This is a genomic window from Hydrocarboniphaga sp. FW305-C-57 (assembly GCF_058783045.1).
On sequence record NZ_JBYSYG010000012.1, the window covers coordinates 56,340 to 112,218 of the forward strand.

At 64.2% G+C, this 55,879-nt stretch carries 55 protein-coding genes (2 of these 55 only partly in view); 35 read left to right on the top strand and 20 right to left on the bottom strand.

Features of this window, described 5'->3' with window-relative positions:
• From AC3WUM_RS20430 to AC3WUM_RS20445, 4 genes are all read right to left on the bottom strand, one after another.
• Window positions 1–350, bottom strand: partial view of a DUF1302 domain-containing protein gene (locus tag AC3WUM_RS20430; RefSeq protein WP_492412622.1) — the 5' portion only. It extends 1,555 nt beyond the left edge of the window; only the first 350 of its 1,905 coding nucleotides appear in the window; the start codon lies at window positions 348–350; its stop codon lies beyond the left edge, outside the window.
• A gap of 121 nt (window positions 351–471) precedes the next feature.
• On the bottom strand, window positions 472–2,079 hold the full coding sequence (locus AC3WUM_RS20435; protein ID WP_492412624.1) for an acyl-CoA carboxylase subunit beta: 1,608 nt from the start codon (window positions 2,077–2,079) through the stop codon (window positions 472–474).
• Window positions 2,076–2,588, bottom strand: a complete 513-nt coding sequence (locus AC3WUM_RS20440; protein ID WP_492412626.1) for an acyl-CoA carboxylase biotin carboxyl carrier protein subunit — start codon at window positions 2,586–2,588, stop codon at window positions 2,076–2,078. Before AC3WUM_RS20440 ends, AC3WUM_RS20435 begins: the two co-directional genes overlap by 4 nt.
• Before the next feature lie 18 nt (window positions 2,589–2,606).
• Window positions 2,607–4,100: an acetyl-CoA carboxylase biotin carboxylase subunit gene (locus AC3WUM_RS20445; RefSeq protein ID WP_492412628.1), complete on the bottom strand. Its 1,494-nt coding sequence runs from the start codon at window positions 4,098–4,100 to the stop codon at window positions 2,607–2,609.
• A 168-nt stretch (window positions 4,101–4,268) separates the two neighbouring features.
• Here AC3WUM_RS20445 and AC3WUM_RS20450 point away from each other — a divergent pair, with 168 nt between their 5' ends.
• From AC3WUM_RS20450 to AC3WUM_RS20460, 3 genes are all read left to right on the top strand, one after another.
• Complete coding sequence (locus AC3WUM_RS20450; RefSeq protein WP_492412630.1) at window positions 4,269–5,246, top strand: enoyl-CoA hydratase/isomerase family protein; 978 nt, start codon at window positions 4,269–4,271, stop codon at window positions 5,244–5,246.
• A 99-nt stretch (window positions 5,247–5,345) separates the two neighbouring features.
• Entirely contained in the window at window positions 5,346–6,557 is a 1,212-nt protein-coding gene (locus AC3WUM_RS20455; protein WP_492412632.1) for an acyl-CoA dehydrogenase family protein, read from the top strand.
• Window positions 6,554–7,414: an SDR family oxidoreductase gene (locus tag AC3WUM_RS20460; protein ID WP_492412633.1), complete on the top strand. Its 861-nt coding sequence runs from the start codon at window positions 6,554–6,556 to the stop codon at window positions 7,412–7,414. Before AC3WUM_RS20455 ends, AC3WUM_RS20460 begins: the two co-directional genes overlap by 4 nt.
• 2 nt (window positions 7,415–7,416) lie before the next feature.
• Here the strand turns inward: AC3WUM_RS20460 and AC3WUM_RS20465 are convergent, their stop codons facing one another.
• Window positions 7,417–8,859 (bottom strand): M20 family metallopeptidase, encoded by a 1,443-nt coding sequence (locus AC3WUM_RS20465; protein ID WP_492412635.1) that lies wholly within the window; start codon window positions 8,857–8,859, stop codon window positions 7,417–7,419.
• A gap of 282 nt (window positions 8,860–9,141) precedes the next feature.
• On the opposite strand from AC3WUM_RS20465, the gene AC3WUM_RS20470 reads away from it, so the two are divergent.
• Window positions 9,142–9,804, top strand: a complete 663-nt coding sequence (locus AC3WUM_RS20470) for a TetR family transcriptional regulator (protein WP_492412636.1) — start codon at window positions 9,142–9,144, stop codon at window positions 9,802–9,804.
• A gap of 143 nt (window positions 9,805–9,947) precedes the next feature.
• Window positions 9,948–10,904: a Vgb family protein gene (locus AC3WUM_RS20475; protein WP_492412637.1), complete on the top strand. Its 957-nt coding sequence runs from the start codon at window positions 9,948–9,950 to the stop codon at window positions 10,902–10,904.
• 45 nt (window positions 10,905–10,949) lie between these two features.
• Here the strand turns inward: AC3WUM_RS20475 and AC3WUM_RS20480 are convergent, their stop codons facing one another.
• Window positions 10,950–11,951: an AraC family transcriptional regulator gene (locus tag AC3WUM_RS20480; protein WP_492412638.1), complete on the bottom strand. Its 1,002-nt coding sequence runs from the start codon at window positions 11,949–11,951 to the stop codon at window positions 10,950–10,952.
• A 152-nt stretch (window positions 11,952–12,103) separates the two neighbouring features.
• Here AC3WUM_RS20480 and AC3WUM_RS20485 point away from each other — a divergent pair, with 152 nt between their 5' ends.
• Window positions 12,104–14,563, top strand: a complete 2,460-nt coding sequence (locus AC3WUM_RS20485) for an alpha/beta hydrolase fold domain-containing protein (protein ID WP_492412640.1) — start codon at window positions 12,104–12,106, stop codon at window positions 14,561–14,563.
• A gap of 120 nt (window positions 14,564–14,683) precedes the next feature.
• Here the strand turns inward: AC3WUM_RS20485 and AC3WUM_RS20490 are convergent, their stop codons facing one another.
• The 7 genes from AC3WUM_RS20490 to AC3WUM_RS20520 form a co-directional block, all read right to left on the bottom strand.
• Entirely contained in the window at window positions 14,684–16,069 is a 1,386-nt protein-coding gene (locus tag AC3WUM_RS20490) for an alginate export family protein (RefSeq protein WP_492412641.1), read from the bottom strand.
• 2 nt (window positions 16,070–16,071) lie between these two features.
• A complete protein-coding gene (locus AC3WUM_RS20495; protein WP_492412643.1) occupies window positions 16,072–17,667 on the bottom strand; it encodes an MFS transporter in 1,596 nt (531 codons plus the stop codon).
• Window positions 17,664–18,080 (bottom strand): DoxX family protein, encoded by a 417-nt coding sequence (locus AC3WUM_RS20500; protein WP_492412644.1) that lies wholly within the window; start codon window positions 18,078–18,080, stop codon window positions 17,664–17,666. The genes AC3WUM_RS20495 and AC3WUM_RS20500 overlap by 4 nt, the downstream gene beginning before the upstream one ends.
• The gene (locus AC3WUM_RS20505; protein ID WP_492412646.1) at window positions 18,080–19,975 is read right to left on the bottom strand and encodes an amidohydrolase; all 1,896 of its coding nucleotides are present in this window, start codon (window positions 19,973–19,975) and stop codon (window positions 18,080–18,082) included. Before AC3WUM_RS20505 ends, AC3WUM_RS20500 begins: the two co-directional genes overlap by 1 nt.
• Window positions 19,972–20,235, bottom strand: coding sequence for a XapX domain-containing protein (locus AC3WUM_RS20510; protein WP_492412758.1), 264 nt, complete (start codon window positions 20,233–20,235; stop codon window positions 19,972–19,974). Before AC3WUM_RS20510 ends, AC3WUM_RS20505 begins: the two co-directional genes overlap by 4 nt.
• Before the next feature lie 154 nt (window positions 20,236–20,389).
• Window positions 20,390–21,211: an alpha/beta fold hydrolase gene (locus tag AC3WUM_RS20515; RefSeq protein ID WP_492412647.1), complete on the bottom strand. Its 822-nt coding sequence runs from the start codon at window positions 21,209–21,211 to the stop codon at window positions 20,390–20,392.
• Window positions 21,212–21,216: 5 nt separating this feature from the next.
• A complete protein-coding gene (locus AC3WUM_RS20520; RefSeq protein WP_492412649.1) occupies window positions 21,217–21,870 on the bottom strand; it encodes a hydrolase in 654 nt (217 codons plus the stop codon).
• Window positions 21,871–22,383: 513 nt separating this feature from the next.
• Here AC3WUM_RS20520 and AC3WUM_RS20525 point away from each other — a divergent pair.
• Complete coding sequence (locus AC3WUM_RS20525; RefSeq protein WP_492412651.1) at window positions 22,384–25,554, top strand: efflux RND transporter permease subunit; 3,171 nt, start codon at window positions 22,384–22,386, stop codon at window positions 25,552–25,554.
• On the opposite strand, the gene AC3WUM_RS20530 is transcribed toward AC3WUM_RS20525, so the two are convergent.
• Window positions 25,555–26,232 carry an IclR family transcriptional regulator gene (locus AC3WUM_RS20530; protein WP_492412759.1) on the bottom strand — a complete coding sequence of 226 codons (678 nt, stop codon included), beginning with the start codon at window positions 26,230–26,232 and terminating at the stop codon, window positions 25,555–25,557.
• A 191-nt stretch (window positions 26,233–26,423) separates the two neighbouring features.
• Here AC3WUM_RS20530 and AC3WUM_RS20535 point away from each other — a divergent pair, with 191 nt between their 5' ends.
• The 5 genes from AC3WUM_RS20535 to AC3WUM_RS20555 are packed head-to-tail and all read left to right on the top strand — an operon-like array spanning window position 26,424 to window position 30,127.
• Window positions 26,424–27,176 carry an SDR family NAD(P)-dependent oxidoreductase gene (locus AC3WUM_RS20535; RefSeq protein ID WP_492412653.1) on the top strand — a complete coding sequence of 251 codons (753 nt, stop codon included), beginning with the start codon at window positions 26,424–26,426 and terminating at the stop codon, window positions 27,174–27,176.
• Window positions 27,176–28,093, top strand: coding sequence for an SDR family NAD(P)-dependent oxidoreductase (locus AC3WUM_RS20540; protein WP_492412654.1), 918 nt, complete (start codon window positions 27,176–27,178; stop codon window positions 28,091–28,093). The genes AC3WUM_RS20535 and AC3WUM_RS20540 overlap by 1 nt, the downstream gene beginning before the upstream one ends.
• A 28-nt stretch (window positions 28,094–28,121) precedes the next feature.
• A complete protein-coding gene (locus AC3WUM_RS20545; RefSeq protein WP_492412656.1) occupies window positions 28,122–28,655 on the top strand; it encodes a nuclear transport factor 2 family protein in 534 nt (177 codons plus the stop codon).
• Between the two features lie 16 nt (window positions 28,656–28,671).
• Window positions 28,672–29,565: an SDR family NAD(P)-dependent oxidoreductase gene (locus AC3WUM_RS20550; protein WP_492412658.1), complete on the top strand. Its 894-nt coding sequence runs from the start codon at window positions 28,672–28,674 to the stop codon at window positions 29,563–29,565.
• On the top strand, window positions 29,555–30,127 hold the full coding sequence (locus AC3WUM_RS20555; protein ID WP_492412659.1) for a nuclear transport factor 2 family protein: 573 nt from the start codon (window positions 29,555–29,557) through the stop codon (window positions 30,125–30,127). Before AC3WUM_RS20550 ends, AC3WUM_RS20555 begins: the two co-directional genes overlap by 11 nt.
• A gap of 9 nt (window positions 30,128–30,136) precedes the next feature.
• Here the strand turns inward: AC3WUM_RS20555 and AC3WUM_RS20560 are convergent, their stop codons facing one another.
• Window positions 30,137–30,583, bottom strand: coding sequence for a DUF6491 family protein (locus AC3WUM_RS20560; protein ID WP_492412660.1), 447 nt, complete (start codon window positions 30,581–30,583; stop codon window positions 30,137–30,139).
• Window positions 30,584–30,719: 136 nt separating this feature from the next.
• Entirely contained in the window at window positions 30,720–31,211 is a 492-nt protein-coding gene (locus AC3WUM_RS20565; protein ID WP_492412661.1) for an Lrp/AsnC family transcriptional regulator, read from the bottom strand.
• A 152-nt stretch (window positions 31,212–31,363) separates the two neighbouring features.
• Between AC3WUM_RS20565 and hppD the strand changes: the two genes are divergently transcribed.
• Genes hppD through AC3WUM_RS20590 form a run of 5 tightly spaced genes read left to right on the top strand, consistent with a single transcriptional unit; the run spans window position 31,364 to window position 36,484 of the window.
• The gene (gene hppD, locus AC3WUM_RS20570; protein ID WP_492412662.1) at window positions 31,364–32,452 is read left to right on the top strand and encodes a 4-hydroxyphenylpyruvate dioxygenase; all 1,089 of its coding nucleotides are present in this window, start codon (window positions 31,364–31,366) and stop codon (window positions 32,450–32,452) included.
• Window positions 32,449–32,994, top strand: coding sequence for a VOC family protein (locus tag AC3WUM_RS20575; RefSeq protein ID WP_492412663.1), 546 nt, complete (start codon window positions 32,449–32,451; stop codon window positions 32,992–32,994). The genes hppD and AC3WUM_RS20575 overlap by 4 nt, the downstream gene beginning before the upstream one ends.
• Window positions 32,991–34,007: a fumarylacetoacetate hydrolase family protein gene (locus AC3WUM_RS20580; protein WP_492412665.1), complete on the top strand. Its 1,017-nt coding sequence runs from the start codon at window positions 32,991–32,993 to the stop codon at window positions 34,005–34,007. Before AC3WUM_RS20575 ends, AC3WUM_RS20580 begins: the two co-directional genes overlap by 4 nt.
• Before the next feature lie 55 nt (window positions 34,008–34,062).
• Window positions 34,063–34,716 (top strand): maleylacetoacetate isomerase, encoded by a 654-nt coding sequence (gene maiA, locus AC3WUM_RS20585; RefSeq protein WP_492412667.1) that lies wholly within the window; start codon window positions 34,063–34,065, stop codon window positions 34,714–34,716.
• A 4-nt stretch (window positions 34,717–34,720) separates the two neighbouring features.
• Window positions 34,721–36,484: an aromatic amino acid hydroxylase gene (locus AC3WUM_RS20590; protein ID WP_492412669.1), complete on the top strand. Its 1,764-nt coding sequence runs from the start codon at window positions 34,721–34,723 to the stop codon at window positions 36,482–36,484.
• Between the two features lie 350 nt (window positions 36,485–36,834).
• Here AC3WUM_RS20590 and AC3WUM_RS20595 read toward each other — a convergent pair whose 3' ends face one another.
• Both AC3WUM_RS20595 and AC3WUM_RS20600 read right to left on the bottom strand, forming a co-directional pair.
• Window positions 36,835–37,428, bottom strand: coding sequence for a hypothetical protein (locus AC3WUM_RS20595; protein WP_492412671.1), 594 nt, complete (start codon window positions 37,426–37,428; stop codon window positions 36,835–36,837).
• A complete protein-coding gene (locus AC3WUM_RS20600; protein ID WP_492412673.1) occupies window positions 37,425–38,477 on the bottom strand; it encodes a DNA-binding protein in 1,053 nt (350 codons plus the stop codon). The genes AC3WUM_RS20595 and AC3WUM_RS20600 overlap by 4 nt, the downstream gene beginning before the upstream one ends.
• A gap of 114 nt (window positions 38,478–38,591) precedes the next feature.
• On the opposite strand from AC3WUM_RS20600, the gene AC3WUM_RS20605 reads away from it, so the two are divergent.
• A complete protein-coding gene (locus AC3WUM_RS20605) occupies window positions 38,592–39,692 on the top strand; it encodes a site-specific integrase (RefSeq protein WP_492412675.1) in 1,101 nt (366 codons plus the stop codon).
• A 67-nt stretch (window positions 39,693–39,759) separates the two neighbouring features.
• Entirely contained in the window at window positions 39,760–41,748 is a 1,989-nt protein-coding gene (locus AC3WUM_RS20610) for an AAA family ATPase (protein WP_492412677.1), read from the top strand.
• Here the strand turns inward: AC3WUM_RS20610 and AC3WUM_RS20615 are convergent.
• Entirely contained in the window at window positions 41,733–42,023 is a 291-nt protein-coding gene (locus AC3WUM_RS20615) for a helix-turn-helix domain-containing protein (RefSeq protein ID WP_492412679.1), read from the bottom strand. The two genes, AC3WUM_RS20610 and AC3WUM_RS20615, sit on opposite strands and share 16 nt — an antisense overlap.
• Window positions 42,024–42,246: 223 nt before the next feature.
• On the opposite strand from AC3WUM_RS20615, the gene AC3WUM_RS20620 reads away from it, so the two are divergent.
• Both AC3WUM_RS20620 and AC3WUM_RS20625 read left to right on the top strand, forming a co-directional pair.
• Complete coding sequence (locus AC3WUM_RS20620) at window positions 42,247–42,597, top strand: hypothetical protein (RefSeq protein ID WP_492412681.1); 351 nt, start codon at window positions 42,247–42,249, stop codon at window positions 42,595–42,597.
• Entirely contained in the window at window positions 42,594–42,908 is a 315-nt protein-coding gene (locus AC3WUM_RS20625; RefSeq protein WP_492412682.1) for a hypothetical protein, read from the top strand. The genes AC3WUM_RS20620 and AC3WUM_RS20625 overlap by 4 nt, the downstream gene beginning before the upstream one ends.
• Window positions 42,909–43,003: 95 nt before the next feature.
• Here AC3WUM_RS20625 and cadR read toward each other — a convergent pair whose 3' ends face one another.
• Entirely contained in the window at window positions 43,004–43,447 is a 444-nt protein-coding gene (gene cadR, locus AC3WUM_RS20630) for a Cd(II)/Pb(II)-responsive transcriptional regulator (protein ID WP_492412684.1), read from the bottom strand.
• Between the two features lie 75 nt (window positions 43,448–43,522).
• On the opposite strand from cadR, the gene AC3WUM_RS20635 reads away from it, so the two are divergent.
• From AC3WUM_RS20635 to AC3WUM_RS20700, 14 genes are all read left to right on the top strand, one after another.
• Window positions 43,523–44,185 carry a cation efflux transmembrane domain-containing protein gene (locus tag AC3WUM_RS20635; protein WP_492412685.1) on the top strand — a complete coding sequence of 221 codons (663 nt, stop codon included), beginning with the start codon at window positions 43,523–43,525 and terminating at the stop codon, window positions 44,183–44,185.
• Window positions 44,186–44,268: 83 nt separating this feature from the next.
• Window positions 44,269–46,179, top strand: coding sequence for an FTR1 family protein (locus AC3WUM_RS20640; RefSeq protein WP_492412687.1), 1,911 nt, complete (start codon window positions 44,269–44,271; stop codon window positions 46,177–46,179).
• A 59-nt stretch (window positions 46,180–46,238) separates the two neighbouring features.
• Window positions 46,239–46,634 carry a hypothetical protein gene (locus tag AC3WUM_RS20645; RefSeq protein ID WP_492412689.1) on the top strand — a complete coding sequence of 132 codons (396 nt, stop codon included), beginning with the start codon at window positions 46,239–46,241 and terminating at the stop codon, window positions 46,632–46,634.
• Window positions 46,635–46,727: 93 nt separating this feature from the next.
• Window positions 46,728–47,588: a TolC family protein gene (locus AC3WUM_RS20650; RefSeq protein ID WP_492412691.1), complete on the top strand. Its 861-nt coding sequence runs from the start codon at window positions 46,728–46,730 to the stop codon at window positions 47,586–47,588.
• The gene (locus AC3WUM_RS20655) at window positions 47,564–48,001 is read left to right on the top strand and encodes a TolC family protein (protein WP_492412761.1); all 438 of its coding nucleotides are present in this window, start codon (window positions 47,564–47,566) and stop codon (window positions 47,999–48,001) included. The genes AC3WUM_RS20650 and AC3WUM_RS20655 overlap by 25 nt, the downstream gene beginning before the upstream one ends.
• 22 nt (window positions 48,002–48,023) lie before the next feature.
• Window positions 48,024–48,977 carry an efflux RND transporter periplasmic adaptor subunit gene (locus tag AC3WUM_RS20660; protein ID WP_492412693.1) on the top strand — a complete coding sequence of 318 codons (954 nt, stop codon included), beginning with the start codon at window positions 48,024–48,026 and terminating at the stop codon, window positions 48,975–48,977.
• Window positions 48,978–48,988: 11 nt separating this feature from the next.
• Window positions 48,989–52,138, top strand: coding sequence for an efflux RND transporter permease subunit (locus AC3WUM_RS20665; protein ID WP_492412695.1), 3,150 nt, complete (start codon window positions 48,989–48,991; stop codon window positions 52,136–52,138).
• Window positions 52,135–52,449, top strand: a complete 315-nt coding sequence (locus AC3WUM_RS20670; RefSeq protein ID WP_492412697.1) for a P-II family nitrogen regulator — start codon at window positions 52,135–52,137, stop codon at window positions 52,447–52,449. The genes AC3WUM_RS20665 and AC3WUM_RS20670 overlap by 4 nt, the downstream gene beginning before the upstream one ends.
• 70 nt (window positions 52,450–52,519) lie before the next feature.
• Window positions 52,520–52,837 (top strand): TFIIB-type zinc ribbon-containing protein, encoded by a 318-nt coding sequence (locus AC3WUM_RS20675; RefSeq protein ID WP_492412698.1) that lies wholly within the window; start codon window positions 52,520–52,522, stop codon window positions 52,835–52,837.
• A 29-nt stretch (window positions 52,838–52,866) separates the two neighbouring features.
• Complete coding sequence (locus AC3WUM_RS20680) at window positions 52,867–53,412, top strand: DUF411 domain-containing protein (protein ID WP_492412700.1); 546 nt, start codon at window positions 52,867–52,869, stop codon at window positions 53,410–53,412.
• 82 nt (window positions 53,413–53,494) lie between these two features.
• Window positions 53,495–54,439, top strand: a complete 945-nt coding sequence (locus AC3WUM_RS20685) for a cation diffusion facilitator family transporter (protein ID WP_492412702.1) — start codon at window positions 53,495–53,497, stop codon at window positions 54,437–54,439.
• A 174-nt stretch (window positions 54,440–54,613) separates the two neighbouring features.
• Entirely contained in the window at window positions 54,614–55,018 is a 405-nt protein-coding gene (locus AC3WUM_RS20690) for a hypothetical protein (RefSeq protein ID WP_492412704.1), read from the top strand.
• An 87-nt stretch (window positions 55,019–55,105) separates the two neighbouring features.
• Window positions 55,106–55,390, top strand: coding sequence for a hypothetical protein (locus AC3WUM_RS20695; RefSeq protein ID WP_492412705.1), 285 nt, complete (start codon window positions 55,106–55,108; stop codon window positions 55,388–55,390).
• Window positions 55,391–55,445: 55 nt separating this feature from the next.
• Window positions 55,446–55,879 carry the start of a TolC family protein gene (locus AC3WUM_RS20700; RefSeq protein ID WP_492412707.1) on the top strand. 826 nt of this gene lie beyond the right edge of the window, so 434 of the gene's 1,260 nt are visible here — the first part of the coding sequence; the start codon lies at window positions 55,446–55,448; the stop codon falls past the right edge of the window.

Consider the following 55,879-nt stretch of genomic DNA (forward strand, 5'->3'; position numbering starts at 1 on the left):
GCGCTCAGGCGATTGTTGATCGGCGCCCACTTGTCGAAGTTGCGATTGCCGTCATCGAAATTGATCGTCGTCGGCAGGCCGGTGTTCGAGAATCCCGCAAACTGGAACGGCTGGCCGGGCTGCTGGGTCGGCAGCACGAACAAGCGGAACGGATCGACGTCGCCGTTGGAAAGCGCATTCGAGCGCTTCTCGGTGCGCATGGCGAATGCGTAGCCGACGGTCAGCTTGTAGTCGAGCGAAGCTTCGTCGCCGACATCGATGCTGCCGGCATGAGCAGGCATCGCATAGCTCAAGGCGGTCGCTGTCATCGCCATCGCGGCATAGCGCCGCGACATGTTCCCCGTCACCATCGTCGGTCTCCTCCCGGATCTGGCCAGGTTTTTATGTTCTGTTCTGCCTGCAAGCTTGCATCGCGTCGGCAGTGGCGGGATCACCCGAACTGACGAGAGTGTCTGGTCGCCGGTCCCGGGCTCACATGCGGAACACGCCGTAGCGCGGATCGCCGATCGGAGCGCTCAAGGCCGCGGCGATCGAGATGCCGAGCGCGTTGCGCGTATCGACCGGATCGAGAATGCCGTCGTCCCAGATTTCGCTGGTCGACCAGTACGCGCTCTGCTTGCGCTTGAATTCGCCGAGCACCGGATCGCGGATCGCGTCGATGTCGGCCTGCGTGAGCTGCCCGCCCTGCTTGGCGAGCTGGCGAATCTTGACGTCGGCGAGCGTGTTGGCGGCCTGCTCGGCGCCCATCACCGAAATCTGCGACTGCGGCCACGAGAACAGGAAGCGCGAATCGAAGGCACGCCCGCTCATGCCGTAGTTGCCGGCGCCAAAGCTGCCATGGCACATCACGGTGAACTTCGGCACCTCGCTGTTCGACACCGCCATGATCATCTTGGCACCGTCCTTGGTGATGCCGCGGCGCTCGTACTCGCGGCCGACCATGAAGCCAGTGATGTTCTGCAGGAATACGATCGGCGTGCGGTTCTGGTTGCAGAGCTCGATGAAGTGCGCGCCCTTGAGCGCCGAGTCGTTGAACAGCACGCCGTTGTTCGCGAGGATGCCGATCTTGTAGCCCCATAGATGCGCATAGCCGCAGATCAGCGTCTTGCCGTAGTTGGGCTGGTACTCGTGAAAGCGCGAGCCGTCGACGAGCCTGGCGATGACTTCGCGCATGTCGAACTGCTGCTTGATGTCCTGCGGCAGGATGCCGTAGAGCTCGCCCGGATCGTAGTAAGGCGCCTCGGGCGGCTGCCATTCGATGATCGACTTCTGCGGCCGCTTGAACTGCGCGACGATGTCGCGCGCTATGGCCAGCGCTTCGTCCTCGCTCGCGGCCGGATAATCCGCGGTGCCAGACGTGCTCGTGTGCATGTCGCAGCCGCCGAGCTCGTCGACGGTGTTTTCCTCACCGGTCGCGGCTTTCACGAGCGGCGGTCCGGCCAGGAAGATCGCGCCGGTTCCGCGCACGATAACGTTGTAGTCCGACAGCGCCGGCACGTAGGCGCCGCCCGCCGTGCAATGCCCGAGCACGACCGACACCTGCTGCACGCCCATCTTCGAGAGCATGCATTGATTGCGGAAGATGCGGCCCGCGTAATACTTGTCGGCGAACAGATCGGCTTGCAGCGGCAGGAAGCCACCGGCCGAATCGCAGAGATGCACGACCGGCAGGCGATTCTCGATCGCGATGTCGAGCGCGCGCACGGTCTTCTTGACCGTGAGTGGATACCACGAGCCACCCTTGACGCTCGCATCGCCCGCATTGATGACGACCTCGCGCCCCGAGACGATGCCGATGCCAGTCACGCAGGCCGCGCCGGGCACTTCGCTGCCGTAGGCCTCGTTGGCCGCGAGTGACGAGAACTCGAGGAACGGCGTGCCCGGATCGAGCAGACGCTGCAGCCGTTCGCGCACGAGCAGCTTGTTCTGCGAGCGCAGGCGATCGATGTCGCGCTGTGGACGCTCGTCACGCACGCGCGCCTGCTTCTGCCTGAACTCCTGCGCAAGCCGCCGATTGTGCTCGGCGTTGGCCTGGAACTCCGCGGAGGCCGTGTTGAGCCTGGATTCGATGCGTTTCATGAAGTCGACTTGCTCTCGGACGGTTCCAGGCTCAGCAGCACGGCATCGCGATCGAAGCTCTGCCCTTTCGCGTAAGTGATCGCGGCGATCACGCCGTCGCGCGGAGCGACCAGCGTGGTCTCCATCTTCATGCTCTCCATGACCATGAGCACCTGTCCCTTGCTCACCGCATCGCCGATCGCCACGCTCAGCGCCACCACCGAGCCGGGCATCGGCGCGATCACGCGGTCGTCGGCACTGCCGGCCGATTGCGCGGCGAGGCGATCGAGCGGATGCCGGTAGCGCAGCTCGTAGGCTTCGCCGTCGAGATGCACGAAGACCTGATCACCTCGCGTGGCGACGTGCACGCGCAGATGGCGATCGCCGACTTGCAGCCAGGTGGCGCCATCGGCCTCCTGTCGCAGCGCGACCGGCAGGGTTTGCCCGGCCAGATGCAGCCGGTAGCCCTGCGGTGCGCGCGAGAGCGCGAGCGAGTGTTCGGTATCCGCGATTTTGAGCGCGTGCAACATGGATTTCGCCGCCTGTGATCAATTGGTCCAGCTGCCGATCGCCGCATGCAGATCCGGAATCGCATCGGCGGCATCGGTCATCGGGCGCGCCGACAGTGCCGCCGTGGCGAGCAGAGCCTGCAAGGTGTCGGAGCCGATTTCGGGCTCGGCCGCGATCTGCGGGTTGGCATCGAGAAAGCCCGTGTGCACGTCACCCGCGACGAAGGCCGGATGCGCGATGAGCCGGCGCAGGAAGGCCGTGTTGGTCTTGCAGCCGAGCAACACGGTGTCGCGCAGCGCGGCATCGGCTCTTGCAATGGCCTCGCTGCGATCGGCGCCGCGAACGATGAGCTTGGCGATCATCGGATCGAAGGCACTCGTCACCTCGCCGCCCTGTGCGACCCCGCTGTCCCAGCGCACGCCCTCGCCCTGCGGCGGCCGCAGCAGCAGGATCAGGCCGGTGGTCGGCGTGTAGCCTCGGCCCGCATCTTCGGCATAGATGCGGAACTCGATCGCATGGCCCTGCGTCGTGATCTCGTGCTGCGAGTAGCCCAGCGGCTCTCCGGCCGCGATTCGCAGCTGCTCGTGAACGAGATCGAGGCCGGTGATCTCCTCGGTAACCGGATGCTCGACCTGCAGGCGCGTGTTCATTTCTAGGAAAAAAAATTCACCTCCCTGCCCGAAGATGAACTCGACGGTCCCCGCGTTGCGGTAGCCCGCCGAGCGCGCGATGCCGGCCGCGGTCTCGCAGATGCTCATGCGCAGCTCCTGCGTCAGCGCCGGCGAAGGAGTCTCTTCGACGATCTTCTGGAAGCGCCGCTGCACCGAGCATTCGCGCTCGAACACATGCACGACGTTGCCGTGCGAATCACCGAGCACCTGCACTTCGATGTGGCGCGGATTCTCGATGTAGCGCTCGACGTAGAGCCGGCCATCGCCGAAGTAACGCTGGCCTTCGCTGCGCGCGCGCTCGATCTCGGTTTCGAGCAGCGACAGGTCGCGCACGATGCGCATGCCCTTGCCGCCGCCGCCGGCCGAAGGCTTGATCAGCAGCGGCGCTCCGACCTTGCGTGCGCGCTCGACGAAGCTCGCCGGATCGTCGTCCTCGATCGCGCTCGGAGCCACCGGAAAGCCGGCCTTCTGCACGAAGTTGCGGGCGCGCACCTTGTCGCCCATCAGATCGATGTGCTCGGGCTTCGGGCCGATGAAGGCGATGCCCGCCGCTTCGACCGCGCTCGCGAACGCCTTGTTCTCGGACAAAAAGCCGTACCCTGGATGGATCGCGCCGGCTCCCGAGCGCTTGGCCGCTTCGAGGATCTGCGCCGCGTCGAGATACGCGGCCACCGGCGTGGCGCCGGTGATTTCGATCGCCTCGTCGGCGAGCTTCACGGCCGGTGCGGCGCGATCCGCTGCGTGGTAGACGACGATGCCCCTCAGGCCTAGCTGCTGCACCGTGCGCAGCACGCGTACCGCGATCTCGCCGCGGTTGGCGATCAGCACCGACTCGAACGGCCATGCAGGGGTCTTGCTCACGGCGGTCTGCCCTCTGATACGGGTCAAGGAATCGTCGGTGGCGACGGGAACGATTTGGGATGGGCGCACGATAGTCGGGGCAACCCGCCGCAACCTCACCCGTTCTGCGTAGAACCGGAGCGCCCGGCGCAGCTGCTAGGATTCGCGCCTGCCCTTGAAGAGCCGCGCATGGACGTGCTGTCGATCGCCGATTTGCGAGCCCTGATGCTGGAGCCCGTGGCTCCGGCATCACCTTTGCTGCCGCGGTCGCTGCTGCTCGTCGACAGCGCGGCTGCGCAGGGCTTCGACGAAGCGCGCGTGCTCGACTGGCTTAGGCGCATACCGGCGCCGGTGATCGCGGTCGGTGGCGATGCCGGCCCGCTGAGCCGCGCCTGCGACGTGCATGTGCCCGATGTCGAAGCAGCCGAGCGCCTGCGCAAGATCATCGCCGAGCATCCGCTCGCGGCATCCACGCTCGTGCAGACCCTGAGGCTCACGCAGAAACTCGATGCCGACAATGGACTCGTCGCCGAATCGCTGGCGTATGCGAGCCTGCAGAACGGAGCCGAATTCCGTCGCTGGCGGCAGGGTCACGAGGCGACGTCGGCACCGGATGAAAGCGGAGCGGCAGTCGAGATCGAACGTGATGGCGAGCGCCTTTCACTTACGCTGAACCGCCCGCTCAACCGCAACGCGATGACCGTCGAAATGCGCGATTCGCTGATCGAGGCGCTGACGCTCGCGCTCGTCGACGACGGCATTCGCAGCCTCGACATTCGCGCCAAAGGGCGCTGCTTTTCGACTGGGGGCGACCTGCGCGAATTCGGCAGCGCGCCCGACCCGTCCACCGCGCATGCGGTGCGAGGCCTCGCGCTGCCCGGCCGCCTGCTCGCGATGCTCGCCGAGCGAACGACGGTCTACGTGCACGGCGCCTGCATCGGCTCGGGCATCGAGTTCCCGGCCTTCGCCGGGCGCCTGGTGGCGACGCGCGATGCCTGGTTCCAGTTGCCCGAATTGCGCTACGGATTGATTCCGGGCGCCGGCGGAACCGTGAGCATCGCCCGGCGCATCGGCCGGCAGCGCACGGCCTGGCTCGCGCTGTCGGGCCAGCGCATCGATGCGCGCACCGCGAAACTCTGGGGCCTGGTCGACGCGATCGAAGGCTGAGCGCCGAACGCGCTGCGCGCTCGCGACTCATCACATCGGACGAAGCTCGCCCGCAAGGCGCGGCTTTACCGTAACGGCAAGCCCAGCCGCCACGATGCCATGCCCGACGATTCCGCGATGCTCGAAAAACCCAGTGTGCTGCAAGCTTTCAGCGGCCTGTCGAACGACGAGTCCGGCATCCTCGAACAAGCCGATCGCTTCGCCCAGGCCGAGCTTTATCCGCTCGCGCAACGCATGGACGACGAGGAATGGTGGCCCACCGAAATCTTTCCGAAGATCGGCGCGACCGGCTATTTCGGCGTCACCGCGCCGGAAGCTTATGGCGGTGCCGGCATGGACATCTTCACGTCCGGCCTGATCCTGCAGGCCTTCGGCCGCTGGAACCACGCGCTCGCGCTGGCCTGGGTCGCGCACGACAACCTCTGCCTCAACAACATCCTGCGCAACGCCAACGAAGAGCAGATCCGCAAGTATCTGCCCGGGCTTTGCAAGGGAACGTCGATCGGCGCGCTCGGCCTGACCGAGCCCGGCGCCGGCTCGGATGCGCTCGGCTCGATGCGCACGACGGCGCGTCGCGAAGGCGGCCACTACGTGCTCAACGGCAGCAAGATCTACATCACCAACGGCCCGGTCGCTGACGTATTGCTGGTCTACGCCAAGACCAACAAGGATGCCGGCGCGAAAGGCATTTCGGCCTTCATCGTCGAGAAGGATTTTCCGGGCTTCAAGGTTGCGCAGAAGCTCACCAAGATGGGCTTTCGCGGCAGCCAAACGGCCGAGCTCGTGTTCGACGAATGCCGCGTGCCGGCCGAGAACCTCGTCGGCGTCGAGAACAACGGTGTGAAGGTGGTCATGAGCGGGCTCGATCTCGAGCGCGCGATGATCTCGCCGATCTGCCTCGGCATCGCCGAACGCGCCCTGCAGCTTGCGCTCGACTATGCGAAGCAGCGCAAACAGTTCGGCAAGGCCATCGCCGAATTCCAGATGATCCAGTCCAAGCTCGCCGATCTCTACGTCTGGGTCGAGTCGATGCGCCTGTTCACGTACCAGACGCTGCGCGCGGCCAACGTCATCGACGAGAACGAAGGCGGCCGCGGCGACATCCACAAGATCACCGCGGCCGGCGTCATGTACGTGGCCGAGACGCTCAACAAGGTGCTCAACGAGGCCATGCAGGTGCATGGCGGCACCGGCTACATCTGGGAAAGCGAGATCAACCGCCTGTATCGCTCGATCAAGCTGCTCGAAATCGGCGCCGGCACCACCGAAGTGCGCAAGATGATCATCGCGGGCGAGCTGCTGCGCGCATGAAGCCGACCGACGAGTCTAAGCAGCTCGCGCTCTGCGAAGCACTCTGGGCCGCGCCGTCGATCTACCGGCCCGATCTGTTCGCGGGCCAGGTCGCGATCGTCTCGGGTGGCGGCAGCGGGCTCGGACGCGCGATCGCGCTGCTGCTCGCGAGGCTCGGAGCGAAAGTCGCGATCTGCGGTCGCACGGCCGAGAAACTCGATCGTGTCGCCGAGTTCGCGCGCAACAAGGGCGCGAGCCTGCTCACGCAGCTCACCGACATTCGCCAGCCCGAGCAGGTCGCCGCGCTGTTCGATCGCGTCACTTCCGAATGGGGACCGCCGCAGATCGTCGTCAACAACGCGGGCGGCCAGTATCCGCAGGACGCGATCGACTTCGCTCCGAAAGGCTGGAGCGCGGTCGTCAACAACAACCTCAACGGCACCTGGTACATGATGCAGCGCGCCGCCCAGGGCTGGCGCGAAGCCAGGCAGCCCGGCGCGATCGTCAACGTCGTCGCAGTCACCGAGCGCGGCATGCCAGGCGTCGCGCACACGGTCGCCGCGCGTGCCGGCGTGATCGGCGCGACGCGCACGGTTGCGGTCGAATGGGCGCCGCTCGGCATCCGCGTCAACTGCCTCGCGCCCGGACTCACGGCGACCGAGGGACTCGAGGTCTACCCGCCCGAAGCGCATGCCGAGTTCTCGCTCGCCAATCCGCTGCGCAGGCCTGGCACCGCGATGGAAATCGCCGAAGCCTGCGTCTACCTGTGCTCGCCGAGCGCGAGCTTCGTCACCGGCGAAGTGATGACCGTCGACGGCGGCGGCCGCCTGTGGGGCGAGCTCTGGACCGCCGGGCGGCCCGAGTATTTCCGGCGTTGAAGCTATGCGGCGTTCGCCGGCTGCGCTCCATGTTTGGCGAGCACGTCGGCCACCACCATGCTCACGCGCTTGCCGGTCGGCAGATGCAGGAATTCGTTCGGCCCATGCGCATTCGAGTGCGGACCGAGCACGCCGGTGACGAGGAACTGCGCGGCCGGAAATTTCTCGCCGAGCATGCCCATGAACGGAATCGTGCCGCCCTCGCCCATGTACATCGGGCCCTGGCCGAAATAATCCTGCGAAGCTTCGGCCACCGCGTCCTCGAGCCATGAGGACAGCGCCGGCGCGTTCCAGCCGCTGCCGGATTTCTCGATATCGAGCGTGACCTTGGCGCCGTAAGGCGGGTTCGCTTCGAGGATGCGCTTGAGTGCGGAGGAAGCCTGCTTGCCATCGAGCGTCGGCGGCAGGCGCAGCGACAGCTTCACGGCCGTTTGCGGACGCAGCACGTTGCCTGCGCTCGCGAGCGGCGGCAGGCCGTCGACGCCGGTGATCGCAAGCGCGGGTCTCCAGGTCCGGTTGAGCACGAGTTCGGACAAGTCGTTCGTGACCGGCTGCATGCCGTCGACGAACGGGAACTTGCTGTACAACTCGTCGCCGAGCGCCTGCGCCACGTTCCGCGCCTGCGCGATGCGCTGGGCTGGAATATCGACGTGGAAATCGGCCGGCTTGATCGCGCCACTGGTTTCGTCCTCTAGCCGCGACAGCAGCTGCCGCAGGATGCGGAAGCTCGATGCGACCACGCCCGACGCATCGCCCGAATGCACGCCTTCTTCAAGCACCTGCACGCGCAGGTTGCCGCCCGCGATGCCGCGCAGGCTCGTCGTGAGCCAGAGCTGGTCGTAGTTGCCGCAGCCCGAGTCGAGACAGATCACGAGCGACGGTGAACCAAGCCGCGACTTGAGGTGATCGACGTAGAACGGCAGGTCGTAGCTGCCCGATTCCTCGCAGGCCTCGATCAGCAGCACGCAGCGCGCATGCGGCACTTTCTGTTCGCTCAGGGCGAGCAGCGCGGCAAGCGAGCCGAAGATCGCGTAGCCATCGTCGGCGCCGCCGCGACCATAGAGCTTGTCGCCCTTGCGCAGCGGTATCCACGGCCCGAGGCCGTCGGCCCAGCCGCTCATTTCGGGCTGCTTGTCGAGATGGCCGTAGAGGATCACGCAGTCGTCGGAGACTCGGCCGTCGCTGGCCGGCACGTCGACGACGATCAGCGGCGTGCGGCCCGGCAAACGCAGCACGTCGAGCGTCGCACCAGGCAGCGAGCCGAGCTTGCCGCGCGCCCATTTCTCCATGAGCTTCACCGCATCGTCCATATAGCCATGCTCGGCCCATTGCGGATCGAACATCGGAGACTTGTTCGGAATGCGGATGTATTCGACCAGCTGCGGGACGATCTCGTCTTCCCAGAGCGTCTCGATGTGCTGGCGGATGCGGGCTTTGTCGAGCATGGTTTTATTGAGCGAGTGCTGAGCTTGCGCACAGTCTACTCAGGCTGTTTGGGCTGTTGATGGTCCTCTCTCCCGCTTGCGGGAGAGAGTCCCGCGCAGCGGGGAGAGAGGGGCTGCTTGGATAGGGCACGCATTTTCCGCCCGCCTCCCTCTCCCGGCCCTTCGGGCCACCCTCTCCCGCACGCGGGAGAGGGGACAGGCAGCTTGCGCCGGCGGCTGTCTGACGGGCCATCGTAAAGATCGTCGGATGTCGTCTTGCGTTGTACTGGCACTCGATTGCAAATGACACCAAGTGCCACTATCGTGCGCCACATGATCGATGCCGCCGCGTCCGAACCCACGAGCAAACCCGGCCTGCGCGAGCGCAAGCAGGAGCGCGTGCGCCAGGACGTCATGGATGCGGGCCTGCGCCTGTTCGTGCAGCAGGGTTTCGATGCGACGACGGTGGACCAGATCGCCGACGCGGCCGAAATCTCGCGGCGCACCTTGTTCCGCTACTTCGAGACCAAGGGCGACATCCTGATGGCCGCGATGCGCGGCATGTCGGACTTTCTCGAAGCTTCGCTGCGATCGAGGCCCGCGAAAGAAGCGCCGCTGCTGTCGCTGCTCGAAATCTTCATCGCCCTGTCGCGACAGCTCGCGAGCAGCGGCGTCGATTCCTACTCGCTGGCCTACATGATCGATCGCGATCCGAGCCTGCGCCAATACAGTTTGCAAAAGCATGCGGAATGGGAGGATCGCATTGCTGCCGTGCTGCTCGAACGCCTGCCGGCCGAGTCGCACTTGGAAGTCAGGGCGCCCCTGCTCGCCCGCATCGGTGTCGGCAGCTTTCGCACCGCACTCGATCAATGGCTCGCGAATGAAGGACGTGGCCAGCTGAAGACGCATCTCGTCGAAACCTTCGCGCTGCTCGATAAAACCATCAAGCCCCAGACACCGATCTAGGGGTTCAGAAGCCGGCAAAAAGCTGGCCCTCACGAGAACGTTGTACCGACGCAACCGGGCGCAAGCACACCGGTCGGGCCTTTTCGTGCCCGAAAAAAACGAGTGCGCTTGCGCCGCGACTTTCAATTCTCTGAGGAGTTTTCATGTTTAGAGTCAAGACCAGCATCTTCGCCGCGGCCCTCGCTGCCGCTTCCTTCAGCGCCAGCGCCGGCGCCCCGAGCTCGATCGAACTGCCGGGCAAGCGCGCCTTTCCCGAGAGCATCACCGCGAGCCGCGACGGTACGCTCTACGTGAGCAATCTCGAAGGCGGCGGCATCCTGCGCATTCGCCCGCAGGGCAAGCCCGAAGTCTGGCTCGCACCTGGCGCAGCGGGAACGCGCTCCACGCTCGGCGTGCTCGTCGACGAATCGCGCCAGCTGCTGTGGGTCTGCAGCAACGACATGACCGTCATCGGCATCGCCAGCCCGGGCACGCAGAAAGGCAGCTTCCTGAAGGGCTTCGACCTCGCCAGCGGCAAGGAAAAAATCAGCGCAGCCTTCCCGCCGGCCGAGGGCTCGATCTGCAACGACATCGCGCTCGATGGCAGCGGTGCGGTGTACGTCACCGACACGCTCGCGCCACAGATCCTGAAGCTGTCGGCCGACCAGAAGTCGCTCAGCGTCTGGAAGAACGATCCATTGTTCGCACCGAAGAACGGCGGTGGCCTCGATGGCCTGGTGTTCGATGCGAGCGGCAATCTGATCGTCAACAAGATCGGCTCGGGCGAGCTGTTGCGCGTCGAGGTCAAGAACGGCGTCGCCGGCGGCGTGACGGAACTCAAGACTTCTCGCCCGCTCAACCAGCCCGATGCGCTGCGCCTCGGCAGTGACGGCGCGCTGCTGCTCGTCGAAGGCGGCGGCAGCCTCGACAAGCTCGTCATCAGTGGCGACAGCGCGAACGTCGAAACAATCAAGGACGGCTTCACCGTTCCGACCGGCGTCGTGCAGGTCGGTCAGGGCTATTGGGTCAGCGAAGGCCAGAACGGCTATCTGCTCGACCCGGCGCTCAAGGACCAGGCGCCGAAGCTGCCGTTCCGCCTGCATTACGTACCGGCGAAGTAAGCGCGAAAGCGGTGGTCGAGCGCTTCGCGCGGCTCCGGCGCGGCGCTAGACCTGGCGCCTCGCCTTCGGCGAAACGCCGTGCCAGCGCTTGTGCGCCTGCGAGAAGCTCGACACATCGGCGAAACCCAGGCGCTCCGCGATCGCCGACATGCTGAGCTTGCCTTCACGCAGCAGCTCACGCGCCAAGGCGCGCCGGCGGTTTTCGACCAGCAGGCGAAACGAGGTTCCCTCGCCCTGCAGCCGGCGCTTGAGCGTGCGCTCGCTGGTGTTGAGATGCTTCGCCATCGTCGCGAGGTCGGGCAGCGGTGCGCCGGGTATCTCGAGATACTGGCGGATCACGTCGCCGGTGCTGGCCTGCGTCGTGCGCCTGCGCAGCAATTCCGCGCAGAGCTGCTCACATAGCGCGGCGGTGATCGGATTGGCTCCCGGCAGCTTGCGGGCGAGCAGGCTCGCATCGAAGCTGAGCTGGTTGCTGCTCGCCGCATAAACCGGCTCGACGCCGAACAGGCGCCGGCTGCCTTTTCCGCGTTCCTCGGGCTGCAATTGCAGGCGCGTGAGCGCGAAGCTCTCGCCGACCAGTTCGCCCATGAGCGCCGCGGCGGCGGCCATATCGCGCTCGATCACGAAGCGGCGCAGGTCGTCGGTGAAATCGGGCGCGTCGAAATGCATCGTCGCCACGCCGGCCTGGCGCCGATAGAGAATCTGGTTGAACAGATACGTCAGCGGCAGGTAGCGCAGCGCCATCGCGAGCGCATCGGCGGCGGTCGCGCTGCTGATGAGCCCGTAACCCCAGAGCCCGTAGGTCGTGATCCGATAGCGCAGACCGGCCTGCAATCCGAGCCCGCTCGGCGCTCCGCTGAGCTTGACGAGATTGGCGATGACCTTGAGCTCCTTGACCGCGGCGAGTTCGACATTCGGATCGCTGAGCTGCGCGATCGAGATACCGCTGCCCTTGAGCAGCGCCGAAGCCGGCAGGCCGAGCTCCGCACCGAAGCCCACGAGCAGGTCCACGCTCGCCGGGCTGCGCTTGAAATCCCAAAAGATCACGCGGCTGATTTTCCGTTTCGGGCCATGACTTGGCCCGAATAATAAATAAAAAGACCCCGCCGGACATGGCCCGCGGACGCCGCCGGACCGAGCATAGGCTCCGACGAAAGCGCCACCGTTTCATCCCAGACCAAAGGCGTGCAGGAGAACGCATGAGCCAGCACGGCAGTCCGCTCGCGGCAATCATCATCGGCGCCGGCTTCGCCGGCATCGGCATGGGCATCGCGCTGAGGCGCGAGCGCATCGACGATTTCGTGATCCTCGAAAAAGCCGCCGACGTCGGCGGCGTCTGGCGCGACAACCGCTATCCGGGTGCGGCCTGCGACGTGCCCTCGCACCTGTACTCCTATTCGTTCGAGCCGAATCCGGACTGGACGCACGTGTTCTCACGCCAGCCCGAGATCGCCGATTACCTGCGTCACTGCGCGAGCAAGTACGAGCTGCTGCGCCATCTGCGCTTCGGCGCCGAGGTGCATTCGGCGCGCTACGACGAGGCCGAGAATCTGTGGATCGTGCTGCTGCGCGACGGCTCGGAGCTGCGTTCGAAACTGCTCATCAGCGGCGTCGGCCAGCTGAGCCGGCCGGCGACGCCGAAGATCGCGGGCATCGAGAGCTTCGAGGGGCGAAGCTTTCATTCGGCGACCTGGGACGAAAGCTACCTCCTGGCCGGCAAGCGCGTGGCCGTGGTCGGCACCGGCGCATCGGCGATCCAGTTCATTCCGGCGATCGCGCCGCAGGTGGAGCGACTGACGGTGTTCCAGCGTTCGCCGGCCTGGATGATGAATCGGTCCGACCGCGCCTACAGCGCATTCGAAAAGCACCTGATGCACGCGGTGCCGGCGCTGAGCCGGCTGTACCGGCTCGGCATCTACCTGCGCTACGAGGCGCGCGCGCTCGCGTTCACGCGCTTCAAGTCGCTCATGAAGATCGCGGTGGAATGGCCGTTCCGCCGCATGCTCGCGCGCAACGTTCCGGATGCTGCGCTGCGCGCCAAGCTCACGCCCGATTACCCGATCGGCTGCAAGCGCATCCTGCTCAGCGACGACTACCTCACGACGATGTCGAGGGCGAACGTCGAGCTCGTGACCGACGGGATCCGGCGCATCGTGCCCAAGGGCGTCGAAACCCAGGACGGGCGCGTGCACGAGGTCGATGCGATCGTCTACGGCACCGGCTTCGCGGCGACCGAATTCCTCGCGCCGATGAGCATCCGCGGCCGTCGCGGGCTCGATCTCAACGAGGCCTGGCTCGGTGGTGCGATGGCTTACCTCGGCATGACGGTTCCGGGATTTCCGAACTTCTTCATGCTGTATGGCCCGAACACCAATCTCGGCCACAACTCCATCGTCTACATGCTCGAAAGCCAGATCTGGCACGTCATGCGTTGCATCGGGCGCATGCGGATGCAGCGTGCGAACGTCGTCGAAGTGCAGGCCGAGCGTCACACGCGCTACAACCTGTGCATCCAGCAACGGCTCGGCGCAACGGTCTGGAACGGCTGCAAGAGCTGGTACGTCGACGCCAACGGGCACAACAGCACGAACTGGCCAGGCTTCACGCTCTCGTACCGCTTCATGACGCGCTACAGCAGCCTGCGTGCGTATCGCTTCGCGGCGGCGCTGCCGTCGACGGGCTCGCTCACGGCGCTGACGATTCCAGCGCCGGTCGCGCCATTCGAACGCGCGAGCGCGGCGCTCATGCGCGGCATTCTGCGCACGACGTTCCGCGCCTTCATCGGCCCACCGTTTCCGGTCGGCGTCGAGCGCGCCGTGGTCGCCGCGATCGTGACGCTGATGCCGAAGCGCTTCGGCACGCACAGCGAAACGAAAAGCGTCGCCGGCCGCGCGGTCGTCGTCACGAGCGCCCGGCGCGCGTCGAGCGACGCCGCGATCCTGTACCTGCACGGCGGCGCCTTCTGCCTCGGCAGTCCGCGCTCGCATCGCAGCATCACCTCGCATCTCGCGCTCGCATCGCAGCTGCCGGTGTGGACGCCGGACTACCGGCTCGCGCCCGAGCATCCGCATCCGGCCGCGATCGACGATGCGATGGCCTGCGTGCAGGCGATGGTCGCGCAAGGCATCCGGCCGGAGCGCATCGTCGTCGCGGGCGATTCGGCCGGCGGAGCGCTCGCACTCGAAGTGGGCCTGCGCATGCGTGACCAGGGCCAGGCCCCGGCCGGACTCGCGCTGATTTCGCCGTTCACCGATCACAGGCTGGGTGGTGACACAGTCCGCAGGCTTGCGGGCGTCGATCCGATGATCCGCGTCGGCTGGCTGCACCAGGGCATCGCCTGGTACGGAGCCCAGGGCCCGACTTTGCTCGAACGCGATCTGAGCGGTCTGCCGCCGATGCTGATCCACGTCGGCGACCAGGAGATCCTGCTGTCGGACTCGACACGCCTCGCCGAACGCGCGGCCGCGCAAGGTGTGCAGGTGCAGCTCGAAATCCACGCCGGGCGCTGGCACGTGTTTCATCTGCAGGCGCTCTACCTGAGTTCGTCGGTCGACGCGCTGTCGGCGATCGGCGCGTTCTGCAGGCGCTGCGTGCCGGCCAAGCAGGCGGCATCCAACAATGCGATGCGCGTGGAGTGGGCCGGCGGCGAAGCTGCATAAGCCACGCTTGCCTCGCTCGGCGCTCAGCGGCGGCTTAAGCGCTTTCGCGCCAACCCGGCCTGCGCGTGAACTGCGGCTTCGCGCGATGCGCTCCGGAATCCCGGCGAGCCGGCCGGCCGCTTACCACGCGAGCTTGAACTCCGCCCCGAGATAGTCGCTGTCTCTGCCGCCCGCGGCGCGCAAGGCTTGGCCAACGTCGTAGTGCACGCCTTCGATCGCGGCCGACAGCTGCGCGTTGATCTTCCAGTCCGCGCGCAACTGCAGATAGGCGCCGGTCCAGCGACCACCCTCGCCTGCGGTTCCGCGCAGCGGCACGTCGGGCTGCACGTAAACCGCATCGGCGCTGGTCTGCCGCCATTGCAGACCGAGCGCAGCCGTGAGCTTGAGCGGCGTGGCCGGCGTGATCGTCAATGAAGGCTTGACGTGGATCAGGTTCACGTAGCCCGTATAGCCGGCGTCGCTGAAGTAATAGCCGCCGTTCGGAAACAGCGGATTGAAGGTCTGCAGGCGCCCGTCGCCGGCTTCGCGGTCACCCGATGCGGCGTCCGCCTGCAGGCCGATGCGCGGCTTGAGCTTCACCGACGACAACACATAGCCGGCCTTGGCACCGACAGCCCAGGCGCGGACGTCCGCATCGCCGACGCGCCCGCTTTGCCACATGCCTTCGAAGTCCCAGTCGAGAGCGGCCTTGCGGCCCGCGAAGCGCAGGTCGAACACGTCGCGACGCTCGTCGCCACTGGCATCGGCGTAGCCGGCGTCGTCGAGTTCGTAGCGCGAGTAATAGGTCGAGAGCTCGTTGTCACCGAGCACGTGGCGTTCTAGCCGCAGCGTGTGAAACGCGAAGTGCCGATCGGAGCGGTCGTCGAAGGCCTCGTCGTCGCGATACTGCAGGGGCCGGCTCAGAAAGCCGATGAGCCTCCAGGGCTCGAGCTCGTAATCGGCCCAGATCGCATCGAAGGACTGGCGCAGGTTCGGGCCATCGCGCAGCGAGACGAAGCGCTGCAGGTCGAACAGAAAATCCTGCCGGCCGACGCGCGTCTTGAGCAGGCCATCACCGAGCCGATGCTCGCTCATCAGAAAGGCCAGGCGCAGATCGACGCGGTTGTCGTCGGTCGGCGCCGGTGCCTTGCGATCGAACGCGCGCACATCCTCGATCTGCGTGAACGCGCGCCAATGCTCATCGAAGTGCAGGTCCGCATGCAGCTGGGCGCGTTGCAGCAGGTAGGTATCGCCTTCACGCCCGATGCCGAAGGCCGGCTCCTGCTGCGTCACCAGACGCTCGCGCAGGTTCGCTCCGAGCGACAGATAGGCCTGCGGATCGAGCGCCGGCAGCGCGAGATACTTGAGATCGTCGAGCGGCTGCGTGCGCAGGGCCGGGTCGGCGAGCACCGACCAATCCTCGTGCCAGCGATTCGATTCGATCGCCGGGCGCGTCTGCGCCTCGGCGTAGTGGCTCGCGCCCAGTGCTGCGAGCGCCAGCAGCGGGCCGTAGGTCCGCGAGGCCATGCTCAGAGACGCGCCATGTGTTCGGGGATGCTCAGCAAGTGGTCGACCTTGGGCGGCGCATCGCCGACATGGAAACGCAGGACCTCGCCCTGCAGGTCGGCGCCCGCATGCGAGACCCGGCGATGCTGGCGCAGATGCTCGGCCCAGGACTCGACCAGGAACCATTCGACGTAGCGCTGCGGATCGGCCGCATCCTCGGTGATGCCCCAGGCGTAGGCGCCATCGCGACGCCGCACGGGTTCCAGCCTGTACAGGGCGCGCAGGAACTCGCCGCGCTGGGCTTGCTCTACGCGGTACTCGATCAGGATCAGCACCGGGCCGCGATCGTGCGCCACGGGCTCCGCCATCAGCGGCTCGGGCCAGTGATTGGAGGCATCCAGATCGGCCTCGCCGCTCGGCAATTTCACGCGGTGGAAGATCGATGCGATCACCACGAGGCCGGCGGCGGCGAGCCACAAGGTCGCCGGCACGCCGATGACGCTGCCGACCGTGCCCCACAGCAGGCTGCCGGCCGTCATCGCGCCATTGAACACCATCAGGTAGATCGCGAGCCCACGGCCGCGCACCCAGTTCGGCAGGATCGCCTGCGCGACGCCGTTGAAGGTCGTCAGCGCCGCGATCCAGGCCGCGCCGAGCACCAGCAGCAGCACGACCGCGACCGGCTTCGGCGGTGCGAGCGCGAGCAGCGCCATGACCGCCGCGGCGACGATCGAAGCGCCGAGCACGAGCGTGTCCGAACCCGCCTTCTCGCGCAGGCGCGGCAGCAGCACGGCGCCGCCGATCGCGCCGGCACCGACCGAGCCGAGCAGCAGGCCGTAGAAGCCCGCGCCACCACCGAGCAGCTGGCGCGCGACCAGCGGCAGCAAGGCCCAGACGCCGCTCGCGAACAGGAAGAACACCGCCGCGCGCAACAGCGCGACATGCAGATCGCGACTCGAGCGCGCGTAGCGCAGGCCCGCACGGAAGGCGCCGAGGAAGTTCTCGGACAGGCCGTCATCCGCATGCGGCGAGCGCTTCCACCAGAGCAGCGCCGCGATCACGAGCGCGTAGCTCGCGACGTCGGCTCCGTAGGTCGTCGAAGGACCGAAGCTCGCGAGCAGCAGGCCACCGGCCGCGGGGCCGATCGCACGTGCGATGTTGAAGCCCAGCGAATTCAGCGCGACCGCGTTGCGCAGCTCGGGTTTCGGCACGAGCTCCGGCACGATCGACTGCCAGGTCGGGCCGACCAGCGCGGCGCCGACGCCGCCCGCGAAAGTCAGGGCGATCAGCAGCTCGATCGTCAGCATCTGCCCGCGCGAGAGCAGCAGCAGGCACAGGCTCACGAGTGCGAGCATGAGCTGCACCGCGATCAAAAAGCGCCGGCGATCGAGGATGTCCGACAGCACGCCGGCCGGAATCGCGAGCAGGAAGATCGGCAAGGTCGCAGCGGCCTGGATCATCGCGACCGCGGCCGGGCTCGGCGAAAGATCGGTCACGAGCCATGCGCTCGCGACGTCGCGCATGAAGCTGCCGGTGTTGCCGAGCACGGTCGCCGCCCACAAGGCGGCGAACACCGGTCTTCTGAGCGGAGCGAAGCTGCCCGAGGCATTGGCACTCACGGCTTGTCTTCCTTGCGTGGCTGCAGGTCCATCCAGGCGACGAGCAGGAAGCCGCCGACCAGTCCGAGGTGCTCGTAGAACGCATTGGCCATCATGAAGCGTTCGTGCCCGTCGGCGAGCGTCCAGTAGCGATTGGCGACGAAGCTCGCGGCCAGCGTGAAGGCGGCGAGCGCGAGCGCTGCCAGCCAGCGTCCGAAGCCGCTCACGATCATCAGCGCGGCGCCGAGTTCGAGCGCAATGACCAGCGCCGCGAGCGGCGCCGCCGGCGCCAGGCCGAAGTGCTGCATCTCCGCGATCGCTCCGTTGAAATCGCCGAGCTTGTTCCAGCCGCCTTGCAGATAGGCGGCGCAGAGCGCGAGCAAGGCGAGCCTGCGCAGCGCCTGGCTCGCGATCACGCGGTGCAGGGCCTGCATCAGACCGCCCAGCAAGCGCAGCCGAGCGCGCCCCAGAAGCTCTTCAGGTCGGAGATCGGCAGCTTGCTCGACCAGGCCGTCGCATGCGCGTGACCGTGCACGCCGCAGCTGTTGGAGCAGGCGCAGCTCGCGGCGGCGACGCGCTGCTGCTGCGATGCGGGCCGCGTATCGCCCCAGGCTGCGTAGCCCTTGAACCTGCGCACCGGAGACCAGTCCGGCATCGCCGGCGGCGGAGCCGATTCGTCGAACGAGGCGAACTCTCCGGCCGCGTAGACGACCTTGCCGCCGACCATCGTCAGCAGCGATGTGGTATCGGCGATCTCGTCTTCGGCGCAGGCATAGAAATCACGATCCGGCACCACGATATCGGCGAGCTGACCCGCCTCGATACGACCTTTTTTTCCTTCTTCGTTCGAGAACCAGGTGACGTTCTCGGTCCACATGCGCAGCGCCTGCTCGCGATCGAGGCAGTTGCGGCGCGGATACAGCTGCATGCCGCCAACGGTCTTGCCGGTGATGAGCCAGGACAGCGAAACCCAGGGGTTGTACGAGGCCACGCGCGTGGCGTCGGTACCGGCCGAAACCTTCACGCCGGCCTGCAGGATCTTGGCGACCGGCGGCGTCGCCTCGGCGGCGCCATGGCCGTAGCGCTCGACGAAGTATTCGCCCTGGTAGGCCATGCGATGCTGCACGGCGACGCCGCCGCCGAGGTCGGCGATGCGCTCGATCGACTGCTCCGAAATGGTTTCGGCGTGATCAAAGAACCAGTTCAGGCCTTGCAGCGGAATGTCCTGGTTCACGCGCTCGAACACGTCGAGCATGCGACTGATGGTTTCGTCGTAAGTGGCGTGCAGGCGCCAGGGCCAGCGGTTCTGCGCGAGGATGCGCACCACCTGTTCGAGCTCGCCTTCCATTTCCGGGCCCATGTCCGGACGCGGCTGGCGAAAGTCCTCGAAATCCGCCGCCGAGAACACCAGCATTTCGCCGGCGCCGTTGTGACGGAAGTAATCGTCGCCCTGCTGGTACTTCACGGACTGCGTCCAGCGCAGGAAGTCTTCCTTCTCCTGCTTGGGCTTCTGCGTAAAGAGGTTATAAGCGAGGCGGATCGTCAGCTGGCCTTCCTGCGAGAGCTTCTGGATCACCTCGTAGTCTTCGGGATAGTTCTGGAAGCCGCCGCCCGCATCGATCGCGCCGGTGACGCCGAGGCGGTTGAGCTCGCGCATGAAGTGGCGCGTGGAATTGATCTGGTATTCGAGCGGCAGCTTCGGGCCCTTGGCAAGCGTCGAATAGAGGATTCCGGCGTTCGGCTTGGCCAGCAGCAGGCCGTTCGGATTGCCGTTGGCATCGCGCAGGATCTCGCCGCCCGGCGGGTTCGGCGTATCGCGCGTGTAGCCGACGGCGCGCAGCGCGGCGCCGTTGAGCAGCGCGCGATCGTAGAGATGCAGGATGAAGACCGGCGTATCGGGCGCGACGGCGTTGAGTTCTTCGAGCGTCGGCAGGCGCTTCTCGGCGAACTGGTGCTCGCTGAAGCCGCCGACCACGCGCACCCATTGCGGAGCCGGCGTGATCGCGACCTGGCGCTTGAGCATCGCCATCGCGTCGGCGAGCGAGCGCACGCCGTCCCAGCGCAGTTCGAGATTGAAATTCAGGCCACCGCGAATGATGTGCAAGTGGTTGTCGATCAGGCCCGGCAGCACGCGGCGCCCACGCAGATCGATGATCTTCGTGCTGTCGCCCGCGAGCGCCATGATCTCGTGGCTGCGGCCGACGGCGAGGAACCTGCCGTCCTTGATCGCGACCGCGTCGGCCGTCGGGTTCTTGCGATCGAGCGTGACGAACAGGCCGCGATGCAGGATCAGATCGGGCGTGGCCTTGGTTTGCGTTTCCTTGCTCATGCTTGCTCCTTGCGCGCCGTCTTGGTCCCTTGCGGCAGGTGGCCGAAGACGTGGGGTTTCACTTGATGGCCCAGCCAGGACACCGCGGGCGTTTCCTTCTGCAGCAATTGGCGCGCGAGCGGCGGAATCTGCTCGCCGACGAGAATACCCAGCAGGCCGATCAAGGCGATCACGGGCGGTGCCGGCGAGCGGACGTTGAGCAGGCTGTAGATGACGCCGACCAGAAGACCGGCGGCCAGCGAGAACAGATAGGGTTTCATCGGCATTCCACGAGTCGTTGGGTGCTTGCCTTCTCCCTCCGGGAGAAGGTGCCCCGGAGGGGCGGATGAGGGCATCTCGGTCATCAGCCGGCTTACTGTTTCCGAGCGTCCCTCACCCCGGCCCTCTCCCGGAGGGAGAGGGAGAAAGGCGTGCTTAGCTGGCTTGCAGCAACGCCAGCAGATCGGCGTTGAGCTGGTCCGCATGCGTCACCGCGAAGCCGTGCGGAGCACCCGCGTAGACCTTGAGCTGGGCACCCTTGATCATCTGCGCGGCGAGCTTGCCGGTGGCTTCGAACGGCACGATCTGGTCGTCGTCGCCGTGGATCACCAGCGTCGGCACGTCGATCTTCGCCATGTCCGGGCGGAAGTCGGTCTCGGAGAACGCGGTGACGCAGTCGAGCGTGCCCTTGATCGAGGCCAGCAGCGCGATGTTGAGCGTCTGCGTGAGCACACCGGCCGAAACCTGCTGGCCGTGATTGGTGCCGTAGAACGGAGCCGCGAAGTCGCTGATGAACTGGGCGCGATCCTTGACCAGTCCAGCCGCGATGCCCTCGAACACTTCGGCCGGAACGCCTTCGGGATGGTCCGCGCTCTGGATGAAGTACGGCGTCACCGCGCCGAGCAGCGCGAGCCTGGCGATCTTCTTGCTGCCGTGGCGCGCGATGTAGCGCGTCACGTCGCCGCCGCCCATCGAGAAACCCACGAGCGTGACTTCTTCGATCCCCAGATGCTCGATCAGCTCGTGGATGTCATCGGCGAAACGGTCGTAGTTGTAGCCATCCCAGGGCTGGCTCGAGCGGCCGAATCCACGGCGATCGAAGGCGATCGTGCGATAGCCGCGCTGCGACAGGAACAGCATCTGCTTTTCCCACATGTCGCCGTCGAGCGGCCAGCCGTGGCTGAACAGAACGGGCTTGCCGCTGCCCCAATCCTTGAAATAGATCTCGGTGCCGTCGCTGGTTTTGAACGTGCTCATGATGATCAGCCCTCGTGCGCGTTGAACATGGTCTTGGCGTAGGTCACGCCGAGGCCGTAGGCGCCGCCGAATTTCTTGGCGAAGCCGGTGGTCATCTCGTAGGTCTCGCCACGCGCCCAGTCGCGCTGCAGTTCGAGCAGGTACTGCAGCGAGGTCATCGGACGCACGCCGGCCTGGATCATGCGCTCCATCGCACGCTCATGCGCCTCGTCGGACACGTCGCCGCAGGCATCGGCGATCACGTAGACCTCGAAGCCCTGGTCGAGAGCGGACAGCGTTGGACCGACGATGCAGACCGAGGTCCACAGGCCGGCGAACACCAGGCGCGTCTTGCCGATGGCGTTGACCTGATCGATCACGGCGGCGTCTTCCCAGGTGTTCATCGAGGTGCGATCGAGCAGCTTCTGGCCCGGAAACGCGTCGGTGATTTCGGAGAACATCGGGCCCGAGAAGCTCTTCTCGGCGACGGTGGTCAGGATGGTCGGAACCTTGAAGCCGGCCGCCGCGTTGCTGATCAGCGCCGCGTTGTTGCGCAGGTTCACCGCATCGATCGACTTGGTAGCGAACGCCATCTGCGACTGGAAGTCGATCAGGATCAGCGCGTGATCGGTCGGCGCGAGGAGCTTGGCACCAGGGGTGGGAGTGGCCTTGATGGACATCGTTTCGGTTCCTTCGATTGGGTGAGTGAGGGCGACGGAGGCCATACTCGTTTTCGAAGCCGCGAACCGTCTTGTCGCTTTGCGTGCTTTTTTGAACGCTTGCCCTTTGCATGCCCGCGACGACCCTGCGTTTGGTACGAGCCCTCCGCGTTTTGCACGCTTGTGCGGCGCCTGCGCGTCTCGCCAGCCAGGGGCTACGGCCAGCCTCGTGGCCACGGCACGGGTGCCGCGCCCTCCTCGCCCGCGCTGCTGTTGCCGACAGATCGTCGAAACTATGCAAAACCCGCAGGATGCATGCGCGAATTTCATCAGGACGCGCCGGGAGCGATGAACCGAGGGTGGTATCGTGCGCGACCCGAAAAGCCTGGGCGGCCGCATCGCAGCTGACATTCCTGCAAGCTTGGCGACAACGAGAGAACAGAGTCGCTGATGCAGTATGCGGCCCACGATCCCGTGCTCGCTCGAGCTTCGGCAAACCGCGCCTCCACTCGCAACCGCTCCCGCGGAACGACCATGCAGAACGACTCGCAGCCCCCTCTGAGCCGAGCCCAGCAAAGCCTCACGCGCCCCGGCCTGTCCGGCTGGTTCATCGATCACCCGATCGCCACGGTGCTGATGACGGTCGGCATCCTGTTCCTGGGCCTGCTCTCGTTTCCGTTGCTGCCGGTCGCCGCGGTACCCGAGATCGACCTGCCGACGATCCACGTCAGTGCCCGCCTGCCCGGTGCGAGCCCCGAGACGATGGCCTCGTCCATCGCCACGCCGCTCGAAGTGGAGTTGTCCGGCGTGCCGGGTATCACCGACATGACCTCGAACAGCTCGCTCGGCAGCACCAGCATCACGCTGCAGTTCACGCTCGACAAAGACATCGACGTCGCCGCGCAGGAAGTGCAGGCCGCGATCAACGCGGCCACCTCGCGCCTGCCGTCCGACCTGCCGAGCCTGCCGACCTGGCGCAAGGTCAATCCGAACGACGGCCCGATCCTGATGCTGCGCATGCAGTCGACGCTGCTGCCGCTGACCGAGCTGTCCGACCTCGCCGAAACCCTGATCGCGCGCCAGATTTCGCAGGTCGAAGGCGTCGCCACCGTCGATCTGTATGGCCAGCGCAAACCGGCCCTGCGCATCCAGGCCGCGCCCGAAAAGCTCGCCGCCGTCGGCCTCACGCTCGCCGACCTGCGCACCGCCATCCGCAATGCGAGCGTCAACCAGGCCAAGGGCGCGTTGTACGGCTCGCAGCGCATCTCGACGATCGCGACCAATGACCAGATTTTCAGCACCGAGGACTACAAGAGCCTCGTCGTGAGCTATCGCAACGGCACGCCGGTGTTTCTCGGCGACGTCGCGCAGGTGATCCAGGGCTCCGAGAACGACTACCAGGCCGCCTGGATCAACGGCGAGCGCGGGGTCGGCCTGATCGTGCGTCGCCAGCCCGGCGCGAACCTGATCGAAGTGGCCGATCATGTCATCGCCGAACTGCCGCGCCTGCGCACGCTGCTGCCGGCCGGCGTCGAGCTCGAACTGCTGTCGGACCGCACGCGCACCACGCGCGCCTCGCTGCACGAGGTCGAGATCACGCTCGCGATCGCGATCGGCCTCGTGATCATGGTCATGGGCCTGTTCCTGCGCCAGCTGTCGGCCACCGCGATCGTCGCGGCCGTGCTCAGCGTGGCGCTGATCGCCACCGCCGCGGCGATGTACGCGCTAGGCTTCTCACTCAACAATCTCACGCTCGTGGCGCTGATCGTCGGCGTCGGTTTCATCGTCGACGACGCCATCGTCGTCGTCGAGAACATTCACCGTCATCTTGAAGCCGGCGAATCCTTCCGCCATGCGGCCTTGAAGGGCGTGTCCGAAATCGGCTTTACGGTCGTCACGATCAGCTTTTCGCTCGTCGCGGCCTTCATCCCGCTGCTGTTCATGGGCGGAACCGTGGGCCGGCTGTTCCGCGAGTTCTCTCTGACGCTGACCGCCGCGATCCTCATTTCGGTGGTCGCCTCGCTGACGCTCGCGCCGATGCTCGCCTCGCGCTTCATGAAGTCGGCTCCGGCGCACAAGCCCGGCGGATTCTCCGAACGCCTGATCGCGTTCTACGATCGCGGCCTGATGTGGACGCTGGCGCATCAGCGCACGATGCTCTGCGTCTTCGCGGCGACGCTCGCGCTGGCGGTCTACAGCTACGTGAAGATTCCGAAAGGCTTCTTCCCGATCCAGGACACCGGCTTCGTGTTCGGCAACTCGCAGGCGGCCGAAGACATCTCGTACGAAGACATGCGCGTCAAGAACAAGCTGCTCGAAGAGATCCTGCTCGCCGATCCGGCCGTCGACGGCATGATCCAGTCGATCGGCGGAAGCTTCGGCGGCAACTCGATGAGCAACGGAACCTTCCTGATCTCGCTCAAGAACGTCGAGGATCGCGACGTCAGCGCCGAAGAGTTCATCAGCCGCATTCGCGTCAAGACGGCGCAGGTTCCGGGCGTGCAGCTGTTCCTGCGCACGAACCAGGACGTCAACGTCGGCCGCACCGGTCGCGCGCAGTTTCTCTATGCGCTCAAGGGCCCCGACAGCGACGGGCTCACGCGCTGGGCCGATCAGCTCGTCGATCGCATGAAGTCTTCGCCGATGGTGCGCGACGTCTCGAGCGATCTGCAGCTCGGCGCCGCCGTCACCAAGCTCGTCATCGATCGCGCCGCCGCCGCGCGCTTCGGCCTGTCCACCGCCGACATCGACCAGGCGCTCTACGATGCCTTCGGCCAGCGCCAGATCAGCGAGTATCAGACCGAGACCAATCAGTACAAGGTCATTCTCGAAATCGATCCGGCGCTGCGCGGGCGCATCAACAGCCTCGACTACTTCCGCCTGCGCTCGCCGCTGACCGGCGAGATGGTGCCGCTGTCGGCCCTCGCGAGCGTGCAGCCGACCGCCGCCGGTCCGTTGTCGATCGCGCACGATGGCCTGTTTCCGTCGGCGAACATCTCGTTCAACCTCGCGCCGGGCTATGCACTCGGCGACGTCGTCAACATGGTGCAGGCGCTGCAGGCCGAGATCGGCATGCCGACCGAGTACAGCGGCAGCTTCCGCGGCAATGCGCAGGCCTTCCAGGATTCGCTCGCGAGCCAGCCCGTGCTGATCCTCACCGCGCTGCTCGCCGTCTACATCATCCTCGGCGTGCTCTACGAGAGCTTCGTGCATCCGCTGACGATCCTGTCGACGCTGCCCTCGGCCGGCATCGGCGCGATCTGGATGCTGTCGGCCTTCGGCTTCGATTTCTCGATCATGGCGATGATCGGCATCGTGCTCTTGATCGGCATCGTCAAGAAGAACGGCATCCTGATGGTCGATTTCGCCTTGCATGCGCAGCGCGAGGAAGGCCTGTCGCCGCGCGAGGCCGTGCACAAGGCCTGCCTGGTGCGCTTCCGCCCGATCATGATGACCACGCTTGCCGCCCTGCTCGGCGCGGTGCCGCTGATGTTCAGCCTCGGCATGGGCTCGGAGCTGCGCCAGCCGCTCGGCTTCGCGATCGTCGGTGGCCTGCTGCTGAGCCAGCTGCTCACGCTGTTCACGACGCCGGTGGTTTACCTGGCGCTCGATCGCCTGTTCCATCGGCAGCCGAGTCCGCACACGGCGCCCCGGAGCAGCGACACCTCGGCGATGTCCGAAGTGGCCGCCGGAACCGCGCGCTGATCACTCGCTGCGCGAAAGGTCTCTCGCCGTCAGCGCAACCAGCTTGCCGATGTTCGCGAGCGAGCGAGCATCGATGCGCTCTTTCGGGGCCGTGACGACCACCGCGCCGATCGCCGAGCCATCCCGTTCGAGAATGGCGGCGGCGATGCTCGATGCGGCCGGATTGATCTCGCCGTCGCTGATCGCATAGCCGAGGCTTCGCGTCGCGTCGAAGCTTGCGCGCATGGCGGCGTCGGGCTCCGCGCCGAGCAGCGCCAACCGCCGCGTGTCGTCGAGATACGGCAGCATCGCGCGACCGGTCGAGGTGTTGCGCGCCGCGACCGGATAGCCGAGCTCGGGCACCATGCGCAGCACCTGCCGGCTCTCGATCACATCGGCGATCACGAACTGCTGCTGATCCGGCAGCACCAGCAGAACCGTCTCACCGCATTCGTCCCGCAGCCGCTCGAGCAGCGGGCGCGCCCGCTTGCGCAAATCGTTGTTGCCCTGCGCGTTGTTGGCGACGGTCAGGATGCGCGCCGTCAGTTCCCAGCGAATCTGAGGCTCGCGCGTCGGGCGTATCCAGCCGTCGTCGGCCAGGGTCATCAGGGCGCGCTGGACCGCGCTCTTGTCCTCTTCGAGCAGGCGCCCGAGCGCCCGCACGCCGATCGGCTGATGACTCGCGATCGTTTCGAGCACGTTCAAGACCCGCGAACCGCTCTGACTGCGTTTGACGCTCAGAAGCCCTCCTTCCACTCACGCTGCGAACGCGGCTCGTCTGGCACTGGCCGACCCGATCCGCTTATAGTGTATCAATAAACACCAGTGTCGTATTACATGGTGATACGTCCAATAATTCAAATGGTTGCGATCCGGAGGAGCGACAAGGCATGACGACGAAAACGGCTTTGGTAACCGGTGCCGCCGCAGGCATCGGCCGCGCGGTGGCGCTGCGCTTCGCGCGTGATGGCATGGCGGTCGGCGTACTCGATCTGAATCTCGACGGCGCCGAAAGCGTCGCGGCCGAGATTCGCGCCGCGGGCGGCCAGGCCATCGCGCTCGCCGCGAGCATCGCCGACCGCAAGCAGATGAGCGCTGCACTCTCGCGATTGCGCGAGGCTTTCGGCCCGGTGACCGTGCTCGTGAACAACGCCGGCATCACCGGCTACTGCCCGTTCGAGGAACTCACCGACGACGCCTGGGACAAGGTCATGGAGATCAATCTCAAGGGCACCTTCATCGTCACCCAGCTCGTGCTGCCGGACATGAAGGCCGCGCATTGGGGGGGGCGCGTGATCAACATCTCCTCGTCGAGCGCGCAGACCGGCGCCGAAACGATGGCGCATTACTCCGCGTCCAAGGGCGGCGTGATCGCGCTCACGCGCACGCTCGCCCGCGAACTCGGGCCGCTGGGCGTCACCGTCAACAACATTCCGCCCGGTTCGGTCATGAACACGCTGATGTCGGAAGCCACCCGCGATCGCTTCCCGATCTCGACCGAGCAGCTGCTCAAGACCCTGCCCGTGCGCCGCACCGGCGAGCCCGAAGACATCGCCAACGCGGCCGCCTGGCTCGCGGCCGAGGAATCGGGCTACGTGACCGGCCAGACCATCGGCGTCAACGGCGGACGCGTGGTGAGCTGATGCCGACGAACGACAGCAGATTCGACGGCCGCGTCGCCGTCATCACGGGCGCCGGGCGTGGACTCGGACGCGAATACACGCTGCTGCTCGCGAGCAAGGGCGCGAAGATCGTCGTCAACGACATCGGCGGCAGCCTCAGCGGCGAAGGTCGCGATGCAGGCCCTGCGCAGGCGGTCGTCGACGAGATCGAAGCCGCCGGTGGCAGCGCGGTCACCTGCATCGATTCGGTGGCCACGGCAGCCGGCGGCCAGGCGATCATCGACACGGCGATCGAGCGCTTCGGCCGCATCGACGTGCTGATCCACAACGCGGGCAACGTGCGCTACGGCGCGCTCGACCAGATATCGCACGCGGATTTCGAATCCGTGCTCGGCGTGCATCTGATGGGCGCGTTCAACGTGGTGCGCCCCGCGTTTCCGCACATGAAACAGGCCGGCTACGGCCGCGTGGTGCTGACCTCGTCGATCGGCGGGCTCTACAGCATTCCGCAGGGCGTTCCGTACGCGGTCTCGAAGTCCGCCATGATCGGTCTCAACAACGTCGTCGCGCTCGAAGGCGCGCCGCACGGCATCAGGAGCAACATCATTCTGCCGGGCGCCGTCACACGCATGGCCGAAGGGCTCGACGTGTCGCAGTACCCGCCGATGGGCTCGGATCTCGTCGCGCCCGTGGTCGGCTGGCTCGCGCACGAAAGCTGCTCGATCAGCGGTGAAATGCTGGTCTCGATGGCCGGGCGCATCGCACGCGCCTTCATCACCGAAACCGAAGGCGTCTACCGGCCGTCGTGGTCGATCGACGACGTCGGCGCCCACATCGAGGCGATCCGCGATCCGGCGCGGCAGTGGACGTTCCCGCCGCTGCCTTCGGGCTTCGGCGATCACCTTGCGCGCAGCTTCGAGATGGCCCGCAAGGGCTGAGCTCACCAGAACCCCGACAGGAGAACCCATGAACGACATCAGCGAACAGCTGGGCGCGCTGCTCGATCGCGAACAGATCCGCGATCGCATCGCCAGCCTCGCGCGCGGCGAAGACCGTCGCGACGCCGCCCTCATCCGCGCCGCGTACTGGCCCGATTCGACGACCGACTTCGGCATCTTCAAGGGCTCGTTCGACGCCTACCTGGACTGGGTCGTGCCGGGCTCGCCGGCGATCGTGCTCACGCAGCACCTGCTCGGCCAGACCGTCATCGAACTGCACGGCGCCACGGCGCTCGCCGAAACGCTCGTGAGTTCGTATCACCGCGTGAACCTCGGTAGCGAGGAGCGCGATTTCACCATCGGCGGACGCTATCTCGATCGCTTCGAAAAACGCGAAGGCCAGTGGCGCATCGCAGAGCGCACGATGCTCTACGACTGGGTGCAGAACGGCGGCGTCTCGGCCGACTGGTCGCAGGGGCTCATGGGTACGCCGTTCTCGGGCGCGCACTACACGGGCCGCACGCGGGACGATCATAGCGACCGCTTCTTCAAGCGTGCCTGAGCCCGAGGAACACGACATGTATCCGCTCAAAGGAAAAGTCGCCGTCGTCACCGGCGCGAGCCGCGGCATCGGACGCGGCATCGCCCTGGTGCTCGCCGAACAGGGCGCCACCGTCTACGTCACCGGCCGCACGGTGACGCCGGGCTCGTACTACCTGCCCGGCACGGTCGGCGAAACCGCCGCGCAATGCAGCGAGCGCGGCCGCGAATCAGGCGGACGCGGCATCGCCGTCGCGGTCGATCACGCCGACGACGCCAAGGTGGCAGCGCTGTTCGAACAGGTGCAGCGCGAACAGGGCCGGCTCGACATCCTCGTCAACAACGCCTTCCAGCTGACCGACGATCTGCTCGATCCCAAGCCATTCTGGGAGAAGTCGCTGTCCGACCTGCAGATGTGGGACGTCGGCGTGAAGTCGAACTACGTCGCGGCCTGGCACGCGGCACGCATCATGGCCCCGCAGAAATCCGGGCTCATCGTCGCGATCTCGGGCTTCGCCGCGGTGACGTACACCTATGGCGTGGTCTTCGGCACCTCGAAGTCGGCCACCGACCGCATGGCGCGCGACATGGCGATCGAGCTGCAGCCCTACAACGTCGCCTCGCTGACGCTCTGGCAGGGCCTGACCCTGACCGAAAAGGCGCAGGACAACCTCGCCAGGATGGGCCACAAGATGACCAAGACCATCACCAACATGACCGGCAGCAGCGTCGAGCATCCGGGCCGCGTGATCGCGGCGCTGGCCGCCGATCCGAATCTCATGCAGCGCTCGGGCGGCGAATTCATCACCGCCGAGCTCGCGCAGGAACTCGGCATCACCGACATCAACGGCAACGTGATTCCGTCGGCGCGCGCGACGCGCGGCTCGCCGATCTGGAAGCCGATCGCGGAGGTCGACTACCGTGGCAAGTAAATCCGCACCCGCATCCGTCGACCGCCAGACCCGGCTCGATGCCCTGCTCGATCGCCAGGACATCCTCGACTGCCTGACGCGCTTCTGCCGCGGCATGGACCGATTCGACCGCGAGTTGCTGCTGTCCGCGTTCCATGCCGACGCCGAAATGGCGGCCGGCCCTTACGTCGGCGATGTCGCGGGCTGCTACGACTGGGCGCAGCCGATGCACGAGGCCGGCCAGGTGGCGACGCATCACAACATCCTCAATCACAGCGTCGAGTTCGACGGCGACGTGGCGCACAGCGAAACCTATTACCTGTTCGTGGGCCGCAACCACGACGAAACCAACTGGATCGCCGGCGGCCGCTACCTCGATCGCTTCGAGAAGCGTGGTGGCGAATGGAAGATCGCGCTGCGCACGAACCTGATCGAATGGTCCGGCCTGGTGCCGACGCTGCCGATTCCGTTCGCGGACGTGCCCGACATCCAGGCCAACGGAACCTCGTCGCGCAGCCAGGACGATCCTTCGTACCGGCGCCCGCTGGTCAATCGCCGCGCCAGACGCGACCCTCGCGCCTGAGCGCGCGGCCTACTGGGCCGAGCTGATCCTCTCGAGTTTCTGCAACCGGGCGATCGGGCAAGCCTGGCGGCCGGTCGGGTCGAGCGCGTAAACCGTGTCGAGCGTGGTGAGCTCGTTCGCTACATTGGTCGAAACGCGCAGGCGCTCGTGGTACTGCAGATCGGTGCACGGCGAGCTCGTGGTGATCAGGTACTGGCGCGTGATGCCGGCATCGAGGATCACGTGCCGATCGTCGACCGACTGAAAGCCCTGCACGCTATAGCCGTTGACCGAGCGCACCTCTTCGCCGGCGCGCCAGCCGCGCTCGGCGAGTTCGGCGTCGAGCGCCTTTTTCTGCAGGTCCGCATCGGCGGTGGTCGCACAGGCCGGCAAGGTCGAGACGATCATCAGCGCAGCGATGCCCCAGTGGCGAAACCGAAATGGCCTCGTGCAGCTGCTGCTGATGTCGGTGTCCATGCGCTTTCCCCCCGGCTGGCGCCTTCTTCGTGCACCGAAGATGACACCACCGTCATGAAACCGCAGCCGCCACCGGTGGGAACGACGGATTTCCTCTGCGCCGATTCCAAATTTTTATTAACGTCACCCGTGACGCTTAATTGCTCTCCCGCGTCGGGACCGGAAGCGGTCCATTGGCCTTGACGACCTCGAGGCTGAACTGCGACTCGATGCCGCGCACGCCGGGCCAGCGCAGGATGCCGCGCATGGCGATATCGGAGAAATGGTCGATGCTGCGCGCGACGACCTTGAGCATGAAGTCCGAGGTGCCGGTCATCGCATGGCATTCGATGATGTGTTCCTCGGCCTGCACGCGCGCGATGAAGCCTTCGCGCAGCCGGTCGTCCTGCTTGTCGATCGAGACCTGCACGTAGGCCGTCACCGGCAGCCCGAGCCGGCGCTGGTCGAGCCGGGCCTGGTAGCCGGCGATGACGCCGTCCTGTTCGAGCTGCTTGACGCGCCGCAGGCAGGGCGACTCCGACATACCGAGCAACTGGGCGAGCTCGACGTTGGACAGCCGGCCGTTGCGCTGGAGCTCGTAGAGGATGCGGGCCTGGCCGCGGTCGAGTCTTGAGGTGGAATCCGTCATCGAATGACTTCCATCAGGTGATTTCCACCACTTTATCCTCTTTCTCCGAATGAAATAGGAGAAATCCACCGCCTCAACGGCAGTAGCATCTTCACCAGCAGACGATCAACGAGTCGCGCGGCCAAGGCCGGCGACCACCGCGGAGGACGGCGATGTCGGATTTGTTCGAAAACCCCATGGGCCTCGATGGCTTCGAGTACGTCGAGTTCGCGGCCCGCGATCGCAGCGAACTCGAGCCTGTCTTCGAAACCCTGGGCTTCACGCGCGTGGCCGTGCATCGATCCAAGCAGGTCGACCTCTGGCGCCAGGGCGGCATCAACTTCATCGCCAACTACGAGCCGAACTGCCCGGCCGCGTTCTACGCCGAGGAGCACGGACCGTCGGCCTGCGGCATGGCGTTTCGCGTCAAGGACGCCGCCAAGGCCTACCAGCGTGCGCTCGAACTCGGCGCGCAGCCGATCGAGGTTCCGACCGGCCCGATGGAGCTGCGGCTGCCCGCGATCCGTGGCATCGGTGGCGCCACCCTGTATCTGATCGATCGCTACGACGAAGGCAGCTCGATCTACGACATCGATTTCCGCTTCATCGACGGCGTGCAACGCAAACCCGAGGGCTGCGGCTTCTCGGTGATCGATCACCTCACGCACAACGTCTATCGCGGCCGTATGGCGTTCTGGAGCCGCTACTACGAGCGCCTGTTCAACTTCCGCGAGATTCGCTACTTCGACATCAAGGGCGAATACACCGGCCTGACCTCCAGGGCGATGACGGCGCCCGACGGCCGCATCCGCATCCCGCTCAACGAGGAATCGCAGGGCGGCAAGGGCCAGATCGAAGAGTTCCTGATGGCCTACAACGGAGAGGGCATCCAGCACATCGCCTTCGCCTGCGACGATCTGCTGCAAGCCTGGGACCAGCTCAAGGCGCGCGGCCTGCGTTTCATGACGCCGCCGCCCGCGACCTACTACCAGATGCTCGGCCAGCGCCTGCCGGGTCACGGCGAACCCGTCGAGGAACTGCAGCGTCGCGGCATTCTGCTCGACGGCACGACCGAAGGCGGCGAACCGCGCCTGCTGCTGCAGATCTTCTCGGAGGCGATGGTCGGCCCGATCTTCTTCGAGTTCATCCAGCGCAAGCGGGACACCGGATTCGGCGAAGGCAACTTCAAGGCGCTGTTCGAATCGATCGAGCGCGACCAGATCGAACGTGGGGTGCTGAAGCCCAAGGAAACCGCCGCATGAACATCCAGCGCATTCACCACGTGGCGTATCGCTGCCGCGATGCGAAGCAGACCGTCGAGTTCTATCAGCGCGTGCTCGGCATGGACTTCGTCCTCGCCATCGCCGAAGACGAGGTACCGTCGACCGGCGCGCCCGATCCGTACATGCACGTGTTTCTCGATGCCGGCATGGGCAACGTGCTGGCTTTCTTCGAACTGCCAAACGCGCCCGAGATGGGCCGCGACGCCAACACGCCCGACTGGGTGCAGCACATCGCCTTCGAGCTCGGCAGCCTGGACGAGCTGCGCGAGGCGCAGGTCCGCCTGCAGCGCGAAGGCCTGTCCGTCGTCGGGCCGACCGATCACGGCATCTTCACCTCGATCTACTTCTTCGACCCGAACGGCCATCGGATCGAGCTGACGAGCAACACCTGCACGCCCGAGCAGATGGCGCAGCTCCACGACGTCGCGCCGGCCATGCTCGAAGAATGGAGCCGCACGAAGAAGGCCCCGCGTCACGCCGCCTGGCTGCATCGGAAGCACGCAGCGGAGACCGCCGCATGAAACTCGCGAGCCTGCGCGGCGGACGCGATGGAAGCCTGATCGTGGTGTCGCGCGATCTGGGCAAGGCCGTGCGCGTCGGGCATGTCGCAGCGACCCTGCAAGGCGCGCTCGACGACTGGCCGAACATCGCGCCGAAGCTGCAAACCCTCTACCATCAGCTCAATCGCGGCGAACTCACGAACAGTTTCACGTTCGATGCGAGCGCCTGCGACTCGCCCTTGCCGCGCGCCTATCAGTGGGCCGACGGCAGCGCCTACGTCAATCACGTGGAACTCGTGCGCCGTGCGCGCGGAGCCGAGCTGCCCGAGAGCTTCTGGCACGATCCCTTGATGTACCAGGGTGGCTCCGATCGCTTTCTCGCGCCGACCGACGACATCGTCGCCGACCCGAGCTGGGGCATCGATTTCGAAGCCGAGATCGCGGTCATCACCGGCGACATCGAGATGGGCGCGAACGCCGATCAGGCCTTGTCGCAGCTGCGGCTGCTCATGCTCGTCAACGACGTTTCGCTGCGCAACCTGATTCCGGGCGAACTCGCCAAGGGTTTCGGCTTCTACCAGTCCAAGCCGGCTTCGGCGTTCTCGCCGGTCGCCGTCACGCCGGACGAACTCGGCGACGCCTGGCGCGACGGCAAGCTGCATCTTCCCCTGCTGAGCCATCTCAACGGCAGTCTGTTCGGCAGGCCCGAAGCCGGCGAAGACATGACCTTCCACTTCGGCCAGCTCGTCGCGCATGCGGCGCGTACGCGCAGGCTCGAGGCCGGGACCATCATCGGTTCGGGCACGGTCTCAAACAAACAGGGGACTGCGCATGGCTCCTCGATCGCCGACGGCGGTCGCGGCTATTCGTGCATCGCCGAGCTGCGCATGATCGAAACGATCCGCGACGGCAAACCGGGCACCGGCTTCATGCGCGACGGTGATCGCATCCGCATCGAAATGCTCGATGCGCAGTCCCGAACTATCTTCGGGGCCATCGATCAGCGGGTACGATCCGTGAACCGCCCCACCTAGCTGTCATTCCCGCCTTCGCGGCAATGACAGCCAAGATTTGCGAAGGAGCCCGACATTGGCCCACGCGCTGACGCTCTACCACCACATCCGCAGCTCGGCCTCGTATCGCGTGCGCATCGCGCTCGCACTCAAGGGCCTGGACTACCGCAGCCATCTGATCGACCTGACGCGCCACGATCAGCTCGCACCGGGCTTCGCCGAAAAGAACCCCGCCAGGCTCGTGCCCGTACTGGACGACGGCGGAACGCTGATCACGCAGTCGCTCGCGATCATCGAGTACCTCGACGAGACGCATCCGCAGGTTCCGCTGCTGCCGCGCACGAATGCGGCCGACCGCGCCTGGGTTCGCCAGATCGCGCTGTCGATCGGCTGCGAAATCCATCCGCTGCAGAATCTCGGCGTGCTGAACCATCTGCGCGACGGCCTCGGCCTGGACAAAGCTCAGCGACAGGACTGGTCGGGGCACTGGATCGCGCGTGGCTTCGATGCGCTCGAACAGCGCCTGTCGGCTTCATCCCGGCGCGGCGCGTTCTGCTTTGGCGATCAGCCGTCTCTGGCCGACATCTTCCTGGTTCCGCAGATCGTCAATGCGCGGCGCTTCGAAGTCGACATGAAGCCCTACCCGATCCTGCGCGAGATCGACGACCGCTGCATGGCCCTGCCGGCCTTCGCCGATACGCATCCTTCTCAGTTTCCGGCGCGGTCTTGACGCCATGTCCACGCAAGCCGAGATCATCGCCCGCTTGCCGCGTCACCTGAGGCCTTACGCTTGCGTGCAGGATTACGCGCGCTACACGGCGCGCGATCATGCGGTCTGGCGTTTCATCATGCGCCAGCTCACGCGCTCGCTCGAGCATTCGGCGCATCCGGTGTATTTCGAAGGCCTGAAGAAGACCGGCATCCGGCTCGATCGCATTCCGTCGATCGACGAGATGAATCGCTGCCTCGAACCGTTGGGCTGGTCGGCGCTCGTCGTCGACGGCTACATTCCGACGAGCGTGTTCTCGGAGTTCCAGATGCGGCGCATCCTCGCCATCGCGATGGACATGCGCAGCATCGACAACATCCTCTACACGCCGGCGCCCGACATCGTCCACGAATCCGCCGGGCATGCGCCGTTCATCGTCGACGTCGACTACGCCGAATACCTGCAACGCTTCGGCGAGATCAGCATGAAGGCGATATCGACGCAGGCCGATCACGAGGTCTTTCTCGCGATACGCGCGCTATCCGCGCTCAAGGAAGCGCGCGACGCGAGCGATGCCGAGCTCGCGAACGCCCAGGCCCGGCTCGATGCGGCGCTCGCGGCCAACGATCATTCGTCCGAAGCCGCCAGGCTCGCGCGCCTGCAGTGGTGGACGATCGAATACGGGCTCGTCGGCGATGTTGCGAACTACAAGCTGTTCGGCGCCGGCCTGCTGTCTTCGCTCGGCGAAAGCCGCAGCTGTCTCGACGATGGCGCCGTGCGCAAGCTGCCGTTGACGGTCGAAGCCGTGAACACGCCCTACGACATCACGCGCCCGCAGCCGCAGCTGTTCGTCGCGCGCAGCTGCCAGCACCTGACACAGGTGCTCGAGGTGTTCGCGCAAGGCATGTGCTTTCGCAAAGGTGGAGCCGAATCGCTGCGCATCGCGATCGACAGCGGCTCCATCTGCACGGCCCGCTACAACTCGGGGCTCGAAGTCGGCGGTGTATTCGACCGCGTGCTGACCGACGCGATCGGCAACGCCATCTACCTGTGCACGCGCGGCCCCACGCAGCTCGCTCATCACGGACGCGAGCTGCCCGGCCACGGCATCCAGACGCATGCCGAAGGCTATGGCTCGCCGGTCGGGCGGCTGCAAGGCCTGCCGCGTTGCCTGTCGGAGTATTCCGTCGACGAACTCAAGCAGCTCGGCATCGCGATCGGCCAGAACGTACGGCTCGACTATCTGTCGGGCATCCGCGTGCAGGGACGTCTCGAAAGCCTGGCGCGCGAGAACGGTCGCAACCTGATCTTGAGCTTCGGCGACTGCACGGTGACGGGCCTGGCCGGCGAGCGCCTGTTCGAACCGCAATGGGGCCGCTACGACCTCGGCGTCGGCGAAGCCATCGTCTCGGTCACTGGCGGACCGGCCGATCGTGAGAGCCTGGCGGATGCCGACGCCCCGCCCGCCTCGGTCCGGGAGTCCACCGCGCTCGACGCAGCGGGCGTTAAGCTCGATGCGATCTACGCGCAGCTGCGTGCCCTGCGCGAAGACGGCGCACCGGCTTCGTCCGACTTGCAGTCGATCGAGAATGCGCTGCAACTCTTCCCCGACGAATGGCTTGCCCGCCTCGAACTGCTCGAGCTCGCCAGTGCGGATCGGGCCAAACGCCTGCAGTGCGAACTCGCACGGATCGCGCGATCCGACGCCGACAAGCGCCCGCTGATCGAAATGGGCCTCCGCGGAATCAGCGGATCGACCGCCAGACCCGCTCCATCCCGAGCAGCATGACGAACAGCAAAAAGTAGAGCCGGAAACGCGCGGCCACGAGCGCCACGCCCAGGGCACAGGCAGTCATCGCTCGGCCGGCATTGCCCCTGCCGTTGGGACGGGCCGTAAACCGTGCACCACCAAGTAGGGGTCATCTGACCTGAGGCGGAAAAACCCACGCTAGAAAAGCATAATAAAATCAGTTACATACGGAGTTATTTTGCGGATAGTCTTTTAATATCAATGGGTTATGGTACGTCCACAGTTGGTGTTTGATCTCGAAGAGGCAGTGGCAATGCCTGGTCGATGACGGAAAAACCCACGTTTACTGCGCCTAAAGGACAATAGCGGCACCGGCGTCGGTGACACATTTAGCCACCACGATTTTTTGCTTCTAGCGCCCCCTCCAGCCGTTGCAGTTCATCGATCAGCGGAGGAATCTCATATCGCTCACCGATGATCTCGAACACCAACGTATCCGTATAGAACGCGCGAAAGATATGGCCCGGGATTCCAGACGGCTCTATGGATCGGCCGACGTAATGCGGCAGGATGATGCCCGCGATTCCATTGGCCAGATACGCGTCCAGGCGTTCGTCGAAGTGCTCGATGGCATTTCGGAGCCTTCGGTCAGCCAATGGGCTGTCATCTTTGATTTCGAGCTGGCGTCGCAGCAACACTCCGCGGGCCTGGGTCTTCCTTGCCGCCGCCCCTTTTCCCTTCGTGGGCCAGAAATGCCGCGACACGGCGCCAGCATGGATGATCGCGTTCTGAAGATGGTTGAGGACGAAGTCTTGTTCTATTCGCTCCGGAGCGGTAGAGCCTGGTGTGAGCCCCATAGCATCACCCGCCAACTCCAGTGAGCCCAGCGCTGCACGGACGTTGAACTGCATCGCGTGGATGTAGAAGATCAGAGCCGGTGGCCAGATTGCCTCGTCAATTTCTTGGGCGGTAAGTTCGTTCACGGTCGCTGTTCGTCTTTCCGATCGAGGTTTGCCGCGTCGGCGTTGCTTCGGTGCAGCCGCAGTATTTCCGCACGAGCTTCCTCCAGTTGGGCCTGGAATGCTTGGTGTTTTCCCTCTGCGCGAGCGGCCTCGCGGACCGCGTCATCGCGTTCTCGGCGGTGCTGTTCAATTGCTTTGCGGCCGCTTTCAAGTTCGAGCTGTACCTTTTCCAAGGCGCTGCGATGCGCCGCTTCCGTCTTGGCGGATTCAACATGCAGGCGCTCCACAGCCGCTTCGGCTGCCTGTGCCGACTCCCGATACTTGATCAGCTCACGCTGCAGGGCGGCTTGGTCGGCACGTAGCGAAGCCTGCACCTTGAGAGCTTCAGACAGTGACGATTCCAGCTCTGCCGTCCGTTTGGCGGCCATCGCGGACTCACGATCACGCTCGGCCTGGAGACGCTGGTGCTGGGTTTTGTGCTCTTCAATCCTGGATAGGAAATGGCGCTCGTTGCCTTCCGATTGATCACGCAGGCGCTGTAATTCCGCCCCATGACGGGTGCTGGCGCGCTCTCGTTCTTCATCGGCCGCGCCCGCCCGGGCCTCCGCCGTCGCGGCGCGTTCGGCTTGTCCGGCCAGTTCTTTCTCAAGGCTCGCGATCCTCGTGGCCGCCTGCCGAACTTGATCCTGCAGGCGCTCGACATCATTGGTCAGGGCAGCGGCTTGGCTTCGCAGGTTGGTCTTTTCGGTCTCGAACGAGCGCCTGTCCTGAGCCAGTTGCTCACGCTCCAGTGCCATCTGGCGCTCCAAATCAACGCGCTGCTCCGTTACCTCTTCCATCGCGGTTGACCGCACTTTGTCGTACAGCTCGGCGGCAGCCGTTGCGATCGGGGCCGGCAAATTCAGTCGCCCCGGCAGCGTCTGGTAATACTCCCTCAGCAGCGTGTTCACATTGCCGGGCGAGCCGGTGCCAAGCAGTTTGCGGATGCCTTCGACCGTGGGCCGCTCGCCATCGGCCAAGAGCTGGTCCGCAGCACGGGTAACGTCCACCAAATTGACGCCAGTTCGCATCGCCAAAGCCTCCCTGATTCCGTTTTCTACGATTTCAGCGTATACCTACGTTAAGTGTTCCTTTACGTCGGTACAGTTTGTTTATCGTAATAAAATACACGTAATACGTTATAAATGAAATCCAATCCAATCCCAGAACTTTCCACCCCCATCGCCGAAGTTTCGGTCGTATCGCACCTTGAGCCTGCCGCTCTTGCGGAACAAGTCGAAGCGGCGATTCTCGATATCCGCCTGGCCGCCACCCCGTCATCGACCTGGAATGCCTACATGAAGGCGCTGCGTTACTTCAGCGCCTGGACCCAAGTTCGATTCGGGGAGCCTATGAGGCTCCCTGTATCCGAACATCGGGTGCAATTGTTCGTGATCGATCACTTTGGTCGACCCCAGCGCCAGGCCGGCGCCGAAGCGCGCTTGGTCATTCATCACGCCATGCCGGAGCAAGTCGATCAAGCATTGGTTGCGGCCGGCTTCAAAACGACGCTGGGCCGACATCGCATGACCACCATTGATCAGCGCCTGGCCGTCCTGTCATGGGCCCATGGAGAAAAAGGGCTGGAGAGCCCCTGCCGGGCACCTGCCATTCGGCGACTCCTATCGGATTGCCGGAAGCTGGCGCTTGAGTATGGCGAAGGCCCCAAATCGAAGAGTGCCGCCACACTCGACGCCCTGGAGCAGATGCTGGTGACCTGCGATGAGAGCTTGGAAGGCTTGCGAGACCAGGCGATCCTGTTGTTCGGTTGGGCCAGCGGCGGCCGCCGGCGCTCGGAAATCGCAGGTGCCGAGTACCGGGACTTCGAGTGGCTGGGAGCCGATCAGGCTGTTTTCCGCATGCGGCGATCGAAGACCGGCGACAACGGCCCGAAACCCGTAAAGGCCGAAACGGCAGCCGCCCTACGTCGTTGGCTGACCGCCGCGAATATCACCGAAGGAGCCGTTTTCCGGCGCCTTTGGGGCGCAAAGCTGGGGCCACGCCTGTCTGCCCATGCGATTGCGGCCATCGTCCAACGTCGCGCCCAGCTTGCTGGTCTGCCCGGCGATTTCGCTGGTCATAGTCTCCGGCGCGGATTCGTGACTGAGGCCAGCATGAGCGATGTCCCCTTGGCAGAAACCATGGCGATGACCGGTCACCGCATGGTGAAAAGTGTGATCCGGTACTCAGAAGTTGGTGACGTCCTTAAAAGCAAAGCCTCTGATCTGTTTCGCCGACGCCCTTGAACCACAAATTCTGCTAGAACTTCCACATCGCACGCAGCCTGCTATGCGCTAAAAACCCGGGGGGGCCATGTTTCTGACGTCCGCAACGATTCACCCATTTCGCTCGATCAACTCGAAGCAGACCATTTCTATCGATGAGCATGAAACCGTGCTGGTCGGCATGAACGAGGCTGGCAAGACCGTTTTCCTGAAAGCGCTGGAGAAATCGGCAGACGCCAAAGGTACAACGAAGTTCGATGCCGTCGAGGACTACCCACGCAAAGACTTGCCCACGTATCTGAAGCGTCACGAAACAAGTCCAGACAGCACGACCCAACTGCATTACCGGCTTTCAGAAGCGGAGCGTGCGGCGCTCAACAAAGCACTGCACGTCAACGTGCCATCAGACTTCAGCTTCTCCGTGATCCAGCACTACAACAACGCTGCCACGATCATTGTCGACGTGGAAGAGCAGCCGGTCATCAATTGGCTGGTCGCCAATACCGCGCTCAGCACGGACGCCAAAAGCGCTTTGAAATCCGCCCCCACTTTGCGTAAGGCCGTCGAGACGCTCAAAGGTTTGTCGGGTTCGCTTACCGAAGAAGATCAAAAGTTCTTGTCGGCGCTGGAAACGCGCGTCGGGAAAACAAAATGGGATTCGGTGGTGGAATGGGAAGTGTGGGTCTGGCTGAGCGCCCGGCGCCCGAAGTTTCTCTACTTCGGCGACTACGAAGTCCTTCCGAGCAAAGTCAACTTGGCCGATCTCTCGGCGCGTTACGATCGCTCCAAAACCGATGCCAAGGCACTTGAGCCCGAACACCTCGGCGTACTCGGATTGCTGCGCATGGCGGACATCGCGGTGTCTGACTTCACGGCTGACGTCGGCTACGAAACGCTGAAGGCCAAGATCGAAGGCGTCTCGATCCAGCTCACCGATCAGATCATGGAGTTCTGGAAGCAGAATGAGGACCTGGTCGTCGAGGTGGACATCAAGCCAGATCCCAAGGATGCTCCGCCTTTCAACAATGGTCCCAATCTATATCTTCGCATCAAGAACATGCGGCACCGTGGTGTAAGCACACCGTTCAAGCAGCGCAGCCGTGGCTTCATCTGGTTCTTCAGCTTCCTGGTCTGGTTCGACGATGTGCAGCAGCAGCTGTCTACCGCAGGGTTCGAAGGCGAGCGAGGACTCGTGCTGCTGCTCGACGAGCCCGGCTTGAGCCTGCATGCGCTGGCTCAAGCCGACTTCCTGCGCTACATCCACGAGCTGTCCAAGCGCTACCAGGTGATCTACACGACCCATTCTCCCTTCATGGTTGAGATGGAGCACCTGGATCACGTCCGCATCGTGGAGGACAAGGCTAAGGAAGGCACGCTGCTATCAGAGAATCTGGTCGGCTCCGACCCGCGCACGATCTTTCCGCTGCAGGCAGCGCTGGGCTGGACGATGGCTCAGAGTCTCTTCATTTCGAAACGCAATCTGCTCGTCGAGGGACCAGCGGACCTGCTGTATCTTTCGGCCATGAGTTCTCTACTCGAAGCTGAAGGCCGGGAAGGTTTGAGGGACGATATTACGATCGTGCCTACGGGCGGTCTGGACAAGATCGCCACGTTCATTGCGTTGCTCAGCGGCAACCGCCTGGAGATGGCGATCTTTCATGACTATTCAGGCTCACCGGAGCAACGGCTCGCCGAACTGGTCAAGCAAAAGATGGTTGCAGCTAAAGCCGTGATACACGCCGGCGAGTTCCGGCCTGCCGGAGGCGCCGCGTCACCAGCCACGGACCTCGAAGATTTGCTCGATCCCGTCGTCTATCTCGAATGCTTCAATCGAACCTATGCCCAAGCCCTTGGCGGCACCACCGTGACCTTGGCGGCGCTTCCGCCAGGTGATCGCATCATCGCGCGCATCGACGAGTGGTTGGCCAGTTCCGGCATCAAGCTCAAGAAAGCTGGCGGATTCAACCACTATCTGCCGGCGGTGGCCTTCTCGCAAAATCCTGGGACGACTCCGGACCCGGCTGCGTTGACGACTTTCGAGGGTCTATTCGCGCGGATCAATCAGCTTTTTCGCTGACCTCTGCCTAGACTTGAAGGACCAGCCCGGCGTAGTTCCTTGGCAGTCTGGGCAACGAGAAGCTCCGGCGGCACCCCGAGTTGTCCTGACAGGGCAAATAAAGTCCCGAGCGTCGGTTGCCGCTCACCACGCTCCAGCAGGGACACATAGGTCCGGTCAATGTCGCAAGCCAGTCCCAGCGCCTCCTGGGACTGGCCCGTTTGGGTGCGGGTTTCCCTCAGCACGGCGCCGAACGCGATTGCCACCGGGTTGCGTTGCTTGGACTTGGCCGCCATCCGGCGGACAATGAGTTCCCGACGACTATTGATCTACCGACTATAGTCTGAGATTCTAGCGGGATATCTGGGCCCTACGGCACTTGCGGGTGGTATTTCCGTGTGCGGCTGGGGCCAAACTCTCGATGCACAGCGGACAGTCCGAATTGCGAGAGAAGTACGGCGGGGTGCGTGCTTCGTGAACTTTCGACAGGACTGAGGGCAGCGCGTGTGTTTTCGATTGATGTATGAGGATTCCGAGCTTCATCTGGCCCTTCCATTTGAGGGGCACATCGAGGAGCGCCTGCTGCAGGTGATCGGCAAGGCCGAGCCGCCGGTGGCGGCCGAGCGTGGCCGAAACGATCTGGCACGGCGTATCGTTGATCTGGTCACTGCTGTGCTCGAAGGCGAGTTGCTTCCCCCGACGGACAAGCAGCTGAAGTACGCGGTCGCGATTGCCCAGGAACTCGCGCTGGAGCTTCCGGCCGAAGTTCTCCAGTACCGCGAGACGATGAAGCTGTTCCTTGGAGCCCATGCCGAGCAGTACCGTCGGCGCAAGGGCTATCCAGGTCCTTCGGCAGTGTCTCGATCATGAGTGACGAGTCTCCGGAACAGGTCGCGGCGCGAGCCAACGCTGCGTTCCTCGGCGAGACGGCCATCGACTACGGCTCAGGGTTCACTGACAAGGAATATCCCGAAATCGTCTGGTCCATGTGCGGCCTGCCGGGAACCAACGAGATCGCGGTCATCGCCGAGGTCGGCAATCTCAGACTCGGGAAGGCATGCTTCTCGGGTTTGGTTTGGCCCGCCATGATCGATCGCATCTTCGGCATCGACGTCGATGATCAGCGCGCTTGGCGTTCCAACTCTCCGAGCAGCTGTGAACCGCGAATTCGGAACGACTGATCAGGGAGGCCCTCCAAGTCCGCCAGGCTTCCTGAGGGCGCAGGTGGACGGATGGGCAAACGACCGGTTCGCGTGCCGCAGCAGGCCGGCTCGATTCAGAGCCCCGGTCTGGACGGAGTCATTGCCGGAATACTGGCGTCTCCGGCCGATAGTCCGTTGAGAATCGCGCAATGGCCCATGGTCGCCGATCGCGAGCACCGGCTCCGTAGCAGCTGCAGTTGATGCTCCAGTCGTTGAAGCTCGGCGATCCTCTCGGCCACGTGCTTGATGTGCTGATCGAGCAACTGATTGACGCCGCCGCATTCCTCGTCTGGGCCGTCGCGCAGGACGAGCAAGGCGCGGATTTCATTCAAGGTCATGTCCAGCGCACGGCAGTTGCGAATGAAGGTCAGGCGCTCAATCAAGGCCGAGTCGTAGAGCCGGTAGTTGCCAGCAGTGCGCTGTGCTTGAGGCAGAAGGCCCTCCCGTTCGTAGTACCGGATCGTTTCGGCCGGCACGTCCAGCCGGGCGGCCAACTCTCCAATCTTGAGGGCTGTCACAGAATTCTCATGTATTCGGGCTTGACCTTAAACCTACTACAAGGTGTTGAATAAGGATATCGACAGGAGATTTCGATGTCCGGTTGTTGCGATTGCGGTTCGGCCCCCACCAAGTCCGAGGTGTCGCCCCGGTACCGCCGCGTGCTCTGGGTGGCGTTGGTCGTCAATCTCGCCATGTTTGGCGTCGAACTGGCGTCCGGATGGAATGCGGGATCAGCCTCACTTCTGGCCGACGCGGTGGATTTTTTTGGGGATGCCGCCAACTACGCGCTTTCCCTGATCGTGTTGTCGATGGCGGTCGTGTGGCGTTCCCGCGCCGCCCTCATCAAGGGCATGGCGATGGGAACCTACGGCCTATATGTGTTGGGCCAAGCGGCTTGGAACGTCACCAGTGGCGTGACACCGGAAGCCGGGGTCATGGGCGCCATTGGCCTGCTGGCTTTGGTGGCAAACGGCTCGGTTGCCGTCCTGCTGTATTCGTTCCGTGACGGCGACGCCAATATGCGATCGGTCTGGCTGTGCTCTCGCAACGACGCAATCGGCAACGTCGCGGTGATGCTGGCGGCCGCCGGGGTGTTGGGTCTGGGACAAGGTTGGCCGGACATCGTGGTCGCAGTCGGCATGGCGGGTCTGGGGCTCAGCGCCGCCTTTTCGGTCATCCGGCAAGCCCGCGCCGAACTCAAGGCGAACCCCGGCAACACTCATCGCGCTGTTTTGCAACCGCACCGCCCAGGCTGATCCTGAGTGATGAGCGGCCCGGACACTTTCATGGGATCGGCGCGATGCCGTGTTTCCCGGCATCAGAAGGAAGGAATGCTGCATTGTTGAAATTGATGCGTTACCTATTGCTGGCGCTGCTGTGGCCTGTCTTCGCTGGCGCGGCCGCAGCGCCTACCGAAGTGAAGACCATTTGGCGGCTGTTGGACTATCTCGCCGTCGACTACCGCGGTGCGGTAGCGAATGGGGCGGTGATCAGCGCATCGGAATATGCGGAGATGTCCGACTTCTCCGCGACCGTCCTACGCGAAATTTCCGCGTTGCCGGCGGGTCCTGAACACGACGAACTGGTATCGGGCGCTCAAGGATTGCAGTCCGCCATCGCCGGTCGCGAGTCACCGGAAACCGTTGCCCGGAAAGCCCGCGATCTCGCCGGACAGCTCTTGGCGGTCTACCCGATCGCGCTATCACCGCGAGTTATCCCAGACCTCGCACGAGGTCATCAGCTCTATGCAGAAGGCTGCAGCGCCTGTCATGGCAACGAAGGCAAGGGCAATGGGCCTGCCTCCGCCAGCCTTGACCCTAAACCAGTCGATTTCACGGACCTGATGCGTGCGCGGGAACGTAGCGTGTTCGCGCTGTACCAAGTCATCGGCCAAGGCCTCGACGGCACCTCGATGCGCAGCTTCGCGAATCTGCCGGATGAGGATCGCTGGGCGCTTGCCTTTGTCGTTGGCCAGTTCGCTTTCCCAGAGGCATCCCAGGCGCAGGGAAAACAACTTTGGCGGGACGATGCGCAACTACGCGAGGCGATCACCGGCATGGACGCTCTGACGACAACGACGCCGGCAACGCTATCGACGGAAATGGGAGATGCCACAGCAGTAGCAGCCGTGTCGTACCTGCGGCGCAATCCGGCTGCGGTGACGGTCTCGCAGGGCAGCGTTCTAAAACTCGCCCGCGACCGTTTGCGCGAAAGCGCGGACGCTTATCGCAAGGGCGATCGAGCGACGGCGTCCCGTCTTGCCGTATCCGCTTATCTCGACGGCTTCGAACCGGTCGAGCCTCAGTTGGCCGCCAAGGATGAACCTCTGTTGCGTCGCGTCGAAACCGCGATGACGGATCTGCGATCGAGCATTTCCAGCGGGGTGCCCGAAGCGGATTTTATGCAGCGTATCGATACGGCGGGTCAGTTGCTCGATCAAGCCGAGGCGCGACTGGGCGCGCATGAAAACAGCCCGGCATCCGCGTTTGTCGGCGCCTTCACGATTCTTCTGCGCGAGGGCCTTGAAGCACTGCTGATCGTAGTTGCCATCGTCGCTTTTTTGCGTAAAGCGAATCGTTCTGAGGTGCTGCCTTATGTCCACGCCGGCACCGTGGTGGCGCTGCTGGGTGGCGTTGCAACTTGGGGGGCCGCCACGTATCTGATTTCAATCAGTGGAGCGAGCCGTGAAGCAACCGAGGGTGGCGGCAGTCTGTTCGCTGCGGCCGTGCTGCTGTTCGTCGGCATCTGGATGCACGGAAAAAGCCAAGCGGGCGCGTGGCAGCAATACATCAAGGAGAAGGTCGACCAGGCACTGACACGTCGCTCGGCATGGTTCCTGTTCGCCTTGGCCTTTGTTGTGGTCTATCGCGAAGTCTTCGAGACGATCTTGTTCTACGTGGCCTTGTGGAGTGAAGGAAACCATCACGCCGTGCTGGGCGGCGCTGCGACCGCCATCCTCGGATTGGCGCTGATCGCTTGTCTGCTTTTGGCCTACTCGACCAGACTACCAATCGGAAAGTTCTTTTCGCTGAGCGCCGGCCTGATGGCGATTCTGGCGGTCGTCTTGACTGGCAAAGGTGTCGCGGCACTACAGGAGGCGAACCTGATGCCGGAGCGGCTGCTGGCACTCCCTCGCGTCGATTTGGTCGGCTTTTTCCCGACACTTCAAGGGGTAATGGCGCAGAGTGCTTGCGTCATCATTCTGGTCATAGGGTTCGCCTACAACCGGCGCGCCGCCGGCGGCGCCTGAGATGATCAGCATGATCGCAGTGATGGGGCCTGCCGTTGCATTCTGTTAGGCTGGCGCCCATGTCACGCGATGCCCTCATGCGCCCATGGCTCGTCACGCTGGTCTGCCTGGCGCTGCTGATTGCGCGTCTCAGCGGGGCTCACCTGCATCTGTGCTTCGACGGCAAGGAAGCGCCGGTCACCTTCTACCTGGCTGATCAGGCGCCCCATCATGAGGGTGCCAACGCGGTGGTCCATCACCAGGACGCAGAAGTCTCGGTCGCTGGCGATGTAATCGCCAAAGCCAGCAAAGGGTTCTTCGACCTGCCGCTGTTCCTGCTGACCGCGCTGCTGCTGTGGTCTGTTTTTCAGCCAGTATTTCGCTTTACGCCTTCGGCCGACACCTTCGTTCGTCCGATCGACCTGCAGTATCTGCGCCCGCCCTTGCGCGGGCCTCCGCTGCACACCTCCCCCTGACGTTCTGACGATCCTGCCGCGTGCCTTTTAGGTCTCGCGGCTCTATCCAGGCACAGCCGCGGACAACGCGTCGGTGCCGCTGGGAGGTACACAATGAAGTGGTCTTCTGCATGCGCATTGCGCGCGTGCCTGTTTTGGGCGGCGCTCGCCGCGCCTGCTGCGCATGCCGCAGCGCCCCCGCTGACGCTGCGTCAGGCGGTCGATGCCGCCATGGCGTCCAATCCGGAGTTGCAAACCTTTTCCTTCGAATTTCGGGCGCTGGACGCTCGTGCCCGGCAAGCTGCCCTGCGGCCAGTTCCCGAACTCTTCATCACGGCGGAGAACGTGGCCGGTACCGGGCAAAATAAAGGGCTCGACGCCGCAGAGCTTACGTTCGCACTGTCGCAGGTCATCGAGTTGGGTGGGAAGCGAGACGCACGCATCGATGCCGCTAAGGCCGGTCGCATCGGGGCCGGGGTCGATCGCCAAGCTCGTCAGCTCGACGTACTGGCGGAGGTGACGCGCCGATTCATCGCGGTTGCCACTCGCCAAGAGCAGGTTCGTTTGGCAGCAAACGCGGTCCGGCTCGCGGAGGACACCGTCACGGGTTCTGAAAAGCGAGTGAAGGCCGCCAAGTCACCGCACGCCGAATTCGACCGTGCCCGGATCGCGCTCGATCGCGCCAAGCTCGAACAGCGTCAGGCCGAGATAGAACTCGACACGGCCCGCAAGCAGCTCGCAGCCACCTGGGGCGAGTCGCAAACCAGCATTGGCGGCCAGCCCTTCGGCGATGTCACGGCGGACCTGTACACACTGCCCGATCCGGGCAACTACGACTTGCTGGTGACTCAGCTCTCAGCGGGGCCTGACTTCCTGCGCTTTGCATCGAAGCCCGACTGCGCGATGCCGAGCTACGTCTGGCCGCCACCGCACGCAAGCCCGACTTCACGATCGGCGCCGGTGTGCGTCGTCTAGAGGCAACCAACGACGAAGCCTTCGTCGCATCCTTCTCAGTCCCGCTGTTTTCCGCCAGGCGCAATGAAAGTTTTGTCGCCGAGGCGCAGGCCAACCGCGATCTGGTTGATGCGCAGCAACGCATCGCGATGATCAAGGCCAAGACGATGCTCTTTGAGCTATATCGCGAACTCGGCAGCGAAATCCTCGAAGCCCAGACGCTGCGTAACGACATCCTCCCGCGGACGGAAGAAGCGCTGAAGGAAACCGAATACGCCTACCAGCGCGGCCGGTACAGCTATCTGGAGTGGGTCGATGCCCAGCGCGAATACCTGTCGCTACAGGCCGCCCTAATCGATGCCAGTAGCAGCGCGCAAAGCCTGCGCGTGGAAATCGAACGCCTTACCAATGCGCCGCTCAGCGCCGCGCCCTGATACGAATCCGAGAAATCACACCATGAATTCCAAAAAAAACGTCGTCACGTTGTTGCTGCCACTGGCGCTGATCGCCTGCGGCGGCTCTGAATCGGCTCCCGCCAAGCCGGCCACTGAGGCCGAAGCCAAGCCGGGCCATGTGGAGGAAGGCGGCCACGAAGAAGGCGCACTGAAACTGACGCCTGAGCAGATCAAAGCGGTTGGCGTAGAGATCGCAAACGCCGGCGCAGCCACCATTCGCGAAACGCTGCCACTTTACGGTTCGGTTGCACCAAACGCCGAGCGCGTCCGTGAAATCGGCGCGCGCTTCCCAGGCGTCATCCGCAGTGTGAACAAAAAGATCGGCGACACGGTGAAGCAAGGCGATACCCTTGCCACCGTCGAGAGCAATGAAAGCCTTCAGACGTATTCGGTCGTTGCATCGCTACCGGGTGTTGTCACGGCGCGCAACGCCAATCCCGGCGAGCAGACTGGCGAGAAAGCGCTATTCACAATTGCCGATCTTTCGACGGTGTGGGTCGAGCTTTCGCTGTTTCCGCGCGATGTCGCCAAGGTGCGCGTCGGCCAGAATGTGCGGGTCAAAAGCGCGGACGCCGGCCTTTCGACCGATGGCGAGCTGGTCTACGTCGCACCCTTCGGCAGCAGCGCAAACCAAACGCTGACAGCGCGCGTTCTCGTCAACAATGCGGACCGCCATTGGGCACCCGGCTTGTACGTGACTGCCGACGTGACGCTGGCTGAGACCGTGGTCCCGCTCGCAATCCGTAACGAAGCCGTGCAGAACCTGGAAGGCCGCAGCGTGGTGTTCGTGAAAGACGACGATGGCTTCGAGCCCAAGCCGATCAAGGTCGGCCGCGTGGACGATGAAAATAGCGAAGTGCTGCAAGGTATCAAGGCTGGCGACGCCTATGTCACCCGCAACAGCTACATCCTCAAAGCCGAGTTAGGCAAGGGTGAAGCCGAGCACGAAGACTAAGGAGCCCAGCCATGATCGACGCACTCATACGCTTTTCCATCGCCCGCCGATGGGTCGTGTTGTTTCTGGTTGCTGCCGTCGCCGCGGTAGGCATCTTCAGCTATCAGCGCCTGCCCATCGACGCCGTCCCCGACATCACCAACGTCCAAGTCCAGATCAACACCGCCGCACCCGGCTACTCGCCAATGGAGGTCGAGCAGCGCATTACCTATCTCGTCGAGGTCAGCATTGCCGGCCTGCCAGCTCTGGAAGAAACGCGCTCGCTGTCGCGCTATGGCCTTTCACAGGTGACGGTGATCTTCAAGAACGGCACCGACATCTTCTGGGCGCGCAACCTCATCAACGAGCGGCTGCAAGGCGCCAAGAGTCAGCTTCCGACCGGCATCGAGCCCGAAATGGGGCCGATCGCCACCGGCCTCGGTGAAATCTTCCTCTATACCGTGCATGCGGATGACAAGGCGCGGCAGCCCAATGGGCAGCCGTATGACGCCACGGCACTCCGCACCTTGCAAGACTGGATCATCCGGCCACAGTTGCGTCAGGTCGCGGGCGTCACCGAGGTCAACACCATCGGCGGCTTTGAGAAGCAATTTCACGTCACGCCCGATCCGGCGCGTCTGATGGCCTACAACCTGAGCTTCGAGGACGTGGTCAAGGCGCTGGAGAAGAACAACACCAACGTCGGCGCAGGTTACATCGAGAAGAACGGCGAGCAGTATCTAATCCGCTCGCCCGGACAGGTCAGTGACATCACGGGCATCGAGCGCGTCATCGTCGCGCATCGGGATGGCGTTCCGATCACGGTACGCGACGTGGCTGAAGTCGCCTTCGGCAAGCAACTGCGTACCGGTGCGGCGACCCGCGACGGCGCGGAAACGGTGCTGGGCACGGCGGTGATGCTGATTGGCGACAACAGCCGGACAGTTTCGAGCGCCGTCTCGGCCAAGCTTGCGGAAATCAACAAAACGCTCCCGAAGGGCGTCACCGCTGACCCGGTCTACGACCGTACCGTGCTGGTCGAGAAGACCATTTCAACAGTGCAGAAGAACCTTCTGGAAGGCGCGATCCTAGTCGTCGTAGTGCTGCTGCTGATGCTCGGCAACGTGCGAGCGGCACTGCTCACCGCGATGGTGATCCCGCTATCGATGTTGATGCTGATGACCAGCATGGTGCAGACCAAAGTCAGCGCGAACCTGATGAGCCTGGGTGCACTCGACTTCGGCCTGATCGTTGATGGTGCGGTGATCATCGTCGAGAACTGCATCCTGAGACTCGCAGCGCAACAGCATCACCACGGCCGGCTTCTGAATCTGCAGGAGCGCATGCAGACGGTGTTCGTGGCAACGCGCGAAGTCTTTACGCCAAGCCTGGTCAGCGTGCTGGTCGTGATTCTCGTCAACTTGCCGATCCTCGCGTTGACGGGTGTCGAAGGCAAGATGTTCCAACCCATGGCCCTGGCCGTGATCATGGCGCTGGTCTCCGCGCTGGCATTGTCCTTGACGTTCATTCCCGCGGCGGTGGCGCTCCTGCTGAGCGGCCGAATCGAGGAGAAGGACAACTTCATCGTCCGCAGCGCCAAGCGCGTCTACGGGCCCGTGCTGGCGACTGCTCTGAAGCTGCGAGTGGTCTTCGTCGCCGGTGCCGTTGTATTCGTGATCTTCTGCGGTTGGATGGCGTCCCGCATGGGCTCAGAGTTCATCCCGAGTCTCGATGAGGGCGATCTGGCGGTGCAGGCGCTGCGCATTCCGGGCACGAGCCTGACGCAGTCGCTGGAAATGCAGTTCCAGATTGAAAAGGCGGTGATGAAAGTACCGGAGGTGAAAACTTACTTCGCCCGGGTCGGCACCGCCGAAGTCGCCACCGATCCGATGCCGCCGAACATTTCGGACGGCTACGTGATGCTGAAAGATCACAAGGACTGGCCGACTCCGCAGCGAGCCAAGGCGGAAGTCGTCAAGGATATTGAAGCGCGCCTGGAAGGCGTGCCCGGCAATGCCTACGAGATCAGCCAGCCGATCCAGCTTCGTTTCAACGAGCTGATCTCGGGCGTGCGTTCCGATCTCGGCATCAAGGTCTACGGCGACGATTTGGGCGAGCTGCTGAAAACCGGCAACGCGATCGCCAAGGTCCTCAACAGCATTCCGGGTGCCGAAGGGGTGAAGGTCGAACAGGTCGCAGGCTTGCCGGTGCTGTCCATTGAACCCAACCGCAACGCGCTGTATCGCTACGGTCTAAACGTCAGCGACGTGCAGGACGTGCTGTCGGCGGCCACTGGTGGTGAGGAGGCCGGACAGTTGTTCGAGGGTGACCAGCGCTTCGCGTTAGTCGTGCGTTTGCCTGAGCGACTGCGCAGCGATCTGAACTCGCTTCAACGCCTGCCGGTGCCGCTGCCCAATGGTGGTTATGTGCCGCTGGGTGAAGTCGCGAGCCTGAATCTCGCGCCGGGACCGAATCAGATCAGCCGAGAGAATGGCAAGCGAAGGCTGGTCGTATCAGCCAATGTGAAGGGTCGCGATCTGGGCGGCTTCGTCACCGAGGTCCAGCAGAGAATCGCCGAGCAGGTAAAGCTGCCGACCGGCTATTGGCTGGCTTACGGCGGTACCTTCGAGCAACTGCAATCGGCCACGCAGCGGCTGAGCTTGCTGGTGCCGATCACGCTGGCGCTGATCTTTGCGTTGCTGATGATGACGTTCGGCTCGGCCAAGGACGCGGCGCTGATCTTCAGCGGTGTGCCGCTGGCTTTGACCGGCGGCATCGTCGCGCTGTGGCTACGCGACATTCCGATGTCGATCACCGCCGGTGTGGGGTTCATCACGCTGTCGGGCGTCGCGGTGCTGACCGGCGTGGTGCTGGTATCCGCCATTCGCGATCGACTGGCACATGGTGACGACATCGACACCGCGATCTCTGAAGGCGCAATGCTGCGACTTAGGCCGATCCTGATGGTGGCAATGGTGGCGGCGCTCGGCTTCCTGCCGATGGCGTTGAACACCGGCACCGGCGCCGAGGTGCAGCGTCCGCTGGCGACGGTCGTCATCGGCGGCATCCTGTCATCGACGCTGCTGACTTTGCTGGTGCTGCCGGGCCTGTACCGCATGGCGTGGCGACGCCGGCCTGAGCTTGTCCCTGCCACGCCCGCTCCCAAGGAGATCCACGCATGAAACTCGTGAAAGCGTTTATCCACCACGTCCGCACGCCGGACGTGGTGCAGGCACTGGCGGATGCGGGTTACCGCAATCTGACCGTGCAAGACGTGAAAGGCATGCTCAAGCCGATCGACGAAAGCGAAAACAGCTATTCACGAGACGGCGCGGGGCTGGTGATCTCAGAGGCCCGGTTGTCGCTGGTCTGCGAAGACGCCGAGGTCGAGGCCGTCACGTCGATCATCAGAACCGTTGCTCGGATCGGCCCGCACATTTCGGGCTGGGTATACGTCAGCCCGGTGGAACAGGCGTTGCCAATCGGCCCGTGACTTTACGAGCCCCGCCGGCATCAATGGTCGGCGGGGCTGGTCAAGTATCGAATGAAGAAGGAGATTTGAAATGAATACCGAACAATCCCCGGCGGGACCTCGCGCCACTGGCTTGCTATGTCCTGAGTGCCGCGTCGACCTGCTGATGACCGAGCGCAAGAACGTCGAAATCGATTATTGCCCAACTTGTCGAGGCGTTTGGCTTGAGCGAGGCGAACTGGACAAGATCATCGAACACAGCGCGGCCGAACTGAAATCCGTACGAATGATGGAGCCGATTTCAGATCAGACACGCTCTTCATCGCACGGCGGACATAGACAGCGCGGCTATGACGATCATGGGATCGGGCGAAAGCGGAAGTCCTGGCTGCAGGAGCTATTCGATTAAAGCCCGGTCTTGACACGACGGCGGTGAAGATGAAACCGACCAAAGCTCGAAAGAGCCGCCCAATTCTGCCGACCGCCGATCGGCTCTCGTCGCGACAACTGAAATTAATCATCCTTGCAGCGGTGTCCTTTGCGGTCATCGCTGCCGTGGGTGCTGTCTGGAACAATATTTTCCCGGTGCGCGAAGAAGACTTGGTCGAGGTGGCATGGACGCATGAGTGCAGATGCGTTGACGGCTGGATGAACTCGTTGCGGGCCGATGGCTTCGTCGTGCGCGACTACGAACTCGAAAATCTCCGTGCGAGGCGGCAAATCTGGCACGTTCCAAACGCGGTGCATGGCTGTCACCCGGCCGTTTATCTGGGGTATGTCCTCGACGGTCATGTGCCGCCGGCTCTGATACGCCGACTCGGGCGTGAACATCCCTCGGCAATCGCACTGATCCAGGTGAGTCCGAAGGCTGAAAGCGGCGACGCTGCGCCCACCTCCACGGAGCATTTCGAGTTACTAAACCGCGACGGAACGCGGGTACCGTGGCCGCCCAGTTCGTATCCCGACCCTTCACAGCATTTATAGAGCTGCTGATATAGGGCCGCCAGATTGAACGTCTAAATGTCCATCAACTGCTATTTCGCTGAACTTTTAAGGGGTATTCCCAATGAGTGACGGTCACGATCACACCGCTGGTGCCAATCCCAAGTCGATGTGGATTGCCTTGTGTCTCACTGGCAGTTTCATGCTCGCCGAATTCATCGGCGGTGTGCTGAGTAGCAGCCTTGCGCTGATCTCGGATGCCGCGCACATGCTCACCGACACGGCCGCTTTGGGGATCGGGCTGTTCGCGATTCACATGGCTCGGCGGGCAGCCGATCAGCGACGAACCTTCGGTTATGCGCGTTCCGAGATCATCGCGGCTGCATTCAATGCCGGCATGCTATTCGTCGTCGCGATCTACATCCTATTCGAGGCCTACCAGCGTCTCCGGAATCCGCCCGAAATTCAGTCGTCGGCGATGCTGATCATCGCGGTGTTAGGGCTGGTCGTGAACTTGATCTCGATGAAGGTGCTGTCGAGTGGCAAGGACCACAATCTCAATATGAAGGGCGCGTACCTGGAAGTCTGGAGCGACATGCTGGGCTCATTGGGTGTCATCGGCGGCGCCCTGTTGATCCGTTTCACGGGGTGGACGTGGGTCGATCCGATCATTGCAGTGGCTATCGCGCTTTGGGTGTTGCCACGCACCTTGAGCCTGATGCGCGAGAGCGTGAACGTGTTGCTGGAGGGGGTTCCGGCCGGTGTCGACCTTTCCGACATCGAAAAGACCATCGCCTCCAGTGCCGGCGTGCGGGGTGTGCATGACCTGCACGTTTGGGCGATCACGACCGGCAAAAGCAGTCTGAGCGCTCACGTCCTTCTCGAACCCTCCGCCGACTTCGACGCGGTCCGAATCGATGTCGCATCCCAGCTGGAAAAGAAATTTAATCTTCACCACAGCACACTTCAATGCGAGCGTGAAGCCTGCGAGGCTGGAGAGGAATGTGGGATCACCGAATCGCATGGGGAGGGTCACGACCACGACTCGCACCTGCATGCCGAGCATTGAGGCTGGTCAGGACTTGTCGCAACTGAACGCTTCAGGATCACCGCAAAGTCGGAGTGTCGGAGCTTGACTCTGGATCATGGTCCAGGGTTTATAGTCTTGTCGTCCGAACGATCGGGTATGAATACCAGACAGCCGACTCTGTCCGGCACACCAATCAAGAGCTAAGATCCTTCCATGCTGCGTCGCCTCCTCATTCTCGTTTTCGTCATCGCCAACCTGACCTCACAGGTCAGCGTGGCGTATGCGTGCGCAATGATGGGACCGACGAAAGTCGTGTCGGCGCAGTGCTGCTGCAAGACGGGAGCAATGGTGCCGAGTTGCGCGGCAGCGGCCGGCGACAAGGATTGTTGTCAGAAAGTTGTCAAGGTGTCGGCCGGCCCGACCGACGAGCTTGCGAGTGTAGCGGCCGACGTCAAGGTGCCCAGTTTCGATCCCTTGCCGGTGCCGGCGGCGCAGACGGCGGAGTTTCCGCTGGTTGCATTCAACGCTCAGCGTGAGCGGGACGAGTGGACCGAATATGATCCGGATCATCCCCACGGCACCTCGCTTTACCTGAGCACGCAAAGACTGCGTCTATAGAAAACCCGCGTTTCGATCCGGGCTAACGCCCATTGGCCTTTGCTGAATTCTTCAGTAACGGCATTTCTTCGAAATGTGAGGTTTCCCATGTCTACCCCGTTCATTTCGCGCGCCGTATTCGGCGTGCTGTTTCTCTCCGCTGCTCTCTCGAATCCCGCGCAAGCGCGTCCTTCCGATCCTGGCTGGCATCCCGTTTTGATGATGCCGACGAGCAGCGCGCAAGAGGCAATTTCTACTCCTCAGCGTTGGTATGGCCCGCGCGGCACCATTGCTTGGCCGTCAGTTCATGACCCTCTGCTGGCAACGCCTACAACGCCTATCCGGCCGGCACGCTGGATCGGCCCGCGCGGCACGATTCCCACTTCAAAGTGAGCCACCGATCTCCCGGCGCGTGCTGCGCCGGGAGATTTTGCCTGAGGGAGCCAGCATGAAACTCATGACATGGGCCATAGCCGCCTTTGCATCTGCGCTTTGTATTCCGAGCCTGGCGCAGGCCGCTCAGCCCGAGGTCTTCCTGAGTCTGGCCGACGTCCAGCGTCTGGCTGTCGAACGTCAGCCCGCCCTAGAAGCCCAGGCGCAGGCGGTCGCAGCAGCTCGCAACAGCGCCGTGGCTGCGGCGCAATTGCCCGACCCCAAGCTGACGGCCGGGGTGACCGATCTGCCGGTTGATGGGGCGGACCGCTATTCGCTGCGTCGCGACGACTTCACCATGTTCACCGCCGGGGTGATGCAAGACTTTCCCCGCGCCGCAAAGCGCCAGCTGCGAGGTCAAAAAGGGGAACACGAAGCGGAACTGGCCGAACAGACGCTGGCGACCTCGCGCTTGATGATCGAGCGCGATGCGGGATTCGCATGGCTGGC

What these genes read in the sequence shown, in the direction of transcription:
- AC3WUM_RS20435 (WP_492412624.1), bottom strand. Translation starts at nt 2,079, where the DNA reads ATGAAACGCATCGAATCCAGGCTCAACACGGCCTCCGCGGAGTTCCAG.
- AC3WUM_RS20440 (WP_492412626.1), bottom strand. Translation starts at nt 2,588, where the DNA reads ATGTTGCACGCGCTCAAAATCGCGGATACCGAACACTCGCTCGCGCTC.
- AC3WUM_RS20450 (WP_492412630.1), top strand. Translation starts at nt 4,269, where the DNA reads ATGGACGTGCTGTCGATCGCCGATTTGCGAGCCCTGATGCTGGAGCCC.
- AC3WUM_RS20455 (WP_492412632.1), top strand. Translation starts at nt 5,346, where the DNA reads ATGCCCGACGATTCCGCGATGCTCGAAAAACCCAGTGTGCTGCAAGCT.
- AC3WUM_RS20460 (WP_492412633.1), top strand. Translation starts at nt 6,554, where the DNA reads ATGAAGCCGACCGACGAGTCTAAGCAGCTCGCGCTCTGCGAAGCACTC.
- AC3WUM_RS20465 (WP_492412635.1), bottom strand. Translation starts at nt 8,859, where the DNA reads ATGCTCGACAAAGCCCGCATCCGCCAGCACATCGAGACGCTCTGGGAA.
- AC3WUM_RS20470 (WP_492412636.1), top strand. Translation starts at nt 9,142, where the DNA reads ATGACACCAAGTGCCACTATCGTGCGCCACATGATCGATGCCGCCGCG.
- AC3WUM_RS20475 (WP_492412637.1), top strand. Translation starts at nt 9,948, where the DNA reads ATGTTTAGAGTCAAGACCAGCATCTTCGCCGCGGCCCTCGCTGCCGCT.
- AC3WUM_RS20485 (WP_492412640.1), top strand. Translation starts at nt 12,104, where the DNA reads ATGAGCCAGCACGGCAGTCCGCTCGCGGCAATCATCATCGGCGCCGGC.
- AC3WUM_RS20490 (WP_492412641.1), bottom strand. Translation starts at nt 16,069, where the DNA reads ATGGCCTCGCGGACCTACGGCCCGCTGCTGGCGCTCGCAGCACTGGGC.
- AC3WUM_RS20500 (WP_492412644.1), bottom strand. Translation starts at nt 18,080, where the DNA reads ATGCAGGCCCTGCACCGCGTGATCGCGAGCCAGGCGCTGCGCAGGCTC.
- AC3WUM_RS20505 (WP_492412646.1), bottom strand. Translation starts at nt 19,975, where the DNA reads ATGAGCAAGGAAACGCAAACCAAGGCCACGCCCGATCTGATCCTGCAT.
- AC3WUM_RS20510 (WP_492412758.1), bottom strand. Translation starts at nt 20,235, where the DNA reads ATGAAACCCTATCTGTTCTCGCTGGCCGCCGGTCTTCTGGTCGGCGTC.
- AC3WUM_RS20515 (WP_492412647.1), bottom strand. Translation starts at nt 21,211, where the DNA reads ATGAGCACGTTCAAAACCAGCGACGGCACCGAGATCTATTTCAAGGAT.
- AC3WUM_RS20520 (WP_492412649.1), bottom strand. Translation starts at nt 21,870, where the DNA reads ATGTCCATCAAGGCCACTCCCACCCCTGGTGCCAAGCTCCTCGCGCCG.
- AC3WUM_RS20525 (WP_492412651.1), top strand. Translation starts at nt 22,384, where the DNA reads ATGCAGAACGACTCGCAGCCCCCTCTGAGCCGAGCCCAGCAAAGCCTC.
- AC3WUM_RS20535 (WP_492412653.1), top strand. Translation starts at nt 26,424, where the DNA reads ATGACGACGAAAACGGCTTTGGTAACCGGTGCCGCCGCAGGCATCGGC.
- AC3WUM_RS20540 (WP_492412654.1), top strand. Translation starts at nt 27,176, where the DNA reads ATGCCGACGAACGACAGCAGATTCGACGGCCGCGTCGCCGTCATCACG.
- AC3WUM_RS20545 (WP_492412656.1), top strand. Translation starts at nt 28,122, where the DNA reads ATGAACGACATCAGCGAACAGCTGGGCGCGCTGCTCGATCGCGAACAG.
- AC3WUM_RS20550 (WP_492412658.1), top strand. Translation starts at nt 28,672, where the DNA reads ATGTATCCGCTCAAAGGAAAAGTCGCCGTCGTCACCGGCGCGAGCCGC.
- AC3WUM_RS20560 (WP_492412660.1), bottom strand. Translation starts at nt 30,583, where the DNA reads ATGGACACCGACATCAGCAGCAGCTGCACGAGGCCATTTCGGTTTCGC.
- AC3WUM_RS20565 (WP_492412661.1), bottom strand. Translation starts at nt 31,211, where the DNA reads ATGACGGATTCCACCTCAAGACTCGACCGCGGCCAGGCCCGCATCCTC.
- hppD (WP_492412662.1), top strand. Translation starts at nt 31,364, where the DNA reads ATGTCGGATTTGTTCGAAAACCCCATGGGCCTCGATGGCTTCGAGTAC.
- AC3WUM_RS20575 (WP_492412663.1), top strand. Translation starts at nt 32,449, where the DNA reads ATGAACATCCAGCGCATTCACCACGTGGCGTATCGCTGCCGCGATGCG.
- AC3WUM_RS20580 (WP_492412665.1), top strand. Translation starts at nt 32,991, where the DNA reads ATGAAACTCGCGAGCCTGCGCGGCGGACGCGATGGAAGCCTGATCGTG.
- AC3WUM_RS20590 (WP_492412669.1), top strand. Translation starts at nt 34,721, where the DNA reads ATGTCCACGCAAGCCGAGATCATCGCCCGCTTGCCGCGTCACCTGAGG.
- AC3WUM_RS20600 (WP_492412673.1), bottom strand. Translation starts at nt 38,477, where the DNA reads ATGCGAACTGGCGTCAATTTGGTGGACGTTACCCGTGCTGCGGACCAG.
- AC3WUM_RS20605 (WP_492412675.1), top strand. Translation starts at nt 38,592, where the DNA reads ATGAAATCCAATCCAATCCCAGAACTTTCCACCCCCATCGCCGAAGTT.
- AC3WUM_RS20610 (WP_492412677.1), top strand. Translation starts at nt 39,760, where the DNA reads ATGTTTCTGACGTCCGCAACGATTCACCCATTTCGCTCGATCAACTCG.
- AC3WUM_RS20615 (WP_492412679.1), bottom strand. Translation starts at nt 42,023, where the DNA reads ATGGCGGCCAAGTCCAAGCAACGCAACCCGGTGGCAATCGCGTTCGGC.
- AC3WUM_RS20620 (WP_492412681.1), top strand. Translation starts at nt 42,247, where the DNA reads ATGTATGAGGATTCCGAGCTTCATCTGGCCCTTCCATTTGAGGGGCAC.
- AC3WUM_RS20625 (WP_492412682.1), top strand. Translation starts at nt 42,594, where the DNA reads ATGAGTGACGAGTCTCCGGAACAGGTCGCGGCGCGAGCCAACGCTGCG.
- AC3WUM_RS20635 (WP_492412685.1), top strand. Translation starts at nt 43,523, where the DNA reads ATGTCCGGTTGTTGCGATTGCGGTTCGGCCCCCACCAAGTCCGAGGTG.
- AC3WUM_RS20645 (WP_492412689.1), top strand. Translation starts at nt 46,239, where the DNA reads ATGTCACGCGATGCCCTCATGCGCCCATGGCTCGTCACGCTGGTCTGC.
- AC3WUM_RS20650 (WP_492412691.1), top strand. Translation starts at nt 46,728, where the DNA reads ATGAAGTGGTCTTCTGCATGCGCATTGCGCGCGTGCCTGTTTTGGGCG.
- AC3WUM_RS20660 (WP_492412693.1), top strand. Translation starts at nt 48,024, where the DNA reads ATGAATTCCAAAAAAAACGTCGTCACGTTGTTGCTGCCACTGGCGCTG.
- AC3WUM_RS20665 (WP_492412695.1), top strand. Translation starts at nt 48,989, where the DNA reads ATGATCGACGCACTCATACGCTTTTCCATCGCCCGCCGATGGGTCGTG.
- AC3WUM_RS20670 (WP_492412697.1), top strand. Translation starts at nt 52,135, where the DNA reads ATGAAACTCGTGAAAGCGTTTATCCACCACGTCCGCACGCCGGACGTG.
- AC3WUM_RS20675 (WP_492412698.1), top strand. Translation starts at nt 52,520, where the DNA reads ATGAATACCGAACAATCCCCGGCGGGACCTCGCGCCACTGGCTTGCTA.
- AC3WUM_RS20680 (WP_492412700.1), top strand. Translation starts at nt 52,867, where the DNA reads ATGAAACCGACCAAAGCTCGAAAGAGCCGCCCAATTCTGCCGACCGCC.
- AC3WUM_RS20685 (WP_492412702.1), top strand. Translation starts at nt 53,495, where the DNA reads ATGAGTGACGGTCACGATCACACCGCTGGTGCCAATCCCAAGTCGATG.
- AC3WUM_RS20690 (WP_492412704.1), top strand. Translation starts at nt 54,614, where the DNA reads ATGCTGCGTCGCCTCCTCATTCTCGTTTTCGTCATCGCCAACCTGACC.
- AC3WUM_RS20695 (WP_492412705.1), top strand. Translation starts at nt 55,106, where the DNA reads ATGTCTACCCCGTTCATTTCGCGCGCCGTATTCGGCGTGCTGTTTCTC.